Here is a 57,016-nt window from a genome sequence, read left to right on the forward strand (position 1 = left end):
GGCCTCCAGGCGCCCCGAAATGGCTTAGGCGGTTCCTCTCTCAAGTCCACCGGCTTGTGACGCGCAACGGACCTTTGCAAGGAGAGCCACCTGCCGCTTCGGTCCGCTGCGCGCCGCGCCCGGTCGGTTTCGCCGGCCGTGCGATGTCAAAACAGCTTGGCGGTCGCCATGCAAAACACGGTGATGACCAGCAGCCCGCCCGCGATGCGTTCGCCCCTGTTCATTTTCGCCCGCAGCTCAGTCTGCGTCGCTTGATCGGCGCCGGCCAACTGTCTGCTGGAGGAGGCGACAAGGGCGCCCTGCACCCCGGCGGCGATCAGCGCCGTCATAATGCCCAGCGCCAGCACCTTCTCCATCGGGCCGAACGCGCCCTCATGGAAGAAATACCAGAGCAGTATGCCGGTCAGGAAAACCACGCCGGAGGCGCCGAGTTGCGGCCGGATGAAGCGCTCCGCCTTGATCTCCGGATCGCGGGCAACAGCGATGGTCGTGCCGGCCCAGAACACGCCGGCCATGACATGCAGGCCGATGGTGATGATGTAGACATATTGCATGACCGCATTCCTCTCTGCCGCCCGCTGCCTGCGCGCCACAACATGATGCTGCGTCATCGTTAAGACAAAGTTAGATGTCTAACGATTAGATGTCAATGCGTGCAGCCGAATTCCACCATGCCATTGCTTGCTCTACTGTCAGGTCATGACACCGTTTGACCGCCCACCCGTCGGCATGAATCTCGCCCGCACCTCGAAAGTGGTGGCGCAGGCTTTCGATGCCGCCATGGCCGAGGCCGGCGGCACGCTGCCGGTCTGGCTGACCTTGCTTTCGGTCAAATCGAAGGAACTCGCGAACCAGCGCGAGCTTGCGGGCATGATCGGCATCCAGGGCGCGACGCTCACCCACCACCTCAATGCCATGGAAGCGCAAGGGTTGCTGACACGCCGCCGCGATCCGGAAAACCGCAGGGTCCATCAGGTGGCGCTGACCGAGGCCGGCGAGGTATTGTTCGAGAAATTGCGCCTTGCGGCGGTCGCCTTCGACAAGCGGCTCCGGGCCGGTCTGCCGGATGAACGGCTCGCGGAATTCGCCGAGGTGTTGGCGGCGCTTAGGCGCAACGCCGAATCGTCTCAGTCGTAACCCGCTATCGCCCCGAAAGCGTAATGGCGCAGCCTGAGCGCCGCGATCAACGCCGTCAGTTTCGCCTTGCCGTCGAAGGCGTCCTGGAACATTTCGTCATGCATGAGCAGGATCAGCTTGTTCGGCCTGGCGAAGTGACCGTAAGCGAACAGATGGTCGATCTCGCTGACCAGATGGTCGACGCTCTGCACCGGCTTGCCGCTGTCCTCAATGCACCCATTCGTGGTCCCAGCCATAGAGCCAGAAACCGGACGCCGCGACAAATTCATAATCCGGATCCTCGCGCCCGGCCTCAGCCAGCCCGAGCGAATTGTCGTTCTTCGAGTAATTGGGCAGCCGGAACACATCGCGTCCCGGCAGCCGCGCATGCACGGCCGGCGTCAGGCCGAGCACGGCATTGGCCCTTAGCGTGTCGGCGACCACGCCTTCGGTATCGCCGTAGAAATGCCGGTAGTGATTGTAGGCATGGCTGTAGCTGTGGTTGCCGATCGTCACCAGCGGCATCGATTTTGCCCGTTGCAGCAGCGCCCGGTTGGTGGCGTTCGCCTCTGCATGCATGCCGACCATGAACAGCGTCGCCGGCACCCGCTCGGCCCGCAGCACGTCGAGGATATTGCTGGTGCCGTTCAGCGGACCGTCGTCGAAGGTCAAATATATGGTGCGGTCGGCGGCCAGGGCCGGCGATGCGGCGAACAGCAGTACTAGGACAAGAAGCCGCATCCCTGAAATCCGGTTGTAGTCCTGGGAAGCCGCCATGCCCAGACAAGTTCGTCAAGCTTGGAAGTGCCGAGATGCGTCGAGATTCAGGTCAGGTCGAGTCGAGAATGATGGCTTTCGAGAACCGGAGCGGAGCGCACTTAACGTACGTGAGCACCGGAAGCGCAGAAGGCCCTCATTCGCAGGCCGACCTCACCTGAATATCGGCGCATCTCAAGCGAGGCTGCCCTGCAGCACTTTCAACTTCGTTTTCTTCGGGCTGCGCGCCGTCAGCCATTCGCGCGCCTTGTCCTGCGGCATCGGGAAGGCGATCGAATAGCCCTGCACCTGGTCGCAGCCGATCGCCATCAGAGAATCGAGCTCGGCCTCGGTTTCGGCGCCTTCGGCGACGATCGAGATGCCGAGGCCGCGGGCAAGCTCGGTGATGGCGCGCACGATCTTGGTGTTGTCGCCGTTCTCGTTGATGTTCTGGACGAAGCGCCGGTCGATCTTCAGCCGGTCGATCTCGTTCGGGTTGACGTGACTGAGCGAGGCATAGCCGGTGCCGAAATCGTCGAGCTCGAGATGCACGCCCGCGGCGCGGATGTGGCGAAGCTTCGCGGCGATCCCGGTCTTCTCGTCGTCGAGGATGACGGATTCGACGATCTCCAGCGCCAGCCTCTGCGGCGGCAGTCCCGCGCGCTCCAGCGTGCCGAACAGGAAAGTGTCGAAATCGGGCTCGCGCAGTTCCGTGCCCGAGACATTGACGGCGATCCGCCCGAAATCGATGCCGGCGCGGTCCCATTCGGCGGCCTCGTTGATCGCCTTGCTGATGACGATGCGGCCGATATCCGGCATGAAGCCGCATTTCTCGGCGACCGGAATGAATTCGCCGGGCGAGATCATGCCGCGCGTGGCGTGCTTCCAGCGCACCAATGCCTCGATGCCGCTGATCTTGCCGCTGGTCAGCGACACTTGCGGCTGGAAATAGACCTCGAAGCTCCGGTCGGCGATCGCCGTGCGGATATCCTGTTCGAGCTGCTTGCGGTAGTCGAGTTCGCGCCGCAGTTCCTCGGAGAAGAAGGAGAAGTTGCCACCGCCCAGCTTCTTGGCGGAATAGAGCGCCAGGTCGGCATGGACGAGCAGATCCTGCGCGTTGTCGGCGTCGACCGGATAAACCGCGATGCCGGCGCTGGCGCCGGGCATGATGGTCGTGCCCTGGAAGGTGATCGGCTCGTTGATCTCGCCGAGGATGCGCTTGGCGAGCGCATGGATGTCCTCGGTGGTGCCGGCGCCATTGAGCATCATGACGAACTCGTCGCCGCCGAGCCGCGCGCAGAGGTCCGACGCCCGGCAGGAGTCGCGCATGCGTTGCGCCGTCACCACCAGCACATAGTCACCGGCGGCGTGGCCAAGCGTGTCGTTGATCTGCTTGAAACGATCGAGATCGAACTGGATCACCGCCAGCCGCTCGCGGCGGCGGTGCGCGCCCTTGATCAGCGTGTCGAAATGGTCGGTGAGGAAGGTGCGGTTGTGCAGGCCCGTCAGGCCGTCATGCACGGCGATGAAAGCCATCGAGTTGCGCGCGTCGACCAGTTCGCGCGTCTTGCGCAGAATGGCTTTGGACATCGGCCGGAAGATGAACAGCGCCACCAGCACGATGACACCAAGGGTGGCGAAGAATAGCGTGCGGTGCAGCTCGAGGATGCTGCTGGACTTTTCGTTGGCGAAGGCGCTGATGCGCTGGCCGAGCGCGGCATAGCCGGACATGGTGGCGTTGGCGACGGAAGCGTCGAGGCCGACGCGGTCGCCGCCGCCCTTATAGCCGTCGCTTTGCATGCCGAGCTGCGACTCGAAGGACGAGACCAGCCTGTCGCCATTGGCGACGAGGCCGACCGAGAAGTAGTCGAGGTGGAACGGCTTGTTGAACAGCACATATTCGATCGACTTCGGATCGTTGCGCGCCGGCGAGAGCGGATCGGCGCCGGTCTCCTTGAGCAGCCGGTCGTAGTTGGTCTCGAACTCGCCAGTCGCCTGCTTGAGCGCGGTGACCAGCGCCGGCTGCTTGTCGCGCGAGGCAGCACCCGTGGCGCTGGCCAGGAAGACGATGCGCTGCGACAGCGCCTTCTGCGTCGAGACGATGTCGAGCAGTGCATCATTATGCTGCTGCTGCGCCATCAGCTGCTGCAGAAGAATGAAGGAAGCCACCACCATGGCGGCAATGATCGTCAGCGCCAGCCAGTAGCCGGTCTTGATGAGCAGGATCAGCTTGCGCGAAACGCTCTGCACTGGCTGCTGCGACATAACTTGCTGACCCCTCCGGTCGACGGTTTCCTGCCCTGGATTCGTGGCGGGAAAACGCTTGCCCAGAAAGGGTTAACAGGTCGGCAAGGGAGGCTGGCGGCGATCGCTGCGGCGCGGCAAAGCTGGTAAGATGGTTATCACGTCCTTTCCCGCACACCTCTTTTTGATCGCATTATCGTCGCACCGTCGCAAAGGATTGCGATCGAGCTTTCGCGACGCCACCGAAGCGGTCGCTTTTGCGATGGATTTTTTGCAGCCATGGCGCGACAGTCCGGCCTCGAACCGAACAGGGCCGAACCATGAGCAAAGCATTCCTTTCCCACATCGACAGCGAGCTCCAGGGCCTGAAATCGGCCGGGCTCTACAAGTCCGAGCGCGTCATTTCCTCCATGCAGTCCGCCGAGATCGAAGTGGGCGGCGAGAAGGTGCTGAATTTCTGCGCCAACAACTATCTCGGCCTCGCCGACAGCCCGCATCTGCGCGACGCGGCGAAGCACGCGCTCGACCGCTACGGCTACGGCATGGCCTCGGTGCGCTTCATCTGCGGCACGCAGGAGGAGCACAAGGAACTTGAGGCGACGATCTCCTCCTTCCTCGGCATGGAAGACACCATCCTTTATTCTTCCTGCTTCGACGCCAATGGCGGCCTGTTCGAAACGCTGCTCGGCGAGGAGGACGCAATCATCTCCGACGCGCTGAACCATGCCTCGATCATCGACGGTGTGCGGCTCTCCAAGGCCAAGCGCTTCCGCTACGCCAACAACGACATGGCCGATCTCGAGGCGCGGCTGAAGGAGGCGAAGGACTGCCGCTTCCGGCTGATCGCCACCGACGGCGTGTTTTCGATGGACGGCATCATCGCCAATCTCAAGGGCGTCTGCGATCTTGCCGAAAAATATGACGCCATGGTCATGGTCGACGACAGCCATGCGGTCGGCTTCGTCGGCAAGAACGGCCGCGGCTCGGCCGAGCATTGCGGCGTCGAGGGCAGGGTGGACATCATCACCGGCACGCTGGGCAAGGCGTTGGGCGGCGCCTCCGGCGGCTATACGTCGGGCAAGAGAGAGGTCGTCGACTGGCTGCGCCAGCGCTCGCGGCCCTATCTCTTCTCCAACACGCTGATGCCGGCGATAGCCGGCGCCTCGCTCAAGGTGTTCGAACTGATCCGCAATGGCGGCGCGCTGCGCCAGCGCCTATATGCTAATGCGAACTGGTTCCGCTCCGAGATGGGCAAGCTGGGCTTCACGCTCGCCGGCGCCGATCATCCGATCATCCCGGTGATGCTGGGCGACGCGGCTTTGGCGCAGGAGATGGCGCAGCGCATGCTGAAGCGCGGCATCTACGTCATCGGCTTCTCCTTCCCGGTGGTGCCGAAGGGCCAGGCGCGCATCCGCACGCAGATGTCGGCTGCCCATTCCAGCGCCGATATCGATCGCGCCGTCGCGGCGTTCGGTGCGGTGGGAAGGGAGCTGGGTGTAATCGCTTGACGCTACCGCGGGAAATCGAAGCGAGCCATGGCGATCGATGTGACAAGCAGTATCGAGATCTCCAGGCTGCGCGCAGACGTCGCCGCCTTCTCCGCCGATCCGGACAATGTTCCGCGCTGGTACGTCAACATCAAATCGGTGGAGTGGAAGACGCCGCGGCCGTCAAGGGTGGGCTCGAGAATTGCCTTCGTGGCCCAGTTCCTCGGGCGGCGGCTTGTCTACACCTACGAAATTGTCGAATTCGTGCAGGGCGAACGGCTTGTAATGCGAACCGCCGAAGGGCCTTTTCCGATGGAGACGAGTTACACATGGCGGGATGCTGGCGAAGGCCGCACGCATATGGCGCTCAGAAACCGCGGTGCGCCAACCGGCTTTTCACGTCTGGTCGCGCCATTCATGGCCTGGGCCGTCCGCCGTTCGACCGATCGAGATTTGCTGCGATTGAAGAAAATCCTGGAGGCGGCCGCCTGATGCAGCCGATCCATCAAGACAGGCAAGATTTTTGAGGAGCGTCTGATGTCCAACATGATGAAGGCGCTGGTGAAGGCCAAGGCCGAGCCCGGCATCTGGATGGAAGAAGTGCCGATCCCGGAGATCGGCCCCAACGACGTGCTGATCAAGGTCAGGAAGACCGCGATTTGCGGCACCGACGTCCACATCTACAATTGGGACCAGTGGGCGCAGAAAACCGTGCCGGTGCCGATGGTGACCGGCCACGAATTCGTCGGCACGGTCGCCGATTACGGCGCGGCCGTCACCGAATACAAGGTGGGCCAGCGCGTCTCGGGCGAGGGCCATATCGTCTGCGGCCACTGCCGCAACTGCCGCGCGGGCAGGGGGCATCTTTGCCGCAACACGCTGGGCGTCGGGGTCAACCGCCCCGGCGCGTTCGGCGAATATGTGGCGATCCCGCAGCACAATGTCGTGCCGATCCCCGACGACGTGCCGGACGAGATCGCCGCCATCTTCGATCCACTGGGCAATGCCGTGCACACTGCATTGTCCTTCGACCTGGTCGGCGAGGACGTGCTGATCACCGGCGCCGGCCCGATCGGCATCATGGGCGCGCTGGTGGCACAATGCGTCGGCGCGCGAAAGGTCGTCATCACCGATATCAACCCGGTGCGGCTGGAGCTTGCGAGGAAGCTCGGTGTCCAGCACGTCGTCGACGCGTCCAAGGAGAAACTGCGCGACGTGATGCCGGCGCTCGGCATGACCGAAGGTTTCGACGTCGGCCTGGAGATGTCGGGCGCGGCACCCGCCTTCCGCGACATGATCGATACCATGAACAATGGCGGCAAGATCGCCATCCTCGGCATCGCGCCCACCGGCTTCGAGATCGACTGGAACAAGGTCATCTTCAAGATGCTGCATCTGAAGGGCATCTACGGCCGCGAGATGTTCGAGACCTGGTACAAGATGATCGCGCTGGTGCAGGGACCGCTGGATGTGTCGGGGCTCATTACGCATCGGATCGGCATCGACGACTTCCAGGCGGGTTTCGATGCGATGCGGAGTGGAAGTTCTGGGAAGGTGGTGATGGATTGGTAGGGCAGGAGGGGCTTCTTGGAAACGCCAAGCGACAGTGCCCTCCCTCTGTCCTGCCGGACAATTCCTCGCAGGGCACATTGGTGCGGAGACGCCGACCTATCCTTCGCTACGAAGAAGACAAAGCCTCCTCCAGCGCCGCCACCCCCATCGCTATAGCCGCCCGTTCCTCCTCACTCAGCCTCGCCAGCAACTCCCTCTCAAACGCCTTCGCCAGCGGCACCATTTCGCGATAGGCGGCAAGTCCCGCCTTGGTCAGCGCCAGGTGCTCGACGCGGCGGTCGTTTTCGTCGGGTGTGCGGCTCAGCCAGCGCCGCCGCTCCAGTTCGGCGACCGCGCGCGACACCTTGGTCTTGTGCATGGCCGATTGCTCCCCGAGCTCTGTCGCCGTCATCGTGCCGCGTTCGCCCAGCCCTGAAAGCGTGCGCCATTCCGGCCGCGTCAAGCCGTGGCGCTCCTTGTAGATGCGCGAGAACTCGCGGCTGACGGTGTCCGCCAACCGATAGAGCCGATAGGGCAGGAAGCTTTCCAGCGCGAGGATATCCGATTCCATGAAGCGCTCCCCATATGCAGCGCGCCGTTGATAGTTACATTTTCGATGGTTACAAATGAAACCAGTTTGGTCAACATCGCCGGCACGCCAAGTCCAAGAGGTTGGCAAGCCGGGATCAGGGAGGATCGGATGGGCATTTCCTATATGCCGGGCTTCGGCAATGATTTCGAGACCGAGACGCTGCCCGGCTCGCTGCCGCAGGGCCGCAACTCGCCGCAGCGGCCGGCCTACGGCCTCTACGCGGAGCAGCTGTCGGGCTCGCCCTTCACCGCGCCGCGCGGCACCAACGAGCGCTCCTGGCTTTATCGAATCCGCCCCAGCGTAAAGCATACCGGCCGCTTCAAGGGCGCCAGCTATCCTTTGTGGAAGACCGCGCCCAATATCGGTGACCACGAGCTGGCGCTCGGCCAGTACCGGTGGAATCCAACCCCGATGCCCAGCGAGCCGACCGACTTCATTTCCGGCATGCGCACCTTCACCACCGCCGGCGATGCGGTGGGTCAATCCGGCATGGCCGCGCATGTCTATGTCGCCAACCGCTCGATGGTCGACGACCATTTCTTCAACGCCGATGGCGAATTGCTGGTCGTGCCGCAAGTCGGCGCCCTGCGCTTCGTCACCGAGATGGGCGTCATCGAGCTGCGCCCCGGTGAGATCGCCGTGCTGCCGCGCGGCCTCGTCTTCAAGGTCGAGCTCGCCAACAAGGAGGCGCGCGGCTATCTCTGCGAGAATTACGGCGCCAAGTTCACCATGCCCGACCGCGGCCCGATCGGCGCCAATTGCCTCGCCAACCCGCGCGACTTCAAGACGCCCTGTGCCTGGTTCGAAGAGAAGGAGACGCCGTGCCGGCTGATCGTAAAGTGGTGCGGCACCTTCCATGTCACCGAGCTCGACCATTCGCCGCTCGACGTCGTCGCGTGGCATGGCAACTACGCGCCCTACAAATATGATCTGGCAACCTTTTCGCCGGTTGGTGCCATCCTGTTCGACCACCCCGATCCGTCGATTTTCACCGTACTGACGGCGCCGAGCGGCGAGGAGGGTACGGCGAATGTCGACTTCGTCATCTTCCCGCCGCGCTGGCTGGTGGCTGAAAACACATTCCGGCCGCCCTGGTATCACCGCAACATCATGAGCGAGTTCATGGGCCTGATCCACGGCCAGTACGACGCCAAGGAAGAAGGTTTCGTGCCCGGCGGCATCAGCCTGCACAACCAGATGCTGGCGCATGGGCCCGACGCATCGGGTTTTGAGAAAGCCACCCGCGCGGAGCTGAAGCCGGTGAAGCTCGACAACACCATGGCCTTCATGTTCGAGACGCGCTTTCCCCAGATGCTGACACGCTATGCTGCCGAGCTCGGCACCTTGCAGGAGAACTATATCGACTGCTGGGCCGACCTGAAGAAGCGTTTCAACGGCACGCCGGAGGGCGATTGGTCTTGAGGGCCGCCCGATGAGCGGCCGGCTGGTGCTTCTGGGCTCCAAGGGCGGCCCGGCTTTGCGGCCGGGCGGTCCATGGCCGACGTCCACACTGCTGGAACTCGGTGGACGAACCAGTGTCGTCGATTGCGGACTGGGCGTCACGCGCGGCCTGGTCGATGCCGGCACAAGCCTGAAGGCGCTTGACCTGATCTTCATCACGCACCTCCATTCGGACCATGTTCTCGAACTCGGGCCACTGATCCACACTGCCTGGACCGCTGGACTGGCGTCGCCGGTGAGGATCTATGGGCCGCCAGGCACCGGCCACTACTGGCAGTGCTTCTGCCAGGCGCTGGAGTTCGACATCGAAATACGCATCGTCGACGAAGGCCGGCCCGACATCCGCACACTGGTCTCGGTCGAGGAGTTCGCCGAAGGGCTGGTGCTGGAGGAGCATGGTCTGGTGGTGGCGGCGCTGCGTGTCGACCATCCGCCAGTGACGGACTGCTTTGCGCTGCGTTTCGAGCATGACGGCAGGCGTGTGGTGTTTTCCTCCGACACTGCATTCTTTCCCCCGTTAGCCGGGTTTGCCAAAGGAGCCGACATCCTCGTACATGAGGCCATGCTGGAATCGGGCGTCGAAAGGCTGGTCGCGCGGACCGGCAACGGCGCGCGGCTGCGCGAGCATCTCTTCGCCAGCCATAGCCTCGCCGAAGAGGCGGGCCGAATAGCAAGTGATGCCAACGTGAGGCGGCTGGTGCTCACCCATCTCATACCGGCCGACGATCCCGCGGTCGGCGAGGCCGACTGGATCTCTGCCGTCAGGAAAACATGGTCCGGCGACTTGACGATCGCCCGCGATGGTCTTGTTGTGGGGTTAAGCGGCGCAAAGGCCGCATCAGGAGAGGAAGCCGCATGAAGCTTGCCACACTGAAGAACGGGACCCGCGACGGGAAGCTGGTCGTGGTCTCGCGCGATCTGACGCGGTTCACCGACGCTTCCTTCCTGGTGCCGACGCTGCAGGCCGCGCTCGACGACTGGCGCCGAATTGCGCCGCATCTGGCGGCGATGGCGGAGTCGCTCGAGACCAACGCGGTGCCTTCGGCGCGCTTCCACGAGCATGACGCGCATTCGCCGCTGCCGCGTGCCTATCAGTGGGCCGACGGCTCGGCCTATGTGAATCATGTCGAGCTGGTGCGCAAAGCGCGCGGTGCTGAGATGCCGGCGAGCTTCTGGACCGATCCGCTGATCTACCAGGGCGGCTCGGATTCCTTCATTGCGCCGCGCGATCCGATCCGCATGGCCGACGAGGCCTTCGGCATCGACCTGGAGGCCGAGGTCGCCGTCATCGTCGACGACGTGCCGATGGGGGCAGGGCTGGACGCAGCGAGGGAGGGGATCCGCCTCGTCATGCTGGTCAACGACGTCACGCTGCGCGCCATCACCGGGCCGGAGCTTGCCAAAGGTTTCGGCTTCTTCCAATCGAAGCCGTCTTCCGCCTTCTCGCCGGTCGCGGTCACGCCCGACGAACTGGGCGAGGCCTGGGACGGTGGCAAGGTCAACCTTCCCCTTCTGGTCGACGTCAACGGCAAGCCGTTCGGCCGAGCCAACGCAGGCATCGACATGACCTTCGATTTTCCGGCGCTGATCGTGCACGCCGCGCAGACGCGGCCGCTCGCCGCCGGCACGATCATCGGCTCGGGCACCGTTTCCAACAAGCTCGACGGCGGGCCGGGCAAGCCGGTATCGGCGGGTGGCGCCGGCTATTCGTGCTTGGCCGAACAACGCATGATCGAAACCATCGAGTCGGGCGAGCCGAAGACGCCCTTCCTGCATTTCGGCGACACGGTGCGCATCGAGATGAAGGACAGAACCGGCCACTCGATCTTCGGCGCCATCGAGCAGAAGGTCGAGAAATACGAAGGGTGAGGGAGAGCCCGAACGGTGACCCTGCTCGAGCACCTGCGCCGCATGGCGCGCAACAATCTGTGGTCGAACGACCGGCTCTATCGCGCCGTGCTTGCGCTGAAGCCCGGCGAGTTCGAAGCCATGCGCACCAGCTTTTTCCCGTCGATCAAGGAGACGCTGAACCACATCCTTGCGGTTGACCATCTCTATCTCGACTTCCTGACCGATGGCGGCCTAGGCGCCGCGGCATACGACACCTTCGTGCCGTTCGACGATGTGGCGAGCCTGGCGGCCGCGCAGGCCGACTGCGACCGCAGGCTGATTGCCTTCTGCGACGGCCTGTCGGAGGCCGATCTCGACCGCCGCGTCATCACCGACCGGCGCGAGGACGGCATGATTCCCGAACGCATCGGCGATATCCTCGCACACGTCTTCCTGCACGACATCCATCATCGCGGCCAAGTGCATGCGATGCTCTGCGGCACTTCCGTTCCGCCGCCGCAATTGGATGAGTTCCTTCTTGAATATGACGTGAAGCTGAGGAACGAAGAGGTCGAACGGCTGGGGCTCCAGTCGTAGGCTAGGCTGATACCGCACTGTTGCGGGGTGAATGTCGTGCTTCGCTGGAGGCGGTAGAAGACGCGCTACAGCTTCCCCGCGCCGGGTAATCACAATCTCCTCGCCGGCGTTTGCGCGCCTCACGAGTTCCGACAGTTTGGCCCTAGCCTCAGTTATGGACACGATCACAGCTCGACCTCTTAAGATCGGAACTTAGATCAAAGCCCATCGAGCCGCAAATGAGCTTGAGGTTTTAAGCCGCCTTGCCGTCCAGCTTGATCACTCCCCGCTTGATCTGGTCCTGCTCGATCGATTCGAACAGCGCCCGGAAATTACCTTCGCCAAAGCCTTCGTCGCCTTTCCGCTGGATGAACTCGAAGAAGATCGGGCCGATGACCGTCTTCGAGAAGATCTGCAACAGGATCTTGGTCATGCCGCCATCGACGACGCCTTCGCCGTCGATCAGGATGCCATGCTTTTTCATGCGCTCGATCGGCTCCTCATGGTCGTTCACCCTGTCGTGCGACATCTCGTAATAGGTGTCGGGCGGACCGGGCATGAACTTCAACCCATTGGCGGCAAGCTTGTCGGTCGCCTCGTAGATGGCGTCGGTGCCGACCGCGATATGCTGGATGCCCTCGCCATTGTACTTCTTCAAATATTCGGCGATCTGGCTGGTCTCGTCCTTGGACTCGTTCAGCGGAATGCGGATCTTGCCGCAGGGCGAGGTGATGGCGCGGCTGACAAGGCCGGTGATCTTGCCGTCAATGTCGAAGAAATGGATCTGCTTGAAACCGAACAGGTCGCGGTAGAAGTCCCACCATTTGTCCATGTTGCCGCGATAGACATTGTGGGTGAGGTGGTCGAGGAAATAGAAGCCGACGCCTTCGGGCTTCGGGTCGTGCTCGCCCAGCCATTCGAACTCGGCATCATAGGCCGAGCCCTTCTCGCCATAGACTTCGACGAAATAGAGCAGCGAGCCGCCGATACCGACGATGGCCGGCACGTCGAGCGCCTTGTCGGTGCCTTCATAGGGCGTCGCTCCCTTCGACACCGCATGGTCGAACGCGTGTTTGGCGTCGACCACACGCCACGCCATCGAGGCGGCGCAAGGGCCGTGCTCCTCCACGAACTTCATCGCATGCGAGCCTGGCTCGGCATTGACGACATAGTTGATGTCGCCCTGCCGCCAGACGGTAATGTCCTTGGTCCGGTGCCTCGCCACCGCGACATAACCCATGCGGGTGAAGAGCTCGGCGAGCTTGGCCGGCTCCGGATGCGCGAACTCCACGAATTCGAAGCCGTCGGTACCGGCCGGGTTTTGCTTGCTGATTTTCGCGGGTGGGGCGTCGTGCGGGAAGGGGCCCATGGCAATCCTCCAAAAGCTGTTGTGGCCTGGCTTGGCCATTTTCGCGATGATAGCGCGGAGCAGCCGCACGGTGCTTGCATTCAACCGCTTGAAAAGGTCATTATGCGCGTAAATTGTGCATGAATGGAGGAATATTGATGGATGACGCGCGCTTAGATCAATTCGACCGCAAAATAATGGCGCTTCTGCAGGAGGATGCGCGCTTCACCAACAACGACCTTTCCGAGCGCGTGAACCTGTCGCCCTCGCAATGCTCGCGCCGCCGCCAGCGGCTGGAGGAGGACGGCTATATCAGAGGTTATTGCGCCGTGCTCGACCGCGATCGCCTGGGTTTTTCGCTGGTCAACGTCATCTCGGTGACCCTGGCCACCCACAACCGCGACAATGCGCGCCGCTTCGGCGAATTGGTCGCCCGCCTACCCGAGGTGCAGGAGGCGCACGCGCTGACCGGCGAGATGGACTATATCCTGAAGGTGGTGACGCCCGACCTCAAGTCTCTGTCCGAGTTCGTCAACGGCGTTCTGCTGCCGCACGAATCCGTGCAGCATGTGAAGACGGCGATCGTGCTGGAGACGCTGAAGGAAACCGGCGCGCTGCCGATTTAACCCCGCTGCTGCTGGATCAGCCCGTAAAGATTGGTGCAGCGCGCGCCTGAGCGGCAGTACGCAAACACCGGCCCTTCGAGCTCGTCGAGCGCGGCGGCCTGGTCCTCGACATTGTCCATCGTGATCTGGCCGCTGATCACCGGAATGTAGCGGAAGGCAAGGCCTACCGCCTCGGCTGCGGCCTGAATGCTTCCCGCCGAAGGCTGGCCGGGTTGCTCGTCGTCCGGCCGGTTGCAGATCACGCTTTTGAAGCCAGCGTCCTTGATGGCGGCGATATCCTCGGGCTGGATCTGGCCGGAGACCGAATAGTCGTCGCTGATCTGGCGGTATTCCATGGTGTCGTCCTCGCGATCTCTTTGGCGTCAGTCTTGCCACCCCGGGAGAGGGGCGGCAATCCGCATTGAAGGAATTCCCTGCCAAATAGCGACGGCCGATCGAAAAATCCAACCGGGCCGTGTTGGCCCGGTTGGATGTTGCGCCGCTCAGGTTCCCATGATCGCGCCTTTGATCTGCGTGATGTTGTTGTGCATCATGTCGATATAGGTCGAGGCTGGGCCGTCCGAGCCCGACAGCGCGTCCGAATAGAGCGTGCCGCCGACCTTGATGCCGGTCTCGCCGGCGATCTGCTCGATCAGCCGCGGATTGGTGATGTTCTCGATGAAGATCGCCGCCGCCTTGTCCTGCTTCACTTGGCTAACCAGCTTGGCGACGTCGGCGGCCGAAGGCTCCGCGTCGGTCGAGATGCCTTGGGGCGCGAGGAATGTCAGCCCGTATTCGTGCTCGAAATAGCCGAACGCGTCATGCGAGGTGATGACGACGCGCTTGGCTTCGGGGATCGACTGGATCGCAGCCTTCACCTCGGTCTCCAGCGCGTCGAGCTTGGTGGTGTAGGCGGCGGCGTTCGCCTTATAGCTGTCGCAACCCTCGCTGTCGGCGGAGCAGAAAGCGTCGGCGATGTTCTTCACATAGATCTTGGCGTTGGCGATCGACTGGAAGGCGTGCGGGTCGGTGACCGTCTTGCCGCCGTCGGTGCCGGCTCCTTCGGCGGCATCCGCATCGGCGAATTCCGGCTTGAAGTCGATCGGCGTCACGCCCTTGGTCAACGTCACGATCGAAGCCTTGGTGGCGCTGGCATCGACGAGGCGCTGCAGGAAACCTTCGAAATGCAGGCCGTTGACCAGCGCGACATCGGCTTTCGCCATCGCCACCGCGTCGGCCGGGCTCGGCTCATAGACATGCGCGTCGCCGTCCGGCCCGACGATGGTGGTGATGTTGACGCGGTCGCCACCGACATTTTTCGCGAAGTCGGCAATCACGGTGAAACTCGCCACCACTTTCAGCGGCGCCCCGAAGGCCGACGAGGTCGCGAGGGCGCTTAATGTTATAACGCTCATCGCCAGGGCGGCTCGGAAGGATTTCAGCATTGGCAGCGTCTCCTTTTAAGGGGTGGGAATGAGGTCAGGCGGTCCGGTGTCGGTGATGCACGATGCGGGCGCGCAGCGCGCCGCGCGTGCCGAACAGGATCGAGCAGAAATAGACGACGCCGGACGAAAGGATGATCGCCGGACCGGACGGCAGCGACGCATGGTAGGACAGAAGCAACCCGGCAATGCAGGAGGCAAAGCCGATCAGCACGGCGAGCGCGCACATCGGTTCGACGCGCACCGTCCAGAAGCGGGCGGCGGCGGCAGGCAGCATCATCAGCCCGACCGAGAGCAGCGTACCCAGCGCCTGGAAGCCGCCGACGAGGTTGAGCACGACCAACCCGAGGAAGATGAAATGCACCGGGCTGCCCATGCGGCTCACCGAGCGCAGAAACAGCGGATCGAGGCATTCGGCGACCAGCGCGCGCCAGAAAATGGCGAGGCAGGCGAGCGTCACCGCCACGATGCCGCCGATCAGGATCAGCGCCTCATTGTTGAGAGCGAGCACCGTGCCGAACAGCACATGCATCAGGTCGACGCTGGAGCCGCGGATCGACACCATCAAAACGCCGACGGCAAGTGAGATCAGATAGAAGGCCGCCATCGAAGCATCCTCGCGCTGGATGGTGAAGCGCGAGACGGCGCCTGCGCCGAGCGCTACGATGATGCCGGCGATCAGCCCGCCAACCGTCATCGGCAGGATCTCGAGCCCGTAGAGCAGGAAGCCCGCCGCCGCCCCGGGCAGGATGGCATGCGCCATCGCATCGCCCGACAGGCTCATGCGCCTGAGCATCAGGAAGACGCCGACCGGGCAGGCACCGAGCGACAGCATCAGCGAGCCGAACAGCGCCCGCTGCATAAAGGCGAAATCGGCAAAGGGCGCGATAAGCAGGCCGTAGAGGAAACCCATCACGCCGCCCTCGGTCCGGAGCCGTGCTGGTGGTCGTCATGGTGATGCGCATGATCATGATGGTCGTGTTCATGGCCATGATCATGCCCGCTCGGCTCGCACCAGGGCGCATTCTCTTCCCACGCCTCATGGAAACGCCTGGCCTTGAGCAGGTTCTCCGGCCGCAGCGTTTCCTTTGTGTCGCCCCAGGCCACCGGCTGGCGCGCAAGCAGCAGCGTTTCCGGGAAATTCTGCCGCACCAGATCGAGGTCGTGCACCACGACCATGATCGTTCGTTCCTCGCCATGCCAGCGTTTTATGAGCTGGATGAGGTCGCCGACCGTCTTGGCATCCACCGCGTTGAATGGCTCGTCTAGCAGGATGAGGTCGGCATCCTGTAGCAGCACGCGGGCAAACAGCGTGCGCTGCAATTGGCCGCCGGAGAGCGTGTCGATCGGTCGTTTCTCGAAGCCGCCGAGCCCGACTGCCATCAGCGCCTTGCTGACAGACTGGCGATCCTCTTTCGTATAGCGGCCGAGCATGCCGCGCTTCGGCCACAGCCCCAGCGAGACCAGATCGACGACGCGCGCCGGAAAGGAGCGGTCGAGCTCCGACTGCTGCGGCAGATAGGCCGTGCGGACGCCCGGCATGCGGACCACCGCGCCTTCCATCGGCTTCAGCACGCCGACAATGCCCTTCATCAGTGTCGACTTGCCCGAACCATTAGCGCCGACCACGGCGGTCAGCGAGCCTCTGCGGACGATGCCGTTGAGATGATGGATCGCCGGATGGCTGCCGTAGCCAAGCGTCAGGTCGCGGAAGGTCAGGCAGGCATTGGTCATCAAACGTCGGTCCGCGAAATCGAGTGTGTCGTCGATATGTGATGTTATTACATTAGTCAACATAGTGGTCCGGCGGAATTGTGTCACGGCCGGTCAACTCGCCGTGTAGGCGGATGGGCGGAGACCAGACAATTGGCTCAATTGGTTTCGTGGCCGCCGGCCTTGCTCCAGGCCGGCCCGGACTCTAAAGAGCAGCGACTCCACAACGAAGGAACCTCCAATGAGCATTCGTCGCATCGATGTCGGCCCGCGCATGAGCCAGATCGTCATCCACGGGAACACTGTCTATCTGGCCGGCCAGGTCGGCGAGCCGGGCGGCAACGTCGCTTCGCAGACCCGCGACATCCTGAAAACCATCGACGAATTGCTGGCCAAGGCCGGCACCGACAAGACCAAGATCGTCCAGGCGATCATCTGGCTGGCCGACATGAGCACCTTCGCTGAAATGAATTCGGAATGGGACAAGTGGGTACCGCAGGGTCACACCCCGGCGCGAGCCACCGGCGAAGCCAAGCTCGCCGCTCCGGAATATCTGGTCGAGATCATTGTGACGGCGGCGCTGTAAAGCGCCTGCCTGCTCTTCTCTCCTTGCGGGCTCGCGTGCGCACAAGGGGAGAAAGGGGGCGTGGCTACCCCTGCGACGGGGTAAACCTTGCCACCAGCGTATGGCTCTCGGCCGGATAGATGAAGCGTACATGCGTCACCGGGTGCTCGGCGCTCCAGGTGCGGCGTTCGACCACCAGGCAGGGGGCGCCCGCGTCGATGTCGAGCGCGTCGGCAATATTCTCATCGGCCGCCATGGCGCGGATGCGATGCTCGGCCTCGCTCCACGGCACGCGGCCGATCAGCCAGGGGCCGGGCGCGATCTCGATAAATTCTTCTTCGGCTGCCTTGGCCACCGCTGAAAGATTGATCAATCGCTGCTCCAGGGCGAACGGCCGTTCGCCGGCGAAATGCAGGCCTTCCAACGCAAGCACCGGCCCTGGCGCGGCCAGCCCGAGCAGCGCGCGGTCTTCGGCGTCGCTGCGCCGCTTGGCGCGTTCCAACCGCTCATAGCGATAGGGCAGGCCAAGCGCCTCGACTTCGATCCTGATGTCGTGCAGTTCCAGCACCGCCGCCTGCGATTGCGGCTGGCGCACGAAACTGCCGGAACGGCGGCGGCGCTCGATCAGTCCGGCCTTGGCAAGCTGCGACAGCGCCTTGTTCACCGTCATGCGCGAGCAGTTGTATTGAGCCGTCAGCTCGTGCTCGAAGGGGATGCGATGCCCCGGCGCCCAGACGCCTGAGAGGATCTTTTCGCGGATGTCCGAGAGGATGCGCTGGTGCAGCGAGAGTATCTCGCCGCCATCTACATCGTCTGTCTCGACCAAGCTCATCGGACGGGTCCTGCTTCAACCTTGCGACAATGCTGTCATGACTTCGCGGAACCGCGCGGCGACCGCCTCGCGCTTAGCATGCCTGCCGCCGCTGACCTGCTTCTTGCCGTGCACCCAGACGCAATCGACCTTGCTGCCATTGGCGAAAATCCAGGCGTCGAGGATCGCGTCGCCCGTCTTGCCGGCCGTTGAAGGATGGTTTCGGTCGAGAGAGACAAAATCGGCCGGACCGCCGGCGGCAATCTGCGAGGAGCCGGCCCCAAGCGCCTGGCTGCCACCGGCAAGTGAAGCATCGAACAGCGCGCGCCCGGTGGATCCGCCCGCGCGGGCCAGCACGTTGCGGGCGCGATGGGCGAGGCGTTGCGAATATTCGAGCTGCCTCAGCTCGTCCGGCAAGCCGATCAGCACATTGGAGTCGGAACCGACGCCGAAGCGGCCGCCATGCTCGATGAAGAGCGGGGCCGCGAAAGTGCCGTCGCCGAGATTGGCCTCGGTGACCGGGCAGAGTCCGGCGATAGCGCCGCTCGTCGCCATCGCGACCGTTTCCGCCTCGGTCATATGGGTGGCGTGGATCAGGCACCAGCGCTCGTCCACCTCGGCGTTGGCAAGCAGGAATTCGACCGGCCGCTTGCCTGACCAGGCAATGCAGTCCTCGACCTCTTTCACCTGCTCGGCGACATGGATATGGATCGGCCCGTTCGGCGCCATAGCCGCGACCGCGTTGATCTCGTCCGGCGTTGCGGCGCGCAGGCTGTGCGGCGCGACACCGACGACGGCCTGCTCCAATGAGCGAACGCCCTCGCGGGCTTTCTCAAGCAGACGTCCGAAGCGCTCGACATCATTGATGAATCGACGCTGGCCTTCGTTGGGAGCGGCGCCCCCGAAGGCGGAGTGGGCATAGAAGACCGGCAGCAGCGTCAGGCCGATACCGGTCTCGGCCGCGGCAGCCGCGACCCGATCCGCCATCTCGGCGATATTAGCGTAAGGCTGTCCGTCGCGGTCGTGATGCAGATAATGGAACTCCCCGACGCGCGAGAAGCCGGCTTCCAGCATCTCGACATAGAGCTGCGCCGCCACGGCCTCGACCTGGTCCGGCGTCATCGACAGCGCGAAGCGGTACATCACCTCGCGCCAGCTCCAGAAGCTGTCGGCCGAGGGGCCGCGCAGTTCGGCAAGACCCGCCATGCCGCGTTGGAAGGCGTGGCTGTGCAGGTTGGGCATGCCCGGCAGGACGATGGCATGCCGCTCGTCGCCGGCCCGCGCCGAAGTGCCGGTCTCGACCGCGGAGACGCTGCCGCCGTCGAAGGCGATCCTGACATTGCTTTGCCAGCCCTCGGGCATAAGCGCCTGTTCCGCAAAGATCGCCGTCACGTTCCTCTCCGAATCTGAATGCCCAGGCGACATTATCACTTGCGTCGCGCTTCAATATGTATATACATAATCGTCATCCAAGCAAACGGAAAAGACGATGGGTGGAGCAAACGGGAAGAGCGGCCATCGGGTCTGGCGCAACGCGCGCCTGGCGACCATGGCCGATGGCGCGGCCGGTCTTGGCATCGTCGAAAAAGGCGCGGTCGCCGCGCGCGACGGGCTTGTTGTTTACGCCGGCCCCGAGGCGGACATGCCGGCTGCGGCCGGGCAGGGCGCCAGGACCGTCGATTGCGAGGGGCGCTGGATCACGCCCGGTCTGATCGACTGCCATACTCATCTGGTCTATGCGGGCAACCGCGCCAACGAGTTCGAGATGCGTCTCGCCGGCGCCACCTATGAAGAAGTGGCGCGCGCCGGCGGCGGCATCGTCTCCTCGGTCAAGTCGCTGCGCGCCGCGAGCGAAGACGAATTGATAGCCCAGACGCTGCCGCGTCTCGACGCGCTGATCGCCGAAGGCGTCACCACGGTCGAGGTGAAATCGGGCTACGGCCTCGATGCCGACAACGAGAAGAAATCGCTGCGCGCTGCCCGCCGCCTGGCCAACGAGCGCCCCGTCACGGTCCGCACGACGTGTCTTGCCGCGCATGCCCTGCCGCCGGAAGCCAAGGGCGACAAGGACGCCTTCATCGATCTTGTCGCCGGGACCATCCTGCCGGAAATTACCGCCGAAAATCTCGCCGACGCCGTCGATGGGTTCTGCGAAGGCATCGCCTTTTCGCCGGAACAGATGGCACGCGTCTTCGATAAGGCGAAAGCGCTCGGCCTGCCGGTGAAACTTCACGCCGACCAGCTTTCCAACCTGCATGGCGCGGCCCTTGCCGCCCGCTACGGCGCGCTGTCGGCCGATCACCTCGAATACACCGACGAGGAGGGCGCCGAAGCGATGGCCAAGGCCGGCACTGTGGCGACGATCCTGCCCGGCGCCTACTACTTCATCCGCGAGACCAAGAAGCCGCCGGTCGATCTGTTCCGCCGCCACGGCGTGAAGATGGCTGTCGCCACCGACTCGAATCCCGGCACCTCGCCGCTTACCTCGCTGCTGCTCACCATGAACATGGCCGCGACGCTGTTCGGCATGACGGTCGACGAATGCCTCGCCGGCGTCACCCGCGAAGCCGCGCGCGCCCTTGGCCTATTGGGCCAGACCGGCACGCTGGAAGCCGGCAAATCGGCCGATCTCGCCATCTGGGACATCGAGCGCCCGGCCGAACTCGTCTACCGCATGGGCTTCAACCCGCTCCATGCCCGTATCTGGAGAGGACAATGACGGAACTTATCCTGAAGCCCGGCAGCGCGACGCTTGCCGATTGGCGTGCCATCTATCGCGGCGCCATTCCGAAGCTCGACGCAGCCTGCGGGCCGAAAATCAAGGCCAGTGCCGAGGCGGTCGCCCGCATCGTCGCCAAGGGCGAGCCGGTCTATGGCATCAACACCGGCTTCGGCAAGCTCGCCAGCGTCCGCATCCCGGCAAACGATCTCGAAACGCTGCAGCGCAATATCGTGCTCTCGCATGCCGCCGGCGTCGGCGAGCCGATGCCTGTCGCGGTGGTGCGGCTGATGATGGCGCTCAAGCTCGCCAGCCTTGCCCAGGGCGCCTCCGGCGTGCGCGCCGAGACCATCGACCTGCTTCAAGCGATGCTTGCCAACGACGTCATCCCGGTGGTGCCGGCGCAAGGCTCGGTCGGCGCCTCCGGCGACCTCGCGCCGCTCTCGCACATGACGGCCGTCATGATCGGCGTCGGCGAGTGCTTTACCCCGCATGGCCGCTTCCCGGCCAAGGTCGCCTTCGTCTCGCATGGGCTGGAGCCGGTGACGCTTGGCGCCAAGGAGGGTCTCGCGCTGCTCAACGGCACGCAGTTCTCGACGGCTTTCGCGCTCGCCGGCCTGTTCGAGGCAGAGACGCTCTACCAGTCGGCGCTGGTCGCCGGCGCGCTGTCGACCGACGCCGCCAAGGGTTCGGACGCGCCCTTCGATCCGCGCATTCATCTGTTGCGCAAGCATCGCGGCCAGATCGAGACGGCGGATGCGCTGCGCAATCTCATGGCCGGCAGCGCCATCCGTGAATCGCACCGTGTCGGCGACGAGCGCGTGCAGGATCCATATTGCCTGCGCTGCCAGCCGCAGGTGATGGGCGCTGCGCTCGATGTGCTGCGCAAGGCGGCCGACTCGCTTGAAACCGAAGCCAACGGCGTCACCGACAATCCGCTGATCTTCGCCGAGGATGACACCGCGCTCTCGGGCGGCAATTTCCACGCCGAGCCGGTGGCCTTCGCTGCCGACATGATCGCTTTGGCCGTCTGCGAGATCGGCTCGCTGTCGGAGCGTCGCATTGCCATGTTGGTCGACCCGGCGCTGTCCGGCATGCCGGCTTTCCTGACGCCGAAGCCCGGCCTGAACTCCGGCTTCATGATCCCGCAGGTGACGGCGGCGGCGCTTGTCTCGGAAAACAAGCAGAAGGCCTATCCGGCGAGCGTCGATTCCATTCCGACCTCGGCCAACCAGGAAGACCATGTCTCCATGGCCGCCCACGGCGCGCGCCGGCTGCTCGGCATGATCGAGAATGCCACTGCCGTCATCGGCATCGAATTGCTGGCCGCGGCCCAGGGCTGCGATTTTCATGCGCCGCTCGCTTCGAGCGAAGCGCTGGAGGCGGTGCGCAGGCTGGTCCGGGCCGAGGTCTCGCATCTCGACAACGACCGTCACTTCCACCCGGACATGGAAAAGGCGATCGCCCTGGTGCGCAGCGGCGCCGCGGTCAATGCGGCGGGCGCCGTGAAGCTGCCGTCGATCGCGGGAGCGGCGTGATGGCAACGCCTTCCTGGCTCACCGTCACCCAAGGCACCGCGCCCCTGCTGGTCTCCATCCCGCACACCGGCATCGACCTTGCCGGCCTCGATTCACGCCTGGTCTCGACCTGGCTCGGCCGTCGGGACTGCGACTGGTGGATCGACAAGCTCTATGATTTTGCCGCCGAGCTTGGGGCGACGGTCGTGCACACCGCCATTTCGCGAACCGTCATCGACGTCAACCGCGATCCGTCCGGCGTCTCGCTCTATCCTGGGCAGGCGACGACGACCCTTTGCCCGACGGATACCTTCGACGGCGACCCGCTGTACCGCCTGGGCGAGGAGCCGACGCCGTCCGAGATCGACCAGCGCCGGGAGACGTATTTCGCACCCTACCACGACGCCTTGCAGGCCGAGATCGAGCGGCTGCGCGGCCTGCACGACAAGATCGTGCTCTACGATTGTCACTCGATCCGCTCGGTGCTGCCGCGGCTGTTCGAAGGCACGCTGCCGGTCTTCAACCTCGGCACCAATGACGGCAAGAGCACCGATCCGGCGCTGCAGGACAAGGTCGCTGCAATTCTTGCCGCAACCGGCGAGACCTGGGTGGTCAACGGCCGCTTCAAGGGCGGGTGGATCACCAGAAGCTTCGGCCGGCCTGAGAACGGCGTGCATGCGCTGCAGATGGAGCTCTCCAACCGCGGCTATATGCGGGAGCCTGCGGAGAAGGGTTCGCCTGAAAACTGGCCGGTGCCTTACGACCCAAGCTACGCCGCGCCGATCCGTGCCACGCTGAAAACCATCCTCGAAGCCGCCATTGACTGGGCCGGTCGCTGACGCGCCGCCTTGCTTGAAAGGGACAATGATGACCGATCCTCGTCACAACATCCGCGAAGTGCGCGCCCCGCGCGGCGACAAGCTCAACGCCCGCTACTGGACGACCGAAGCGCCGTTGCGCATGCTGATGAACAATCTCGACCCGGAGGTCGCCGAGAACCCGAATGAGCTCGTGGTCTATGGCGGCATCGGCCGGGCGGCGCGCACCTGGAACGATTTCGACCGCATCGTCGCTTCGCTGAAGACCTTGGGCGAGGACGAGACGCTGCTGGTGCAATCCGGCAAGCCGGTCGGCGTCTTCAAGACCCATTCCAACGCGCCGCGCGTGCTCATCGCCAACTCCAACATCGTGCCGCACTGGGCGACCTGGGAGAAGTTCAACGAGCTCGATAGGAAGGGCCTTATGATGTACGGCCAGATGACGGCCGGCTCCTGGATCTATATCGGCACGCAAGGCATCGTGCAGGGCACCTACGAAACTTTCGTCGAGGCCGGCCGCCAGCACTATGGCGGCAATCTCAAGGGCAAGTGGATCCTGACCGCCGGCCTCGGCGGCATGGGAGGCGCCCAGCCTTTGGCCGCTGTCATGGCCGGCGCTTCGTGTCTTGCTATCGAGTGCAACCCGTATTCGATCGATTTCCGCCTGCGCACCCGCTATCTCGACGAGAAGGCCGAGACGCTCGATGAAGCGATGGAGATGATCGATCGCTGGACCAAGGCCGGCGAAGCAAAATCGGTCGGTCTGCTCGGCAATGCCGCCGAGATCGTGCCGGAGATGTTCAGGCGCGGCATCCGCCCCGACATCCTCACCGACCAGACCTCGGCGCATGACCCGATCAATGGCTATCTGCCCAAGGGCTGGACCCTGGCCGAATGGCGCGAGAAGCGGACTTCGGACCCGAAGGCGGTGGAGAAGGCGGCACGCGCCTCGATGCGCGAGCATGTCGAGGCGATGGTGGCGTTCTGGAACGCCGGCGTGCCGACGCTCGACTACGGCAACAACATCCGCCAGGTCGCCAAGGACGAGGGTTTCGAGAACGCCTTCGCCTTCCCGGGCTTCGTGCCGGCCTATATCCGGCCGCTGTTCTGCCGCGGCATCGGCCCGTTCCGCTGGGCCGCGCTCTCGGGCGATCCGGAGGATATCTACAAGACCGACGCCAAGGTGCGCGAGCTCACCCCCGGCAACACGCATCTGCACAATTGGCTCGACATGGCGCGCAAGCGCATCTCCTTCCAAGGCCTGCCGGCGCGCATCTGCTGGGTCGGCCTCGGCGACCGCCACCGGCTCGGCCTGGCCTTCAACGAGATGGTCGCCAAGGGCGAGCTCAAGGCGCCGGTCGTCATCGGCCGCGATCACCTCGATTCCGGCTCGGTCGCTTCGCCGAATCGCGAGACCGAAGCGATGAAGGACGGCTCCGACGCCATTTCCGACTGGCCGCTGCTCAACGCGCTGCTCAACACCGCGTCGGGCGCCACCTGGGTGTCGCTGCACCATGGCGGCGGCGTCGGCATGGGCTTCTCGCAGCATGCCGGCATGGTGATCGTCGCCGACGGCACGCCCGAGGCGGCAAAGCGCCTGGAACGCGTGTTGTGGAACGACCCGGCGACCGGTGTCATGCGCCATGCCGATGCCGGCTACGACATCGCCATCGAGTGCGCCAGGGAGCACCAGCTCAACCTTCCAGGCATACTGGGCTAGGCCAAATGCGCATCCTTCGTGCCGCCGATTACCGCGTCATGCCGTGGAAGAACGGCGGCGGCACGACCACCGAGATTGCCGTTTCACCCGACGGCGCCGGGCTCGACGACTTCGACTGGCGCGTCTCGATGGCCCGCGTCGAGACCGGCGGGCCGTTCTCGAGGTTCGCCGGCATCGACCGCACGCTGTCGGTGTTAGAAGGCGATGGCGTTGTCCTCGACATCGCCGGCGAGCCGCCAGCGCGGCTGACCTCGGCTTCGGCGCCGCTCGCCTTTCCGGGCGATGTGCCGACCAGTGCTGCGCTGATCGGCGGTCCGATCACCGATCTCAACATCATGACCCGCCGTGGCCGCATGGCCCATGAGGTCGAACGCCGGCCTTTCTCCGATGAGATTCGCATCGCCCTGCGCGTCGACGTTACGCTCGTTTTTGCCGTCGGCGCCGGCGCCACGCTCTTCACGGAGGATGGGGCGAGCCTCGGACCGCTCGATACGCTGATCGTCGACCAAGATGGCCCGGAATTGCGGCTTCAGCCCAAGGGGCAGGGCCTGCTTTTCGTGATCAGGCTCCACCGCCTCGCCGCCAACATTAACGGCTGTTGCCAAACATGATCGCGGCTGGGGCAAATTATCGCCCGGGCCCTTGCATGTATCACGAAAAAGCCTGAATCCTTGCCCTGATCCAACCGGGGCGGAGAGCGAGGGGCATTCGCCCACGAGCTGTCGAAAGGGCACGCCCCTGTCGTGGTGCGCAAAACAAACTTTCGGCCGATCAGTCATGCAACCAATTGCAATTGGACCGGTTTTAGGGGCATTGCCGTGGCGGTGACGCCGCATTGCGCCCGCTTACGGAATTTTCAATGAACATTCAGACTAATCCGAACAACATCGAACAGACGAGCGCCGGCTTCCCGAGGGTGCCGGAAGCGCCGATACGCTCCAATTTCCTGCCTGAGGACCGGCTGCGCGCCTTGGGCGTCGCGCTCGCCAAGGGCGAGATCAAGGAATTGTTCGGCCTCGCCCCGTTCGAATTCCAGGCCCGCATTCGCGATAGCGCCAAGAAGATTCTCGAAGTCTACCGCTCGACCAATGCCGCCCAGGCCAAGGGCGAGACCATCACGCCGGCCGCGCAATGGCTGCTCGACAACAATTACCTGGTCGAGGAGACCATCTTCCAGGTCAAGCGCGACTTGCCGCGCCGCTTCTACCGGCAGCTGCCGACGCTGACACTCAGCGATGGCACCGTGCTGCCACGCGCCTTCGTCGTTGCCTGGAGCTATGTCGAGCATTCCGACAGCTCCGTCTCGGCCACCATGTTCAAGGCGATCGTCGAGGGGTTCCAGTCGGTCGAGCCGATGAAGATCGGCGAGCTCTGGGCGCTGCCTTCGCTGCTGCGCTTCGTGCTGATCGAGAACCTGCGCCGCATCGCCGTGCGCGTCGAGCGCACCAGGCAGATGCGCCAGACCGCCAACGAGGTCGCCGACCGCGTTCTGGCGACCGACGACAATGCCGACCGCACCAGGATTCTGTCCAACTACAGCGCGCATGCGCAGGACACCACTTTCGCCACCCAGCTGCTCTACCGCCTGCGCGACGGGTCGCAGAACGCAGGCCGCGCGCTGGAATGGCTGGAAGGCGAGCTCGAAAAGACCGGCTCCGACGCCGAGGAGATCATCATCTCCGAGCATCAGACGCTGTCCTCGGGCAACGTCACCACCGGCAACATCATCCGCGGGCTGCGCCTCATCAACGACGTCGACTGGACGGTCTGGTTCGAAGGCGTCAGCCGCATCGACACGCTGCTGCGTGAAAAGACCGATTTCGCCGACCTCGATTTCTTCTCGCGTGACCAGTACCGCACCGCGATCGAACAGCTGGCGCGCCGCTCCCGTCTCTCCGAATACCGCGTCGCCGAAAAGGCCATCGAGCTTGCCGGCCACACGCCCGGGCTCACCGATGCATCCGGTCTGCCGGAGACGACGGATCCGGATGTGCATACCGATGTCGGCTTCTTCCTCGTCGGCCCGCGCCGGCAGGAACTGGAAAAGGCGATCGGCTACCGACCGCCTTTCAATGTGACCTTCAAGCGAGGCTTTGCCAGCGCAGGCTGGCTGGGGATCGTCATGCCGGTCTTCCTGTTGACGGTGCTGCTGCTGGTCCTGTCCGGCAGGGCGCTCGCCAATCTCGGCCTGTCGGTGGAATCAATCACGCTGATGCTGGCGCTGTTCGCGGTGCCGGCCAGCGAAGGCGCGCTGGCCTTCTTCAACACAGTGGTGGCGCTGTTCCTGAAGCCGACCCGGCTTGTCGGCTACGACTACAACAAGCACGGCATCCCGGCCGAGGCGCGTACGCTGGTCGTCGTGCCCTCGCTGATCGGCTCGCGCGACGATGTCGAGGAAAACATCCGCAACATCGAGGTGCACCACCTCGCCAACACGGCGCAAGAGATCCATTTCGCGCTTTTGTCCGACTGGCCGGATTCCAAGACCGAGATCGACGCCGCCGACATCGAGATCCTGCAATATGCTCGCGACGAGATCGCCAGGCTCAACGCGCGCTATCCGTCAGAAGGCTCGCCGCGCTTTTATCTCCTGCATCGCCGCCGGCTCTACAACCAGGCGCAGGGCTGCTGGATGGGGTGGGAGCGCAAGCGCGGCAAGCTGCACGAGTTGAACCTCTTGCTGCGTGGCGACAGCGACACCACCTTCCTGCCGCTCGACGTGCCGCTGCCGGAAAAGGTCGTCTACGTGATGACGCTCGACGCCGACACGCGCACCACGCGCGATGCGGTTTCTAGCCTGGTTGGCAAGCTCGCCCATCCCCTCAACCGGCCCCATTTCGATCCGGTGAAGCGCGTCGTCACGGCCGGCTACACCATCCTGCAGCCGCGGATCACCGCTTCGCTCACTAGTGGCGACGATGCCTCCTTCTTCCAGCGCGTCTTCTCGGCCAATCGCGGCCTCGACCCCTATGTGTTCGCGGTTTCCGATGTCTACCAGGACGTCTTCGGCGACGGGTCCTTCACCGGCAAGGGCCTCTACCATGTCGACGCCTTCGAGGCGGCGCTGAAGAACCGCATCGACGAAAACACCATCCTCAGCCACGATCTGCTCGAAGGCGCGCTCGCGCGCGCGGCTTTGGTCACCGACGTCGAGCTGGTCGAGGACTATCCGACGCGCTACTCGGTCGACGCCTCGCGCCACCATCGCTGGGCGCGCGGCGACTGGCAGTTGCTCGGCTATATCTTCGACCCGCGCTCCGGCGTGCCCGCGCTGTCGCGCTGGAAGATGGTCGACAATCTGCGCCGCTCGGTCACCCCGATCTTCTGGGTCATGGCCTGCGTCGCCGGCTGGACGCTGCTGCCCTTCACCCAGGCGGCGCAGTGGCAGGCGCTTCTCATCCTCAGCCTGTTCATGGCGCCGACCTTTGACATCGTGAACGGCATCCTGCCGAAGAGCGGCGACCAGACGCCGCGCGGCCACTTCTCCGCTTTGGCGCGCGACACCGTCTTCGGCACCGCGCTTGTGGCGTTGAAAGTGCTTTTGATGGCGCACCTCGCCTGGATGATGGGCGATGCGATCATCCGCACCATCTACCGCCTCTTCGTCAGCCGGCAGAACCTGCTCGAATGGCGCACCGCTTCGCAGGCAGCCAAGGGCGGGAACGACCTCGGCGCCTATTACGGCATGATGTATGGCGCGGTGATCGTCGGCGTCGTCGGCCTCGCCATTCCGGTGCTCGCCGATTCCACCGGCGCCTTCGTGGCCTTCTTCTTCGCCATCTTCTGGATCGCTTCGCCCGCCGTCGCATGCTGGATCAGCCGTTCGGCCGAAACCGAGGACAGGCTGCGCATCTCGACCGCCGACATCCACGCGCTGCGTACCTTCGCGCGCCGCACCTGGCATTATTTCGAGACCTTCGTCACGCCGGAGCACCATCACCTGCCGCCGGACAATTTCCAGGAAAGCCCGGCGCCGGTGGTGGCGCCGCGCACCTCGCCGACCAATATCGGCGTCTATCTGCTTTCGGTGGTGTCGGCGCGCGATTTCGGCTGGATCAGCCTGTCGGACGCCATCACCCGCATCGACGCCACGATGACAACGATCGAGAACATGCCGCGCGAACGCGGCCACCTCTACAACTGGTACGACACGACGACGCTGAAGCCGCTCTATCCGCTCTACATCTCCGCGGTCGACAGCGGCAATCTCGCCGGACATCTGGTCGCCGTTGCCGCCTCCTGCGCCGAATGGGCCGAAGCGCCGTCCGTGCATCTCCAGGGCGACTTCGAAGGCATCATCGACACCGTCACCATCCTCGACGAAAGCCTGGACGAGCTGCCGGACGACCGCCGGCAGCTGCGGCCGCTGCGCCGGCGCTTGGCCGACCGCCTCGACGGCATGCGCCGCGCGGTTGCAACCATCAAGGCGCAGCCCGAGATGGCGTCTATCCGCACCATCAACCTTGCCGTGCTCGCCGGCGAGATCCGTAAGCTCGCCACCGCCATCCATACCGAGGCGGCCTCGCCGAAAAGCGATGTCATCGCCGACTGGGCGGCCAGGCTGGACGCGACCTGCGAGGCGCATGTGCACGATTCGCACAATGACGAGAGCGCCGTCGCCGCCTTGCGCGCCAAGCTGCTGGCTCTGCGCGAGCGCTGCCGCCGCTATGCCTTCGAGATGGATTTCTCTTTCCTGATGCGCCAGGAGCGCAAGCTGCTCTCGATCGGCTACCGGGTCGAGGAGCGCCAGCTTGATGAGAGCTGCTACGACCTTCTCGCTTCCGAGGCGCGGCTCACCAGCCTGTTCGCCATCGCCAAGGGCGACCTGCCGACCGAGCACTGGTTCCGTCTGGGACGGCCGATCGTCGAGATCGGCTTCCAGGGCGCGCTAATGTCCTGGTCGGGCTCGATGTTCGAGTATCTGATGCCGCCGCTGGTGATGAAGGAGCCGCAGGGCTCGATCCTCAACCAGACCAGCAAGCTCATCATCAAGCGCCAGATCCAGTATGCGCGCTCCAAGAACGTGCCCTGGGGCATTTCGGAGGCGGCCTACAACGCCCGCGACCGCGAGCTCACCTATCAATACACCAATTTCGGTGTGCCCGGCCTTGGCCTCAAGCGCGGCCTCGGCCAGAACACCGTGATTGCGCCTTACGCGACGATCCTCGCCGCGCAGTTCAGCCCGCGCGCGGCGGTGCAGAACCTGCAGCGGCTGCGCTCGATCGGCGCGCTTGGCCGCCACGGCTTCTACGACGCGGTCGATTTCACGCCGCAGCGCGTGCCCGAAGGCAGCGACCATGCCGTGGTGCAGAACTACATGGCGCACCATTCCGGCATGTCGATCGCGGCGGTGGCCGACGCCATTTTCGAGGGCAGGCTGCGCGAGCGTTTCCACAGCGACCCGGTCATCGAGTCGGCCGAGCTTCTGTTGCAGGAGAAGGCGCCGCGCGACATTCCGACCGCAACCGTCAGGACGGAGGCCGACGAGCGATCCAAGGACGAGACCGAGGCTGAGAGCCCCGACAGCCGAATCATCCTCGACCCGATCAAGGCGCTGCGGGCGACCAACGTCATGTCGAACGGCCGCTATTCGGTCATGGTCACCGCGACCGGCTCGGGCTACAGCCGCTTCGGCGAGCTTGCGATTACCCGCTGGCAGCCGGATCCGAGCGAGGATCGCCTCGGCTCTTATATTTTCCTGCGCGACACCGCGACCGGCGACTGGTGGTCGGCCACCGCCGAGCCGAAGCGTATCGAGGGCGAACGCGTCCAGACACTGTTTGCCGACGACAAGGCGAGCTTCACCAAATCGGTCGGCTCGCTGCGGTCCGAGGTCGAATGCATCGTCATTTCCGAGGGCAATGGCGAAGGCCGCCGTATTACCCTTTATAATGACGGCCCGGCCGACCGGCATATCGAGGTGACGTCCTTCGCCGAGCTGGTGCTTGGGAACGAAGCCTCGGACAACGCTCATCCGGCGTTCTCCAAGATGTTCGTCGAGACCGAGATCGCGCCGAACAACAGCGCGATCTTCGCCACGCGGCGCAAGCGCGACAAGAACGATCCCGACCTCACGATGGTGCATTTCGTCACCGACCCGTCGGGCCCGTCGCGCGACGCCGAGGCCGAGACCGACCGCCGCGCCTTCATCGGCCGTGGCCGCACCATCGCCGATGCCATCGCCTTCGACCCCGGCGTCAGGCTTTCCGGCAGCCAGGGTTTTACGCTCGACCCGGTGGCGGCATTGCGCCGCCAGGTGCGCGTGCCGGCCAACAAGAAGATATCGCTGACCTTCTGGACCGCCGTCGGCGCCAATCGCGGCGACCTCGACGAGGCGATCGCCCGCCTCGACCACCAGGAGAGCTTCGCCCGCCAGGCCATGCTGGCCTGGACGCGCAGCCAGGTGCAGACGCGCCATCTGGGCTTGAGCCTCACCGATGCCGCCAATGTGCAGAAGCTGGCCCGCTACCTGATCTATCCCGATCCGTTCCTGCGCCTGCCGGCGGAATCCATCGCCTCGGGCCTAGGCCGCCAGTCGAGCCTGTGGCCGACCAGCATCTCCGGCGATTTTCCGATCTTCCTCGTGCGCATCGGCGACGTCGCCGATCTCGAGATCGTCGCCCAGGCGCTGCGCTTTCAGGAATATATGCGTGCGCGGGGCATGATGATCGACTTCGTCGTCGTCAACGAGCAGGCCTCGTCCTATGTGCAGGACCTGCAGCGCGCCGTGGAGACGCTGTGCGAGAACAGCCGCCTGCGCGGCCGCGAACTCGGGCCTCGCCAGCACATCTTCGCGGTGCGTCGCGACCTGATGGACGAGCCGACCTACAAGACCTTGCTGTCGGTCGCACGCGTCGTCCTGCACACCCGTAACGGCACCATCTTCGATCAGCTCGAACGCGCCGAGACGGCGGCGCTCCAGGCGCGCGACGCCTTGCTGCAGGCGGAGGGCGGTTCACCGCGCGAACCTGTTCCGCCGCTGCCCTTGCCGGTGCCGGCGAGCCAGGGCGGAGACGATATCGCCGCCGACGGCAGCGGCCTCAGCCTGTGGAACGGCTTTGGCGGCTTTGACGGCGACGGCCGCCACTATGTGACGCGGCTGACCGGACGCCGCTGCACGCCGCAGCCCTGGATCAACGTCATCTCCAACGCCTCCTTCGGCTTCCACGTCTCGGCGGAAGGTGCCGGTTTCACCTGGAGCCGCAACAGCCGCGACTACCAGCTGACGCCGTGGTCGAACGACCCGGTGTCGAACCGGCCGGGCGAAGGCTTCTATATTTTCGATCAATTGAGCGGCAAGGCTTTCTCGCCGATGGCCGCGATGGTGCGCGATCCATCGATGACCTATGAGACCTGGCATGGCCAGGGCTTTTCGACCTTCCGCTCGAAGCGCGGGCCGCTTTCGATGGACCTGACGCAGGTGGTCGATCCGGCCGATCCGGTGAAGATCACGCGGTTGCGCATCCAGAATGCCGGGCCGGCGCCGGCGCGGCTGCGCATTTACGCCTATGCCGAATGGGTGCTGGGCGGCCACCGCTCGCGCACCGCGGCGACCATCGTGCCCTCCCGCGACGCTGCGACCGGCGCCATGCTGGCGCAGAATCCCTATGGGCTCGACTTCGGCGAGCGCGTCGCCTTCCTGGCGGCAAGTCATCCCGTTCATTCGGTGACCGCCGACCGCAGCGAGTTCATCGGCAGGCACGGTACGACCGAATATCCGCAGGCCGTGCTCGGCGGGCTTGCGCTCTCCGGCCGTATCGAGGCGGGCGACGATCCTTGCGCCGTGCTCGCCAGCGACATCGATATCCCGGCCAGCGGCGACGTCACGCTGATCTGGCTGCTCGGCGACGCGGCCACGCCCGCCGAGGCGAGCGCACTGGCGCAGACTCATGGCGGCAAGGATTTCGATCAGCGCCTGGCCGACAACGAAAAGACCTGGCGCGGCTTCCTCGACACCATTCAGGTCGAGACGCCGGACGAGGCGATGAACGCCATGGTCAACCACTGGCTGCCTTACCAGAGCCTGGCCTGCCGTATCCGCGCCCGCTCGGCCTTCTACCAGGCGAGCGGCGCCTTCGGCTTCCGCGACCAGTTGCAGGACACGCTCGCTCTTCTGGCGCATGACCCGAAGCTGGCGCGCGACCAGATCCTCAATGCCGCGCGCCGGCAGTTTCCGGAAGGCGATGTGCAGCACTGGTGGCTGCCGCGCACCGATGCCGGCGTGCGCACCATGATCTCGGACGACATCGTCTGGCTGGCTCATGCGACGGCCCGCTACATTGAGGTGACGGGTGATGCCGGCATCCTCAAGGAGCAGTTGCCCTTCATCGACGGGCAGCAGCTCGGCGAGGGCGAGCACGACGCCTTCTTCACGCCGGAGATCACCAAGAACACCGCGCCGCTCTATGACCATTGCGCGCGGGCGCTCGATCTGGCGATCAAGCGCAGCAGTCCTGCCGGCCTGCCGCTTATCCTCGGCGGCGACTGGAACGACGGCATGAACCGCGTCGGCGAGGGCGGCAAGGGCGAGAGCGTGTGGCTGGGCTGGTTCCTCTTGAAGACGCTCACCGACTTTGCGCCTGTCGCCAAGGGGCAGGGCGACACCAAACGGGTGCAGGCCTGGACCAAGCACGCGGACGTGCTGAAGCGGGCGCTGGAAAGCACGGCCTGGGACGGCCAGTGGTACCGGCGCGGCAGTTTCGACGACGGCACGCCGCTCGGATCGCACCATTCGGAGGAATGCAAGATCGACTCGATCGCCCAGTCCTGGAGCGTGCTGTCGGGCGAGGGCGATCCGGCGCGCTCGACCACGGCCATGGAACAGGCGACCAATATGCTGGTCGATGACGAGCTCAAGATCGTGAAGCTGTTCACGCCGCCCTTCTCGAACAGCGACAAGGATCCGGGCTATATCAAGAGCTATCCGCCGGGCGTGCGCGAAAATGGCGGCCAGTACACACATGCCGCGACCTGGTTCGTGATCGCGCTGGCAGAAATGGGCCGCACCGACGAGGCCTATCGCTGCTTCTCGATGCTGAACCCGGTCAACCACGCCTCGGACGAGGCGGCGGCCGAGCACTACCGCGTCGAGCCCTATGTCGTGGCCGCCGACATCTATGCCGGCGAAGGCAAGGGCGGCCGCGGCGGCTGGACCTGGTACACGGGCTCGGCCGGCTGGCTTTACCGCGCCGCGGTGGAAGGCATCCTCGGCATCGAGCGGCGCGGCAAGGAGATCACGTTTAGGCCGAAGCTGCCGGGACACTGGGACGGCTACGCCGCGACGCTCAAGATGTTCGGCGGCGAGATCAAGCTTCGCGTCATCCGCGACAAAAAGACCAAGTCGATCTCGCTAGAAGTCGATGGTTCGAAGAAAAAATCGGCCTCTTTCGAGCCGATAGCCGGCGGCAAGACTGAGGTCGTCGTCAGGATACCTGCGTAAAATCAAAGGTTTGGCTCGTCGGCCGCGCATCCCTCGGGGTGTGCGGCCGATCGCACTTTTTTACTTGGCAAGGCCCTCGCGCCCGATCGCGCGCCTTCCTTTAGGGCAGGCTAAGCAAGCAGCTTGTGATCAAAAATGTGGCAGCGCGAGGCAAGTGCCATTATTTTGCCGCAAGCCTGACATTTCACCTTTTATCTCAAACCGTTAGGTGATCACGTCAGATTTCGTACCGTCGTCATCTTTTGTTCGCTAAATGGGAACGGAAGGGATAGACGACGCATTGTTTCGCGACACGTTAACCGATACGTGTCAAAGAATGGTGCGGTGCACAATTCGGGCATTGAGCACAGACAAGAGTTTGGCGGAGTAGCTGAAGTGTCACTTCTGCAGATCTACTTTAGAGCGCTGGGTTATCTGGCGGCCGACAAGAAGCGCGTCGCGCTGATTTGCGGCGCCAACATCGCGCTCGCGGCGATCGCGATTCTCGAGCCCATCCTGTTGGGCCGGGTGATCGGTGCTATCTCCGAAAAAGGCGCGGTGTTTTCGACGCTCGCCGTCTGGGCCGCTCTCGGCGCCTTCAACGTGATCGCCTTCGTGCTGGTGGCGCGCGGCGCCGATCGCTTCGCCCATGCCCGTCGCTCGGAAGTGCTGTGCCAATCCTTCGAGCGCGTCATCACCATGCCGCTTGCCTGGCACCACCAGCGCGGCACGTCCAATTCGCTGCACACGCTGCTGCGCGCGGTCGAGACCCTGTTCAGCCTCTGGCTCGAATTCATGCGCGTGCATCTCTCGACGGCCATCGCGCTGGTGCTGCTGGTTCCGACCGCGCTGTCCATGGACATCCGCATGTCCGTCGTGCTGCTTGGCCTCGGCGTGCTTTACGTCGGCATCGGCCGGATCGTCATGCGCCGCACCAAGTCGGGGCAGACCGCCGTCGAACGCCACTACCACACCGTCTTTGCCCATGTGACCGACAGCGTCAGCAACGTTGCGGTGCTGCAGAGCTACAACCGCATCGGCCACGAGACCGCGACACTGAAGCGCTACGTGAAGGACCTGCTCGACGCCCAGAACCCGGTGCTCGACTGGTGGGCGATCGCCAATGCGCTGAACCGCCTGTCGTCGACCATCTCGATGATGATCGTGCTGTCGATCGGCGCCTATCTCGTCACCCGCGGTCAGCTTCGCGTCGGCGATGTCGTCGCCTTTACCGGCTTTGCCGGGATGTTGATCGCCCGCCTCGACCAGATGTCGGCCTTCACCACCCAGATCTCCGAGGCGCGCGCCAAGCTCGAAGACTTCTATAGCCTCGAGGATTCGGCTGCCGAAGCCGCCGAGCCGGACGGTCTGCGCGAATTGACCAATGTCACTGGTCATGTCCGCTTCGAGGATGTCAGCTTCGAGTTCGCCAATTCCGGCCACGGCATCGAGGATGTCTCCTTCGAGGTCCAGGCTGGCCAGACGGTCGCCATCGTCGGCCCGACCGGCGCCGGCAAGACGACGCTGATCAATCTCTTGCAGCGCGTCTTCACGCCGTCCCACGGCCGTATCCTGATCGACGGCATCGACACCCGCACGGTGACCCGCAAGTCGCTGCGCCACTCGATCGCCACCGTCTTCCAGGACGCCGGCCTGCTCAACCGCTCGATCGAGGACAACATCCGTGTCGGCCGCGCCGATGCGAGCAATGACGAGGTGCACGCCGCCGCCAATGCCGCCGCAGCGCAGGACTTCATCCTGTCGAAGAGCAGCGGCTACGACACCGTCGTCGGCGAGCGCGGCGGCCAGCTCTCGGGCGGCGAGCGCCAGCGCATCGCCATCGCCCGCGCCGTGCTCAAGGATGCGCCGATCCTGGTGCTCGACGAGGCGACCAGCGCGCTCGACGTCGAGACCGAGGACCGCGTCAAGGACGCGATCGACGAGCTGCGCCGCAACCGCACGACCTTCATCATCGCCCATCGCCTGACCACGGTCCGCGACGCCGACCTCGTCGTCTTCATGGATAAGGGCAGGGTGGTCGAGATGGGCGGCTTCACCGAGCTGTCGCTGCGCAACGGCCGCTTCGCCGCCCTGCTGCGCGCCGGCGGCCTGCTCAACGACGAGGAAGTCCGCCGCCTCAGCCGTCCGGTGACGGAAGCGGCGTGATCCTTAGAGCTCCACCTTCTCTCTTGTGGGAGAAGGTGTTGCCGAAGGCGACGGATGAGGGGTGCTCCAGGGACCGCCAGCGCCTCACTCCGCTGGAGCATCGTCTCGGCGCTATCGCGCCGATCCACCTTCTCCCACCCGGGAGAAGGAAAGGCTGCGACACTCCCCCGATTGCTCCTGCCGCGTCACCGGTCTATTTAGATCGGCATGAGCGACACCACCTCACGCTTTTCCGGCTGGACCGATCTCGCCAACCCGACGCGCTTCGTCGGGCTGGCCGACAAGGTCATTCCGTGGCTGGCGGCGGCCGCGGCGATCCTGCTCGCCGTCGGCCTCTATATGAGCTTCACCGCGCCGGAGGATTTCCAGCAGGGCATCACCGTGCGCATCATGTATATCCACGTGCCTTTCGCTTGGCTCGCCATGATGTGCTACACGATCATGGCGATCTCGGCGCTGGGCACGCTGGTCTGGCGTCATCCGCTGGCCGACGTGGCCCTGAAATCGGCGGCCCCGATCGGCGCCACCTTCACGGCGTTGGCGCTGATCACCGGCTCCATCTGGGGCAAGCCGATGTGGGGCACCTGGTGGGTGTGGGATGCGCGGCTGACCTCGGTCTTCGTGCTGTTCCTGATGTATCTCGGCATCATCGCGCTGAGCCGCGCGCTTGACGATGCCGGCCGCGCGGCCTGGGCCGCGGCCATCATCACGCTGGTCGGCTTCATCAACATCCCCATCATCAAATTCTCGGTCGACTGGTGGAACACGCTGCACCAGCCGGCATCCGTCTTCCGCCTCGGCGGCCCGACCATCGACCCATCGATGCTGTGGCCGCTGGCCGTGATGGCGCTGGGTTTCACCGTGCTGTTCTTCGCGCTCCACCTGATGGCGATGCGCACGGAGATTTTCAGGCGCCGGGTGACGGCGATGCGGAGAGTTGCGGCCAGGCAGGCTGAAAGGGCTTAGGGATTCCGAGCGCCGGCTCGGCGATTAGCCGAGCCCCTTCGCCTTCGTCATCCTAGGGCGGAGCGACGTGTAGCGGAGCGCAGACCCCAGGATCCATTCCGTTACTACTCCGCTTTGCAGCCGTCGGACTCTTGGCGCCTGATGCCCAATTCTATTCTGCAATCTAGCGCTTTGCGGTCCAGGTCACGGAATGGCAACTGTGTTCATGCGAATGCGGTTTTGTCTCTGATGATAGCGTTGAGCACGACCAAGAGCTTCCTTGCGACGGCGATGATGGCGAGTTTCTTGGAGCCCGACCGGGCAGCAAGCGCTGTGTAGAAGGTTTTGAACCGGTCGCAGGTTCTGATGGCCGTTAGGGCTGCCATGTAGAGGGCGCGGCGCACGCGTGATCGCCCGCCCTGGATCTGGCTCCTGCGTGTGAGCTTGCCGCTCTTGTTGTCGAAGGGGGCAAGGCCGACGAGCGCGGCGATCGCCTTGGGTGAGCGCTTGCCGAGCTCGGGCAGGAGCGCCAGCAGCGAGAATGCGCCGACCTTGGAGACGCCGGGCACGGAGACCATGAGCGTGTAATCGCGGGCGGCGTCCTCGGCTTGACGAATGACTTCGGCGATCTGGCCCTCGAACGCCTTGATGCGTGCATCGAGGCCGGCGATCAGGCCTTTGAGGCTGGTGATGACGATCTCCTGGAAGGCCTCGCCGAGTTGCTTCTTCAGCGTTGCCCGCATCCCGACCAGTTGATCGCGATGAGCGGCAAGCGATTGAAGCTGCTCGACTTCTTCGCGCGGCGCCGGCTCGGCCTCAGGGTTGTAGCGGCGGCCATAGTCGCTCAGCATCCTGGCGTCGAGCGGATCGGTCTTGGCGCGCCGTCTGGTCGACTTGGCATAATGGTGTGTGTGCGCCGGATTGTGCCGCGAGAACGGCACGCCGGCCTTGGCCAGCGCATGGCGCAGCAGCCGGTCATGGACACCCGTCGCCTCCATGACGACGAAGTCCCGACTGGGATCAAGCCCCGCCACATAGGCCGCGATCGCATCGGCCTGGTTGTCGATGCGCCGAAGACGGCCGCTTGTCTCATCAAAAAAGTCCAGCCACTGCTTTGAGATGTCGCAGCCGACATAGTTCTGCATTATCATGTCCACGCCTCTTCCTGTGGTGCGGGGTCTGCTTGGAACAGCCCCGTGCAACTGTTCAGGTTGATGGTTCACCGGTGGGAAGGGACCGGGCCATGCCACGGCCTGTCCGAAAGGACGACCAGGATCCACTCGGTCTCCTTCCCACTTCAACCATACACCGAAACCAACACACAGGATCCTAGGGTCTGCGCGCGTCGCTTCGCTCCCTGCTCCGCCCGTGGATGACGAAGATCATGGGTGCTTGACCCCTCGACTATCCCATTCGTCCCCTTGCTGCCACCGGCAGCGTATCCAGCACCTTGTCGCCGTCGATCAGATGCACCTGGTCGAATAAATTCGTCACCACACAGCAATGGTCGGGCACGACGCGCACGCGCTCGCCGATGCGCAGCCTGGCGCCGTCGGCAAGCGTGACGTTGCCATGCTCTTCGCTCAAGCCGGTCACGCGAGCGCCAGGCATGCCGAGCAGCTCGCCGAACTCCGGCAGCCCGAGCGTATCGGAAGACAGCGCCTTGCTGCCGCTGTCCAGGATAGCGCGCGTTTTCGTCGGGTGGCTGACGACGGTGGCGAGCACGGTCAGCGCGCAATCGTCCAGCGTGCCGACGCCTTTGGCGACCTGGTAGCGGTCGAGATAGATGTAGGTGCCGGGCCGGTATTCGGTAACGACGCTGTCCGCGCCGGAGCGCCACATGTCCGGCGTGCCGCCACTGGAGATGCGTTCGCATTCGAGGCCGGCCGCCGCAAGCGCATCGCGCGCGGTCTTCAGCCAGGCGTCCGCCTCGGCGGCGCGCCCCGCCGCAGGATAGGTCATCAGCCCGCCGAAGGAGAGCCCCTTCGACTGGTCGATCACCTTCGCCAGCGCCAGCGCCTCGTCAGCGCTCTGCACGCCGCAACGGCCCATGCCGGTGTCGCACTCGACCAGCACCTGCAGCGGATGGCCAGCGTCGGTGAAAGTGGCGGCGAGCCCCTCCAATGTCTGATGGCTGTCCGCCGTCACCGACAGCGTCACGCGCCCATGCAGCGCCTTCAGCCGCTCCAGCTTGGCGCGGCCAAGGATATTGTAGGGTAGGAAAATGTCCTCAAGCCCGGCATCGGCCATCACCTCGGCCTCGCCGATCTTCTGGCAGGTGATGCCGACGGCGCCAGCCGCGACCTGTTTCTTCGCCCAGTAGGGCAGCTTGTGCGTTTTGATGTGTGGCCTGAGCTTCAACCCATGCGCGTCGGCATGCGCCTGCGCCTTTTTGATGTTGGCTTCGGCTCGGGCCGCATCGATCAGGATCGCCGGTGTGTCGAGGTCGTCTATGCTTGCCATGGGATCACCGTCCAAGCATGTCTGCCGATTTCGGCACAAGGACATGCGCTTCAAAAAAACTGACAGGGTTTATGGCCCCGATCCTGCCGGATGTCACGGTCCAGAACAGCCGGTTTGCGTCGACAGCGGACCGGCATTGGGCTATTCGGAAGGACAGATTTCACAGGCAGCTGCCGGAGGAAGGAACCCATGAAGCGCTCCAAGATCAACGACATCATCCGTGAAGCCGACGCTTTCATCCGCTCCTTCGGCTATATCATGCCGCCCTTCGCCTATTGGTCACCGGACGAGATGAAGGCGCATAAGGCGGACTCCTCGGCCATCTTCACCTCGCGTCTCGGCTGGGACATCACCGACTACGGCCAGGAGAAGTTCGACGAGCTCGGCCTGTTCCTGTTCACCGTGCGCAACGGCCGCTACGAGGACATGAAGCTCGGCATGGGCATGCTCTATGCCGAGAAAATCATGATCTCGCGCAAGGACCAGCTCTCGCCCATGCACCGCCACAACATCAAAGCCGAGGACATCATCAACCGCGGCGGCGGCAAGCTGGTGCTGGAACTCTTCATGCATGACCGCGACGGCGGCATCGACCAGAAGGCCGAAGTGTCGGTGCCGGTCGACGGCACCATCACCAGATTGCCGGCCGGCGGCTTGCTGAAGCTCGATCCCGGCCAGAGCGTGACGCTTATGCCCGGCGTCTGGCACGCCTTCTGGGCCGAGGGCAAGGACGTGCTGATCGGCGAGGTGTCGACCGTCAATGACGACCTCACCGACAACGTCTTCCGTGACCCGATCGGCCGCTTCTCCAACATCGACGAGGATGTCGCGCCGCTGCACCTGCTGGTGTCGGATTACGAGAAGTGGGTGGGGTAGGCGAGAGACACTTCGCTACCGCGCGTACTTATCCGCCTTGCGGTTCCCGAGCAGCAGCTTGCGTTCCAGATGCGCGCGAAGCTCGCCGTAATAGGCGGTGAGGAAAGCCTTTGAATCGATCGGCTCGACCCTGGCGCCGATCTTGCGGGCGATGGTCTCCGCCACCGCCTTCAGCGCGGAGTAATCGTCGCGGCGCAACACTTCCTCCAGCTTCTGCAGCTCGGCGATGCCGTAGGCGTCGAGCTGCGCGGGGCTGAACTGGAAGCGCGCCGCGATGGGGTCCCTGCGCCGCGACAGATCCTCTAGCAGCGCCACTTTCGGCGCCTCGACCACCCAGGTGCCGGCGAGCAGGTCGCCGATCCTCAACCGATCGCGGTTGAACAGCGGAAACAGCGAGAAGAGCAGCGCCCAGACCAGGCCGAAGATGGTCGTCAGCGTGTCGGCGACATCGGCGCTGGCACGCGCGGCGAGGATCGACAGCGGCAGGAACACTTCGATCTCGCGCATCAGGTTGCGCGCGATGACCTGGTCGAGTGTCAGGCCGGCGCCGTTGCGCGACGCGACCCTCACGCCAATCATGCGTTTGCCCGGCGTGGCTGCCCGCCGTCCCGCTTCGAAGGCGATGAAATAGACGTTGCGCAGGAAGAAGATGAAGATGATCCAGACGATGAACAGCGGTTCGGCATCCTGCACGCCAAGCCCGCCAAGGCCGAACAGCGCGACGAGGCTTACCACGATCGCCGCCACGACGATGATCACCACGTCGAGCAGGAATCCGGAAGCGCGGGTGCCGGCATCGGCCAGCTTGACCCTGAGGTCGACGCCTTCCGGCGTGACCAGCGGACGGACCAGCGCTGCCGGGTCTTTGATCTTCGCTGTCCTAGCGGTCGCCATGCCGCACCATCCGGAACAGGTAGAAATAACAGAGCCATAAGGCCAGCATGCCGCTCCCAATCGAGTAACGGGCGATGTCGCTGGTTATCGTCTGCCGGCCGATGCCTTCCAACAGCCCGGCGAAAAGCAGCATCACCGTGACGCCGACCATGGCGGTCGCCGCAACGCGTCCGGCTCGCGCCGCGGCCGCCATGCGGGTCAGCTCGCTGGGGAAGGCGATGCTGGTGCCGATGCGCATGCCGGCAGCGCCCGCGATGGCGATGGCGAACAGCTCCGTCGTGCCATGGATCGAAAGCCATCCCCCGAGCTCGAAGCCCAGCCCCTTGGCGGCATAGATCTGGAAAATGGCCCCCAGCATGCAGCCATTCATCAGGATGATGAGCACGCTCGGCACGGCGAATGCAAAACCCAGCGCGAAGGCCAGAATAGAGACCTGCGTGTTGTGGGTGAAAAGATAGGCGGCGAACCCCGACAGGAAATGGTCGCCGCCGCCGTAGAGCACGCTGCGCAGCGCCTCGGCCGAGGAATCGGGGTTGCGCCCGCCGGCCAGGCTCGGCGCGATGATGGCGTCGTACCAGCGCTTGTCCGAAGCGACCAGCCAATAGCCGGCAATCGCACCGATGACTGTGAGCGCGACCGAAGTCCACACCTCGCGCCACAGATCGCGGATCGCGGCCGGCCAGTCGTGCAGGAAGAAGTCGCCGATGCGCGTCCTCAAGGATCGCCGCGCGCCGTAAAGATAGAAATAGCCGCGGAGGCAGAGCGCCTCGAGATAGGCGATCAGCGCGCTGTCGAGCGAGGTCGCGCGCGCCACCGAAAGCGACGACAACGCCGAACGGTAGAGCAGTGGCAGCGACAGCAGCTCGTCTTCCGACAGCGCGCGCGGCGCGCGCTTCTCGACGCGTGCGAGCAGCGCCTCGAACGCTTTCCAGTCAGCCTCGCGCTCCTGGCGGAAGCTGGCGAGCGACTGGCGAACCGCGTCGGTGGCGGCGGGCAGCGTCATAGAAGGTTCTCCTCCTTGAGCTGGATATAGCGCTCGACCAGCGCCGGACCGAGCCGCTGATGGTCGGCCTCGATGACATGCGCGCCGAGCAGCCTCAACCTGCCGATCACCACCTGCCGCTGCCGCAAGAGGTCGCCGGCGGTGACGGAGCGGGCGATATCCTCGGGCGCCGCCGGCGCCATGTCCGCCAGGGTCTCCAACTCGACGTCCCTCATTAGCATGAACAGCACCAGATGCCGCTCGGTCAGCCGGCCCACGGTGCGCAGCATCAGCTCGGCGCTGATCGGATCGACGAAATCGGTGAAGACGATGACCAGCGAGCGCCGGTCGAGCTTGGCCGAAAGCGTGGTCAGCGCCAAGGTGAAGTTCGTCTCCTCGGTCGAATAGTCGATCTCGGCTGCGCGCTTCTGGATCATGGTGAAGCTCGGCGAGCCGCGCACCGCGCCACTGGAGACGCGCGGCCTGGCGTCGAAGGAGAACAGGCTGACGAGGTCGCCGCCCTTGAGCGCGATGAAGGCCGACAGAAGCGCTGCCGTCACCGCGCGATCGACTTTCGGCACGCCGTCGACCGGCTCGCACATCAAGCGGCCGCTATCGATGGCAAGAACGATGTTGTTGTTCTCCTCGATCCGGAACTCGCGCGCGAGCAACTTGCCGTGGCGGGCGCTGCGCTTCCAGTCGATCATGCGCCGGCCCATGCCGGGCTGGTAATCCTTCAGCGCCTCGAACTCGCGGCCCTGGCCGGCGCGCTTCTGCGCATGGCCGTCGGCGAGGGCCGAGCGCTGCAGAAGCGTGATCGCCTCGTCGCGCGCGCTGTTGACATTGGGCAGCACCGCGACCTTGCGGTCGACCGGCAATATGACTTGGTTCCACACCAGTCCGAACGGGCCCTGCCAGCGCAGCCACAGCCGGTCGAAGCTGCCGACGCCGCGGCGGATCGCCTCGAATTCGAGGTCGAGCGTGCCGCCATTGGCCGGCAGCGCGCCGCCGGTGCCCGCGACCGGCTGCAGCCGCTGGTCATGCCCGACACGCGCCTGCAGGCGCCGCAGCTTTGCGCCAACCCCGGCCGCGATGTGCAGCGTGAATCGCCCGCCGATGCCGACCTGTGGCGGCGCCGTCAGCGTGGCGTCGAGCGCGGCGCGGCCTCTGCCCGCGGCCGCGTCCACCGCTAGGAAGGCCAGCAGCGCGCAGATCCAAAGCAGACCGAGATACCAGATATGCGGTAGCGCAAGCGCGATCAGGAAGGCGGGGACCGCCCCTGCCGCCGCTGCCCAGACCGCTCGCCCGCTCGGATAGATCAACGCGGCGCTTCCGTATGGTCGACCAAGTCGGACACGATCTGCTCGACCAGCCGCCCGTCGATCTGCGCGGCAGGCGAGAGAACGACGCGGTGGCGCAGCGCCGGCACGGCCAGCACCTTGACGTCGTCCGGAATGACATAGTTGCGGCCGTCGAGCGCCGCCCTGGCGCGTGCGGCGCGCGCCAGCATGGCGCCCGCGCGCGGGCTGGCTCCCACCTCCAGGTCAGGGCTTTCGCGGGTGCCGCGCACAAGCGCCGCGATATAGCCGACGACATCGTCGACCAGCGTGACATCGCCGACCGTGGCAAGTGCAGCCTCCAGCGTCTTGCGGTCGGTGCGCGCCTTGATGCCGTATTGCTCGATATCGTGCGAGGCCGAGCCGCCGCCGTGATGGATGATGATCGCGCGCTCCTCCTTGAGGTCCGGATAGCTCACCCGATGCTTGAACAGGAAACGGTCGAGCTGCGCTTCGGGCAGCGGATAGACGCCTTGATGCTCGATCGGGTTCTGCGTCGCCACCACCATGAAGTTCCGGCCGAGCGAATGCGTGGTGCCGTCGAAGGTGACGGCGTGCTCCTGCATGGCCTCGAGCAGGGCGGCCTGCGTCTTCGGCGGCGTGCGGTTGATTTCGTCAGCGAGCAAAAGATCGCAGAAGATCGGGCCGCGCGTCAGCGTGAACTGCCCGGTCTGGAAATTGTAGATGTTGGCGCCGACGATATCGCCTGGCATCAAATCGGGCGTGAACTGGATGCGGCCATAGGCGACGCCCAGCGCCTGTGCGAAGCAGCGCGCCGTCATGGTCTTGGCCGTGCCGGGCGGGCCTTCGAGCAGGATATGTCCGCCGGCAAACAGCGCCGTCAGCATCAGGTCGACCGTGTCGCGCTGTCCGGTGATCGCTTTCGCCACTTCTTCCCTGATCGCGTTCGCCAGGGTCTTCACTTCATCGACGTTCACCGAGCCTCCTTGCTGTCCAGTCATGCAGCTGTTCCGCTGCTTCATGCATTCCGGCCAAACTGTAGGAATCGTTCATTGCCTTCAACCGCGCGGTGAAGCCGTGTGCTTCACCCTCGTCGCGGCAATCGAGCCAGCGGTCGAGCGCCTCGCCCTGCAGCCCGTGCGGCGCGCCAAGCAGCGCGGCGGCGCGCTGCCGCATCAGCGCTGCGTATCGGCGGCCGAGCCCTTGCAGCCGCCCGGCGCGTTTCAACAGCATCGCCGTGGTGTCGACCAGCGCCCGCTTGCCGAAGGCGATGGCGCGCCCCTCGGCGCGCGGCGGACCGAAGCGGCCGAGCCCGTGTAGGAAGGCGAGCACGGCCGCCACCAGCACCGACAGCGTCAGCGCCAGGAAGGGCGGTTCGACCAAGAGCTTGGCGAGATCGTATTTCTGGCCGACGCCATGCAGCGTCAGGTCGAACATGACCGCGCCCTTGGCAGGCTCGATCATGGCGATCATGTCGAGCGCGGCCGCCGCCGTCTGCTTATCCTTCAGCCCGGCATTGTTGATGAAATCGGGATCGGTGAGGATGTAGAAGGGCTCGTCGTCGAGCTCAGTCAGGATCGCCCTGCCGTCGCCCGCCGCGATCAGTGGGTGGTCATCCGCCACCCATTGCAGCTCGTCCGGCGCGGGCACCATGCGGCCGGCGATATTGATCCGCGAGAGCGTGTTCTTTGCCTCGCCGAGCTTCGCCTTGGCAATGCGGCCGAGCCAGTCGTTGACGACGCTGTTGGGCAGCCGCTCGATCTTCGTCTCCCAGCCATCGTGCCCCAGCAGGGGGAAGGTCTGCCATTTCGGCAGGACGAACAGCGTGTCCTTGCCCGAGCGTGCCTTGATGAGCCGATCTAGCGCAGCCGGGTCGCTGCCCGGCGCGATGGTGACGACGAGCAGGAAGGTCGAGGCCAGCGGCGATGCGAGGTCCTTCTCGCCGCGTTCCATCGGCGGCGCCTGTCCATTGGTCAGCTTCAGCCATTCGACAAGCCCGGCATAACCGGTGCCCCCCTTCGAAAACGGCGTGCCGCCGCCTGCGGGCTCGCGAAAATCGGGGGCATAGGTGGACAAAAGGAAAAACCCCGCCGCCGCCAGCAGGCTGGCAAAAATGCCCCAGAACAGGGTTTTGCGGCTGAACGGCGCCTCGGTCGCCTCGGCGGGTTGCGCGCTCATGTCCAGGCATCCCGGAAGGCGAAACGCTCATAGGCGCCGCGCGCCTGTCGCCAGCCTTCGGCGCCGACCGGTCGGCGGGCGAACAAGGCTGCCTCGACGATGCGGGCGATCTCGCTGAAGGCGGCGCGGGGCCGGGTGGGGATCGACTCCGCGGCGGCGATATCGCGCGCGGTGAGCGACGGGCGCAGGAAATCGGGCAGCCGCGTGGCGATGTCGGCGACGCTGCGGCGCAGCAGAAGATGCACCGCCTCGTCATACTCGCCGCGCGCGGCAAGCGCATCGGCCTCGGAGAGCAGGATCTGGGCCGCGCCGGCATCCGGGCGCCATTGCTCCTTCGCTTCGGTCTCCGGACGCTTGCGTCGCCAGGGCAGGCGCCAAGCGATGCCTTTGGCCTCCAGGAAAAGCAGGAAAGCAATGATCGCGACGCCGATGATCACCGCGCCCCAGAACAGATAGATCATATAGGGACCGAGCTTGGCCAGGCCTTCCAGAACCGGCTTCAGCCACTCCGGCGGCTCGGGTTGCACATAGGTCGGCAGCCCGAACTGGATCGAATCGTCGGCGAGCAGCTGCTTGTGCAACTGCGCCAGCCGTCCGGCATCTTCCGTCCCTGCGGCCGTCACCCGCTCGTTCCCCCTGCAACCTGCGGTTCGGGCCCGACACTGGCAATACGCCATGACAATTGCAAGCGGGCCCAACCGGAACTACCATTGTTAGTGATTTATACTTTTCGAGTTTTGCATATCAATTAAAGGGGGAAATGTAGCATGGCATCGATTGCAAGCGGCAGGCTGGAAAAGTTCAGCATCGGCCGGGTGTTCAGCAATACGTTCTCAGTCATTGCTCGCAGCTTTGGCTCGCTCGCAATGGTCGTGGGCCTTTTCACGGCTTTGCCGGCGTTGATCTATAACTTTTGGAACTTCAGTCGGATCGCCAGCTTCGGAGCAGGGGGCGCTGCCGGTCTGGAACAGGCAGCCCTGGCGAACTACGGAATCACCTCGATGATCGCGGCCCTGGTGATTTTCGTGCTGGCCTTGCTTGCGCAGGCAGCGCTGGTTCGGGCAACGGTCGAGGATCTGAACGGCAAGCGTCCGGCGATCGGCGACTGCATACAGGTAGCGTTGCGCAGCTTCTTGCCGGCGATTGGGATCGGTATCATAGCCTTTTTCGCAATGGTGCTGGCCGGCGGCGTGATGGCGCTTTTCGGATCGCTCATTCCCTTCCTGGGTTGGCTCATTGGACTTGCGATCTTCATTGCCGCCGCGATTTGGGTGCTCAGCATTTCGGTTGCGCTGCCAGTCGTGGTTCAGGAGAAACAGGGCGTGTTCGGCTCGATCGCGCGCAGCCGGGCGTTGACCAAGGGTAGTCGCTGGTCGATTTTCGGATTGTTCCTGGCGATCGGCATAATAGCGATGGTCATCCAGGTCGGCTTCTCTTTGATATTCGGGCTCACGGTCGCTTCGGCCGGTGGTATCTCCCCCGTGGGAGCCGTGGTTGGAGCTGTTGGGAGCAGCCTTGTCTCCAGCATCTTCTCAACCGTATTTTCGGTGGCTATCGCGGTGACTTATGTTGAACTGCGCCGGGTCAAGGAAGGCACCAGTGTTGACGAACTGGCGGAGATCTTCTCGTAGCGGTAGCGCCCCCTCTCTGGCCCGGATGGCATGCTAATGACAACAATGGTCCACACTCGTGCGGCACAGGCACGATGAGGTTATCGCCACATCCGCCTTGGTCAGCGCCGCGGTAAGCTTCGCCTGCAGTCCCGGCATTTCGTCTTTCTCGCTGCGACGCTTGAGGCATTCGACCAGCCCGTGCAGCGCCCAGACATTGTCCGGGTGCTGGGCGCAGCGCTGTACGGCGCCGCTCAGGCCCAGATCGTCGCGATAGACCTGCTCGGCCTCGGCCGCGTGGCCCTGGTCGAGCAAAAGCGCCGCGAGCGCGTGGCGCGGCGGGTGCATCCAGGCCCATGGCTCGGTATAAGAGAGATTGTCGTCGAGCTCGACCGCGCGGCGCAGGTGCCCGTAGGCCCCTTCGTGCCGCCCCTGGTGGTAGGCGAGCTCGCCGTCGAGAAGTGCTGCGCCCACCGCGAGCGAGGCTTTTGTCGGGTTGCTGAGGAAGCGGCGCTCCGGCGGAATGCTTTCGATTTGCCGGCTAAATAGATCGCGCTCGCGTTCGGCGGAAGCGAAGGCGCGCAGCGTCGCATGCGCCACACCCTTGGCGTAGTGCTGCAGCGCGGTGGTCACCACATAGAGGTCGGGCTCACCATTCATCGGCTCGTCGATGATCTCGCGCCAGCGTCCGAAGCGCACCTGAACATGCGATTTCATGGCATGATAGCCCTCGACCGTCTGCGTCAGCTTCGGCCGCTCGGGGATGCTGACGACGTCGCGCGTCACCAGGCTGCGCACTTTGTTCGCGGCCCACAGCGCCGGGCGGTATTGGCCGAGGAACATGCAGGTGAACATCATCAGATGCAGGTCGTGGCAGCAGCCGAGCAGGTAATAGGTCGGCTCGCCGGCATAGGCGAGGTAGCGGTCGTTGGCGCGCACCGCCTTCTCGCTGGCGAGCTTCGCCTTCTCATACTCGCCGCAAAGCACGTAAATATGCCCTGGCATGTGGTTCATGTGGCCGGCATCCGGGCACATCGTGCCCAGCCGCTCCGCCGAGCGCATGCCGCGCTCGGGCTGCGTCGACATTTCTAGCAGATGGATGTGGAGATGCAGCGCTGCCGGATGCGGCGCGGCTCCTGCCTCGTCCGACAGCCGGATCGAGCGTTCGCAGATCTCCAGCGCCTCGATCACATCGGAATCCGGCGCCGGCGCGCCGGTCTTGAGGTTCCACAAGCGCCGCGCCGTGCGCATCATCAACGCCTCGACGGTCAGCACCATCACATCATGATCATCGGGATAGTCGCGATAGACCTGCCGCATCGCGGCGGCATAGGCGTCCTCCCATTTTTCGAAATCGGCGGCGGTCACCGCATGCGGCTGCTGGAAGCGGGCGCTGAGCGCATCGATCAGCCGCCGCTCGATAGGGCTGGCGCCTGCCGCATTGGCTTGCGCCAGCCGCACATGCTCGAAGCAGTGCTTGGCGACATGATCAGCCTCGGCCTTCCCGTGCTCCTTCCAGGTCAGATTGTAGAAAGGCCCAGTGGCATAGGCGATGCCCCAATGCACGAAGGCGCAAGCCGGATCGGTCTCGAGCGCCTTCTCGAAGCACTTGATGCCTTCCTCGTGGTTGAAACCGTAGCACCAGTTCAGCCCGATATCGAACCAGCGCTGCGTTTCCGCTAAGGCTGTCGAAATGGGGCGGCGATAGGTGCCGAGGTCGAAGTGATCCATGCCTTGCTGTTTCTCGCATTCCGCGCCGGCGGGAGCCGGCCGGCGCAATCTGAGCTGAAAGGCGATCGCTTGGCAAACGGCAAACGGCCGACGCGACGGGAAGATCGCGCCGGCCGCTCGGTCTCGGGGAGGATCAGGACTCCAACCAGACTTTTTCGAAATGCTGCTCGAGCGCCTGGTGCTGTTCGCAGCCCTGCACGCCTTTGCGATAGGTGCGGTAGACCGAGCGCCAGTAGGGCTGGACGATGATGCCGGAGTCCCGCAAATTGGTCTCGAGCTTGGCCATGATCTCCTTGCGCTGGGCGGCGTCCGGCGTTGCCAGCGCCCTGTCGAGAAGCTCGTCGAACTCCTTGTTCGAATAGGCGCTTTCGTTCCAGGCGCCGCCCGACTTGTAGGCCAGCGCCAGCACCTGCACGCCGAGCGGGCGGCCGAGCCACTCGGTGCAGGAATAGGGGAACTTGGCCCAGTCGTTCCAGAAGGTCGCGGCCGGCAGCACAGTGCGCTTGATCTTGAAGCCTGCCTCGCGGATTTGCGCCGCGATCGCGTCCGCTGTGCTCTTTTGCCATTCGACATCGACCGAGATCAGCTCATATTCGTGGCCGGCCTTGCCGGATTCCGCCATCAGCTTCTTCGCCTGTTCGACATCGCGCACCGCAGGGCCGATATCGGCGAATTCGGGATGCATGGGGCCGACATGGTGGTTGTCGGCGGGTTTGCCACGGCCGTCGATCCCGAGCTTCAGCACCGCCGCATTGTCGACGGCAAGCTGGGCCGCGCGGCGCACCTTGACGTCGTCATAGGGTGCGTTGGAGACATTGAAGCGTGCGACGATGGTCGAGCCGGTGGCGATCTCAGAATTCTGCAGGCCCATCTGTTCGGTCTGCGACACGGCATCCGACGCGGTTTCGTGGTCCGTGTCGATCTCACCGGATTCGAAGGCCGACAGCATGGCGTTGGGGTCGGAGCCGTAGTCGACCCATTTGATGCCGTCGAGATAGAACTCGCCCTTCCACCAGGGCTTGTCCTTACGTTTCACTTCGGCGCCGGTCTCGGCGTCCCAACTCACCAGCTCGCAAGGGCCGGTGGTGATGGCCAAAGCCTTCTTCGGGTCGGCGTCGCCCTCATAGGAGCGGTGCATGATCAGCGCCGGATAGTCGGCCATGCCGGCGATCAGCGAGATGTCGGGCTTGGGCAGGTTGAGCTTGACGGTGTAGTCGTCGACCTTCTGGATGCCGCCATCGACCGGCTTCTTGGTATCCGCATTGACCAGCGCGCCCATGCGCGCCGCGACCGAATTGCCGGCGACCGCGGCATCACACCAGCGGTTGAGGTTGTGGATCACGTCGTCGGCGTTGAAAATGTCGCCGTTCGACCATGTGATGCCTTTGCGAACATTGAGCGTGATCGTCTTGGCGTCGTCGCTGGTTTCCCAGCTTTCCAAGAGCCAGGGTTCGAAGGAGAAGTCGGTGTTCCAGCGCACCAGATATTCGTTGCACTGGCGCGCGACATTCGACATCTCGACGCCGTCGAAGGTGCGCGGATCCTTGAAGCCCTTGACATTCATCGCCACGCGCAGCACGCCGCCCTTTTTGGGCTCGGCGGCACGGGCAGGTGAGGGAGCAATCCCGCCCAACGCCATCGCGCCGGCGGCGCTGACGCCGAAGCCGGCCATCAAAGCCAGATATTCGCGCCGGCTGATTGCGCCTTTCTTGAAATCGTCCGCGATCGGCTTGGCACGCGGATGAAGTTTTCTGTCGGTCAGCATGAATTTCATCGTCGTTCCCTCTGTTGTTGGCGCGCGTTGCCCGCGCGGCGGTCTGTTGGGGCAAGGAATTGCACAAAGCCAACGGCCGTCCCGGGATCGCGAGGTGCGGGGGCGGACGCGACCGCCAGGGCGCCGTAGGCTCGAGGGAATGATAGGTCCGCTTTCCGTGGCGAAATGTTTGGCTTTCCGCAGTTCTTGTGCGCTGTTCCGCAGGCAGAAGGTACAGCCAATCTCCCCCCTTGTGTGGGAGATGCCCGGCAGGGCAGAGGGGGCGCTGTCCCGCCAGCATCTCAGCTAATTGGAGCTGTTTTTTCAGGCAAACTTGGATGTTACGAATCGGAAGGGTCGCGATCCTTCGCGCCCCCCTCTGGCCTGCCGGCTTTCGTCGCTCGCAAAGCCAAGCAATTGGCTTTGCGTCCGCTATGCGGACCGCTCCTCAACCCCCACAAGGGGGAGATTAGCGCTTCGTCGCCGGCGCCCAGCCTTGCGATGTCGCCAACAATCCTCGCAAACGCCTCCGCCGCACGCGGCACCGTCGGCCTTGCCCGCAAAAAGCTGTGCACCAGCCGCTTCTCCTCTCGCCACCACGCCTGTCCGCCGGCGGCGAGAATGCGGTCACGGTAGGCCTCGCCGTCCGACGACAGCGGATCGCATTCGGCGGTGACGATGATCGTCCGCGGCAGGCTGGAGAAATCGCGGTCCCTGAGCGGCGAGAACGTTGGATCTTCCCGCGACTGTCCAGGCGCGGACCGGATGCGCCGATAGAACTCGATGTCGTTTACGCTGAGCAGCGGCGCTTCGGCATGCTCGACATAAGAGCGCCCAGTCTCGTCGCTGCCTAGGCCGGGATAGATCAGCATCTGGCCGATCGCGTGCCGGTGATGGCGCCGCGTCGCCTGCGCCACGGCCGCCGCGAGATTGCCGCCGGCGCTTTCGCCGCAAAGCACGATCGGCAGCACGCTTTCCGCTGCGACCCATTCGAATACTGCCAACGCATCGTCGAAGGAGGCCGGATGCCGATGCTCAGGCGCCAGCCGGTAGTCGGCGGAGACCACTTCGAAGCCGGTGCCGGCGCAGATCTCGGCGCAGATGTCGTCGTGGCTGTCGAGGCCGCCAAGGACGAAGCCGCCGCCGTGGTAATACACCACGATCGCCGCCGCCTTGCTCGTCATGCGGTAGCGCCGCACCGGAATCGCATGCACGCCCGTCGTGACGAGATCGTCGCTGGTCGTCACGCCCTCAGGATGGTCCTGGTGAAATGCGGCGCACATCCGGTCATAGATCGCGCGCTGCTCGGCAATTGGCGCGGCGACGATCTCGGGCGGATACCAGCTGTTGATCTCGTCGATATAGTCCCAGAGTTCCGGATCGAGCCGGTGGGCATATTTGCCGCGGCTCGCCGGATCGGTTAGGGCGCCGGCCACTGCCGTCAGAGCTCCGCGTAAAGTTGCGCCGCGTTCTCGAAGGTGAAGCGCAGCGGCACCGAGCCCTCGACCTGCCACACCTTCACGGTGTCGCCGGCCATCAGCCGGCAGGCATCGAGCGTGTTGGTGACAGCGCCGCCATAGAGCCGGTTGGCAAGGTTGAGGATGCCGGTCTGGTGCATGGCGGCGCTCGCGCTGCCGCAGGCGTCCTTGACCAAAAGCACGCGAAAGCCGCGCGCCACCGCGTCCTTCACCGTGGCATCGATGCAGGCCTCAGTCCAGACGCCGGCAATCACCAGCCATTCGATGCCGGACGCTTTGAGCTTGTCGGCGAAATCGTTCCTGCCGAAGGCGCTGGCCTCCTGCTTGACCAGCATGGTTTCGCCGTTTTGCGGCGCCACTTCATGGCAGATCGCGGTCAGCGGATCGTCCTTGTCGGAAAAGGCCGACTTTCCGCTTTCGTCGACCGGGTGGAACGGCCGTGCCTCGGCGAGGTCGACGATATAAGCCCAGTGGTGGAGCGGCACGAAATTGCGCCGCGCCGCCTCCTGCAGGCGCTGGACATTGGCGAGGATGTCGCTGAACCCCTCGACCAGATAGCGTTTATCCTTGCGATGCTCCTCCTGGAGATCGATGAACACCGCGGCCACCGTGCCGCGCCGGATGGAAATGGGCGTTTTCATGCGGATCTTGCTGTCGATGCGTCGGCGCTACTTGTCAAGAAACTCGTCTTCGTACGGGAAGCGCGAGAGCAGCTCGGTGCCGGTCTCGGTGATCAGGATCTCGTCCTCGAGCTTGACGCCCTCGCGGCCGCCTTTTTCGCCGATATAGCTTTCCACGCTCACAACCATGCCGGGCATGATGATGCCGTCGCGGCCATAGGTCTCGTAGTCCATCGCGTGGGCGATGAAGGGCGTTTCGCCATGCATGCCGACGCCGTGCATCACAGAAGTGTAGCGCTGGTCGACGAAGCGGTCCGGGATCTTCCAGGCCTTTTCGGCGATCTCGCGGAACGCCATACCGGGTTTCACGATGGAGATGTTGTGCTGCACCTGGTCATGCGCCATGCGGTAGAGCGATTTCTGGTAGGGCGTCGGCTTGCCCGGGCCGCAGCGGAAGGTGCGCGAGAAGTCGGAATAATAGCCGTAGCAGCCGATCGTGTCGGTATCGAGCGCGACCAACTCGCCCGGCCTGATCTTGCGGCCGCTCGCCTCGTTGAACCAAGGATTGGTGCGCTGTCCCGAGGTGAGCAGCCTTGTCTCGATGAACTCGCCGCCCTGGCGGATCACCTCGTGATACATGATGGCGAACAGCTCGTTCTCGGAAACGCCGGGCTTGATCGCCTCGCGCACGGCGGCGACCGCGGCTTCGGCGCCCGCCATCGAGGCCTGCAGGCATTTCACTTCCTCGGGCGTCTTTACCGCCCGCACGGCGAGAATTTCGCCCTGGCAGTCCTTCACCTCGCAGCCGCGCTTTTCCAGCGCCAGCGCCTGCAGGTGGCTGCAGCGATCGAGCCCGAGCTTCATCGAACCGCCGCCATGCTTCTTGAGCAACTCGGTGATCTCGTCGGCGAAGGGGCCTGCGGTCTCGTCGTCGCGGCCCGAGACCGACGACCAGACGAGCTTGGAAGGACGCGCCTCGTCGATCGTGTCGAGCACCATCGAGACATGGTAGCTCTGCGGATATTCGAACAGCACGATCGGCCCTTCGGTGGGCACGAAGAAATAGCGCGTCGAATTGCGCAGGAAATAGCCGAACATATTGCGCGAGCCGGTCGCGTAGCGTTGGTTGTAGGGATCCAACAAAACGATGCCGCCATAGCCCGCCTCGCGCATCCAGGCGCGCAGCTTGGCGAGCCGGCCCTTGCGCAGCGCATCGGCATCGATGAAGGACGGCTCGGTGTCGGAGAGCCACATGCCGCCGGCGGGATCGGCCGCGGCCGGATGGCGCATGCGGTCCTTGAAATCCACATCTTCGGTGCTGTCGGGGTCGAATACGACGATGCTCATGGGCGGCCTCCTGTTCGTGCGAACATAACCGGGCCGGTTTTTGAGCTTGTGCGGCATTCCGCAAATGTCGTGCCGGATGCCGCAGTCATAACTTCGTCATTCTAGGGCGAAGCAAGGAGCGAAGCGACGCGCGCAGACCCTAGAATCCATGCCGTTACGCCGGCCAGAGAATGCAGCGGTGCAGAAAGTCCTTGCTGGCATGCCGCTGGCAGTTCTGCATCGCAGTGACGCTCTTAGGTCACGGCATGGCAACTGTGTTCATGCGAATGCGGTTTTGTCTCTGATGATAGCGTTGAGCACGACCAAGAGCTTCCTTGCGACGGCGATGATGGCGAGTTTCTTGGAGCCCGACCGGGCAGCAAGCGCTGTGTAGAAGGTTTTGAACCGGTCGCAGGTTCTGATGGCCGTTAGGGCTGCCATGTAGAGGGCGCGGCGCACGCGTGATCGCCCGCCCTGGATCTGGCTCCTGCGTGTGAGCTTGCCGCTCTTGTTGTCGAAGGGGGCAAGGCCGACGAGCGCGGCGATCGCCTTGGGTGAGCGCTTGCCGAGCTCGGGCAGGAGCGCCAGCAGCGAGAATGCGCCGACCTTGGAGACGCCGGGCACGGAGACCATGAGCGTGTAATTGCGGGCGGCGTCCTCGGCTTGACGAATGACTTCGGCGATCTGGCCCTCGAACGCCTTGATGCGTGCATCGAGGCCGGCGATCAGGCCTTTGAGGCTGGTGATGACGATCTCCTGGAAGGCCTCGCCGAGTTGCTTCTTCAGCGTTGCCCGCATCCCGACCAGTTGATCGCGATGAGCGGCAAGCGATTGAAGCTGCTCGACTTCTTCGCGCGGCGCCGGCTCGGCCTCAGGGTTGTAGCGGCGGCCATAGTCGCTCAGCATCCTGGCGTCGAGCGGATCGGTCTTGGCGCGCCGTCTGGTCGACTTGGCATAATGGTGTGTGTGCGCCGGATTGTGCCGCGAGAACGGCACGCCGGCCTTGGCCAGCGCATGGCGCAGCAGCCGGTCATGGACACCCGTCGCCTCCATGACGACGAAGTCCCGACTGGGATCAAGCCCCGCCACATAGGCCGCGATCGCATCGGCCTGGTTGTCGATGCGCCGAAGACGGCCGCTTGTCTCATCAAAAAAGTCCAGCCACTGCTTTGAGATGTCGCAGCCGACATAGTTCTGCATTATCATGTCCACGCCTCTTCCTGTGGTGCGGGGTCTGCTTGGAACAGCCCCGTGCAACTGTTCAGGTTGATGGTTCACCGGTGGGAAGGGACCGGGCCATGCCACGGCCTGTCCGAAAGGACGACCAGGATCCACTCGGTCTCCTTCCCACTTCAACCATACACCGAAACCAACACACAGGATCCCAGGGTCTTCGCTCCGCTGCGCGTCGCTTCACCCTAGGATGACGAAGGAGAGGGCTTGCACCACTCCACCCTCTAATGCCGCCGCATCGCTTTTGGCGCGTGCCCATGCTCCTCGCGAAACGCCCTCGCAAAGCTCGACATCGAAGCGAAGCCGCAGGCGAGCGCAACGTCGCGCACCATCAGCGTCGAATGCGCCAGCAAATCGGCGGCGCGCTTCAATCTCAGCCGCCGGTAATACCCATTGGGCGAGATATCCAGCTCGGCGCGGAAACTGCGCTCGAGCTTGTCGGGCGACACCCCAAGCCGCTCAGCCAGCTCCGCCATGCCGAGCCGTTCCTCGACCGCGTCCTCCATGATGGCGATGGCCGACAGCACCAGATCGTTCTGGACGCCGGTGCGCAGCCTGAGCGGCATCAGCTTGCGGTCGACGCTCGATCGCAGGGGTGAGTGCACAAACCATTCGGCGACGCCCGTCGCGAGTTCGGCGCCATAGTCCCGCGTTATGATCTCCAGCATCATGTCGAGGCTGCCGACGCCGCCGGCAGACGTAAAACGCTTGCGGTCGATGACGAAGAGATCGCGCCGAAGCTCGATGTCCGGAAAAGCTTCGGTGAAGGCGGCCTGGCTGGTCCAGTGCAAGGTGCAGGCATGGCCGTCGAGGAGGCCGGCGCGGGCGAGGAAGAAAGCCGCGTCCGCCACCGCGCCGATATGCGCGCCGCCGCGCAGGCTCTTCCTGATCCAGCTCATCGCCTCGTCGGCCACGACATGATCGGCATCGCCGCCCGAGCAGACGACGATACGGTCGACCTTCGGCGCGTCGGCGGCCGAGAAACCAGGCTGGATGACGACACCGTTCGATGCCTCCACTGTACCCGCGTCGGCGCCGACGATCACCCAGCGGTAGCAGTCGCGCTTGGCAAGAATGTTGACGGCGCGCAGCGGCTCGATGACGGACGAAAACGCCATCATAGGAAAGCCGGGAAAGACCAGCACCGCGAAGGTGAGGGGCGCTCCGCCCGCCG

General features: G+C 64.4%; 48 protein-coding genes and 1 pseudogene (2 of these 49 running past the window's edge). 21 read left to right on the forward strand and 28 right to left on the reverse strand.

Annotation, left to right across the window (positions count from 1 at the left end; all coding sequences use genetic code 11):
• Positions 1 to 28 carry the end of an ABC transporter ATP-binding protein gene (locus ACVMIM_RS19145; protein ID WP_476113891.1) on the forward strand. 755 nt of this gene lie to the left of the window's left edge, so only the last 28 of its 783 coding nucleotides appear in the window; its start codon lies off the left edge, out of view; it ends in the stop codon at positions 26 to 28.
• Between the two features lie 118 nt (positions 29 to 146).
• Here the strand turns inward: ACVMIM_RS19145 and ACVMIM_RS19150 are convergent, their stop codons facing one another.
• Complete coding sequence (locus tag ACVMIM_RS19150; RefSeq protein WP_476113893.1) at positions 147 to 554, reverse strand: hypothetical protein; 408 nt, start codon at positions 552 to 554, stop codon at positions 147 to 149.
• Positions 555 to 699: 145 nt separating this feature from the next.
• Here ACVMIM_RS19150 and ACVMIM_RS19155 point away from each other — a divergent pair, with 145 nt between their 5' ends.
• A complete protein-coding gene (locus ACVMIM_RS19155; protein WP_476113894.1) occupies positions 700 to 1,137 on the forward strand; it encodes a MarR family winged helix-turn-helix transcriptional regulator in 438 nt (145 codons plus the stop codon).
• On the opposite strand, the gene ACVMIM_RS19160 is transcribed toward ACVMIM_RS19155, so the two are convergent.
• The 3 genes from ACVMIM_RS19160 to ACVMIM_RS19170 form a co-directional block, all read right to left on the reverse strand.
• A complete protein-coding gene (locus tag ACVMIM_RS19160; protein WP_476113895.1) occupies positions 1,128 to 1,373 on the reverse strand; it encodes a hypothetical protein in 246 nt (81 codons plus the stop codon). The genes ACVMIM_RS19155 and ACVMIM_RS19160 overlap by 10 nt on opposite strands.
• The gene (locus ACVMIM_RS19165) at positions 1,345 to 1,857 is read right to left on the reverse strand and encodes a polysaccharide deacetylase family protein (protein WP_476113896.1); all 513 of its coding nucleotides are present in this window, start codon (positions 1,855 to 1,857) and stop codon (positions 1,345 to 1,347) included. Before ACVMIM_RS19165 ends, ACVMIM_RS19160 begins: the two co-directional genes overlap by 29 nt.
• Before the next feature lie 210 nt (positions 1,858 to 2,067).
• Positions 2,068 to 4,137, reverse strand: a complete 2,070-nt coding sequence (locus ACVMIM_RS19170; protein ID WP_476113897.1) for a putative bifunctional diguanylate cyclase/phosphodiesterase — start codon at positions 4,135 to 4,137, stop codon at positions 2,068 to 2,070.
• A gap of 299 nt (positions 4,138 to 4,436) precedes the next feature.
• Here ACVMIM_RS19170 and ACVMIM_RS19175 point away from each other — a divergent pair, with 299 nt between their 5' ends.
• Genes ACVMIM_RS19175 through tdh form a run of 3 tightly spaced genes read left to right on the forward strand, consistent with a single transcriptional unit; the run spans position 4,437 to position 7,175 of the window.
• Complete coding sequence (locus tag ACVMIM_RS19175) at positions 4,437 to 5,624, forward strand: glycine C-acetyltransferase (protein ID WP_476113898.1); 1,188 nt, start codon at positions 4,437 to 4,439, stop codon at positions 5,622 to 5,624.
• 27 nt (positions 5,625 to 5,651) lie between these two features.
• Entirely contained in the window at positions 5,652 to 6,095 is a 444-nt protein-coding gene (locus ACVMIM_RS19180) for an SRPBCC family protein (protein ID WP_476113899.1), read from the forward strand.
• 45 nt (positions 6,096 to 6,140) lie between these two features.
• Complete coding sequence (tdh, locus tag ACVMIM_RS19185) at positions 6,141 to 7,175, forward strand: L-threonine 3-dehydrogenase (protein ID WP_476113901.1); 1,035 nt, start codon at positions 6,141 to 6,143, stop codon at positions 7,173 to 7,175.
• Between the two features lie 106 nt (positions 7,176 to 7,281).
• Here tdh and ACVMIM_RS19190 read toward each other — a convergent pair whose 3' ends face one another.
• Positions 7,282 to 7,725 carry a MarR family winged helix-turn-helix transcriptional regulator gene (locus ACVMIM_RS19190; protein ID WP_476113903.1) on the reverse strand — a complete coding sequence of 148 codons (444 nt, stop codon included), beginning with the start codon at positions 7,723 to 7,725 and terminating at the stop codon, positions 7,282 to 7,284.
• Between the two features lie 129 nt (positions 7,726 to 7,854).
• Between ACVMIM_RS19190 and hmgA the strand changes: the two genes are divergently transcribed.
• From hmgA to ACVMIM_RS19210, 4 genes are read left to right on the forward strand one after another with little or no spacing between them, the layout of a single operon-like run.
• Positions 7,855 to 9,168, forward strand: a complete 1,314-nt coding sequence (hmgA, locus tag ACVMIM_RS19195; RefSeq protein ID WP_476113904.1) for a homogentisate 1,2-dioxygenase — start codon at positions 7,855 to 7,857, stop codon at positions 9,166 to 9,168.
• 10 nt (positions 9,169 to 9,178) lie between these two features.
• The gene (locus ACVMIM_RS19200; protein ID WP_476113906.1) at positions 9,179 to 10,066 is read left to right on the forward strand and encodes an MBL fold metallo-hydrolase; all 888 of its coding nucleotides are present in this window, start codon (positions 9,179 to 9,181) and stop codon (positions 10,064 to 10,066) included.
• Entirely contained in the window at positions 10,063 to 11,076 is a 1,014-nt protein-coding gene (locus ACVMIM_RS19205; RefSeq protein WP_476113907.1) for a fumarylacetoacetate hydrolase family protein, read from the forward strand. Before ACVMIM_RS19200 ends, ACVMIM_RS19205 begins: the two co-directional genes overlap by 4 nt.
• Positions 11,077 to 11,091: 15 nt before the next feature.
• On the forward strand, positions 11,092 to 11,634 hold the full coding sequence (locus tag ACVMIM_RS19210) for a DinB family protein (RefSeq protein ID WP_476113908.1): 543 nt from the start codon (positions 11,092 to 11,094) through the stop codon (positions 11,632 to 11,634).
• A 60-nt stretch (positions 11,635 to 11,694) separates the two neighbouring features.
• Here ACVMIM_RS19210 and ACVMIM_RS19215 read toward each other — a convergent pair.
• Positions 11,695 to 11,802 (reverse strand): annotated as a pseudogene (locus tag ACVMIM_RS19215) (type II toxin-antitoxin system Phd/YefM family antitoxin); the annotation flags it as partial.
• Between the two features lie 64 nt (positions 11,803 to 11,866).
• On the reverse strand, positions 11,867 to 12,982 hold the full coding sequence (hppD, locus tag ACVMIM_RS19220) for a 4-hydroxyphenylpyruvate dioxygenase (protein WP_476113909.1): 1,116 nt from the start codon (positions 12,980 to 12,982) through the stop codon (positions 11,867 to 11,869).
• 137 nt (positions 12,983 to 13,119) lie between these two features.
• Between hppD and ACVMIM_RS19225 the strand changes: the two genes are divergently transcribed.
• The gene (locus ACVMIM_RS19225; protein WP_041000960.1) at positions 13,120 to 13,587 is read left to right on the forward strand and encodes an Lrp/AsnC family transcriptional regulator; all 468 of its coding nucleotides are present in this window, start codon (positions 13,120 to 13,122) and stop codon (positions 13,585 to 13,587) included.
• On the opposite strand, the gene ACVMIM_RS19230 is transcribed toward ACVMIM_RS19225, so the two are convergent.
• From ACVMIM_RS19230 to aztA, 4 genes are all read right to left on the reverse strand, one after another.
• Positions 13,584 to 13,922 carry a protein tyrosine phosphatase family protein gene (locus ACVMIM_RS19230; RefSeq protein ID WP_476113910.1) on the reverse strand — a complete coding sequence of 113 codons (339 nt, stop codon included), beginning with the start codon at positions 13,920 to 13,922 and terminating at the stop codon, positions 13,584 to 13,586. The two genes, ACVMIM_RS19225 and ACVMIM_RS19230, sit on opposite strands and share 4 nt — an antisense overlap.
• Positions 13,923 to 14,069: 147 nt before the next feature.
• On the reverse strand, positions 14,070 to 15,011 hold the full coding sequence (gene aztC / locus ACVMIM_RS19235) for a zinc ABC transporter substrate-binding protein AztC (protein WP_476113912.1): 942 nt from the start codon (positions 15,009 to 15,011) through the stop codon (positions 14,070 to 14,072).
• Positions 15,012 to 15,045: 34 nt separating this feature from the next.
• Positions 15,046 to 15,921: a zinc ABC transporter permease AztB gene (gene aztB, locus ACVMIM_RS19240; protein WP_476113914.1), complete on the reverse strand. Its 876-nt coding sequence runs from the start codon at positions 15,919 to 15,921 to the stop codon at positions 15,046 to 15,048.
• A complete protein-coding gene (aztA, locus tag ACVMIM_RS19245) occupies positions 15,921 to 16,742 on the reverse strand; it encodes a zinc ABC transporter ATP-binding protein AztA (protein WP_476113915.1) in 822 nt (273 codons plus the stop codon). Before aztA ends, aztB begins: the two co-directional genes overlap by 1 nt.
• A 220-nt stretch (positions 16,743 to 16,962) precedes the next feature.
• On the opposite strand from aztA, the gene ACVMIM_RS19250 reads away from it, so the two are divergent.
• On the forward strand, positions 16,963 to 17,307 hold the full coding sequence (locus ACVMIM_RS19250) for a RidA family protein (protein WP_476113917.1): 345 nt from the start codon (positions 16,963 to 16,965) through the stop codon (positions 17,305 to 17,307).
• A gap of 64 nt (positions 17,308 to 17,371) precedes the next feature.
• Here ACVMIM_RS19250 and hutC read toward each other — a convergent pair whose 3' ends face one another.
• Together hutC and ACVMIM_RS19260 are read right to left on the reverse strand one after the other, a co-directional pair.
• Complete coding sequence (gene hutC, locus ACVMIM_RS19255) at positions 17,372 to 18,118, reverse strand: histidine utilization repressor (protein WP_476113918.1); 747 nt, start codon at positions 18,116 to 18,118, stop codon at positions 17,372 to 17,374.
• A 15-nt stretch (positions 18,119 to 18,133) separates the two neighbouring features.
• Entirely contained in the window at positions 18,134 to 19,489 is a 1,356-nt protein-coding gene (locus ACVMIM_RS19260; protein ID WP_476113920.1) for a formimidoylglutamate deiminase, read from the reverse strand.
• Between the two features lie 97 nt (positions 19,490 to 19,586).
• Between ACVMIM_RS19260 and hutI the strand changes: the two genes are divergently transcribed.
• The 8 genes from hutI (at position 19,587) to ACVMIM_RS19300 (ending at position 37,421) form a co-directional block, all read left to right on the forward strand.
• A complete protein-coding gene (hutI, locus tag ACVMIM_RS19265) occupies positions 19,587 to 20,816 on the forward strand; it encodes an imidazolonepropionase (protein ID WP_476113922.1) in 1,230 nt (409 codons plus the stop codon).
• Positions 20,813 to 22,354, forward strand: a complete 1,542-nt coding sequence (hutH, locus tag ACVMIM_RS19270; RefSeq protein ID WP_476113924.1) for a histidine ammonia-lyase — start codon at positions 20,813 to 20,815, stop codon at positions 22,352 to 22,354. The genes hutI and hutH overlap by 4 nt, the downstream gene beginning before the upstream one ends.
• Complete coding sequence (gene hutG / locus ACVMIM_RS19275; RefSeq protein WP_476113925.1) at positions 22,354 to 23,172, forward strand: N-formylglutamate deformylase; 819 nt, start codon at positions 22,354 to 22,356, stop codon at positions 23,170 to 23,172. The genes hutH and hutG overlap by 1 nt, the downstream gene beginning before the upstream one ends.
• A gap of 28 nt (positions 23,173 to 23,200) precedes the next feature.
• Positions 23,201 to 24,871, forward strand: a complete 1,671-nt coding sequence (gene hutU / locus ACVMIM_RS19280) for a urocanate hydratase (RefSeq protein WP_476117299.1) — start codon at positions 23,201 to 23,203, stop codon at positions 24,869 to 24,871.
• Positions 24,872 to 24,876: 5 nt separating this feature from the next.
• Positions 24,877 to 25,482, forward strand: a complete 606-nt coding sequence (locus tag ACVMIM_RS19285) for a HutD/Ves family protein (RefSeq protein ID WP_476113927.1) — start codon at positions 24,877 to 24,879, stop codon at positions 25,480 to 25,482.
• 248 nt (positions 25,483 to 25,730) lie between these two features.
• Positions 25,731 to 34,310 (forward strand): glycoside hydrolase family 94 protein, encoded by an 8,580-nt coding sequence (locus tag ACVMIM_RS19290; RefSeq protein WP_476113929.1) that lies wholly within the window; start codon positions 25,731 to 25,733, stop codon positions 34,308 to 34,310.
• Positions 34,311 to 34,685: 375 nt separating this feature from the next.
• Complete coding sequence (locus ACVMIM_RS19295; protein ID WP_041000932.1) at positions 34,686 to 36,455, forward strand: glucan ABC transporter ATP-binding protein/ permease; 1,770 nt, start codon at positions 34,686 to 34,688, stop codon at positions 36,453 to 36,455.
• A 207-nt stretch (positions 36,456 to 36,662) separates the two neighbouring features.
• On the forward strand, positions 36,663 to 37,421 hold the full coding sequence (locus ACVMIM_RS19300; RefSeq protein ID WP_476113931.1) for a heme ABC transporter permease: 759 nt from the start codon (positions 36,663 to 36,665) through the stop codon (positions 37,419 to 37,421).
• A 203-nt stretch (positions 37,422 to 37,624) separates the two neighbouring features.
• On the opposite strand, the gene ACVMIM_RS19305 is transcribed toward ACVMIM_RS19300, so the two are convergent.
• Together ACVMIM_RS19305 and ACVMIM_RS19310 are read right to left on the reverse strand one after the other, a co-directional pair.
• Positions 37,625 to 38,551, reverse strand: a complete 927-nt coding sequence (locus ACVMIM_RS19305) for an IS110 family RNA-guided transposase (RefSeq protein ID WP_476111376.1) — start codon at positions 38,549 to 38,551, stop codon at positions 37,625 to 37,627.
• A gap of 253 nt (positions 38,552 to 38,804) precedes the next feature.
• A complete protein-coding gene (locus tag ACVMIM_RS19310; protein ID WP_476113932.1) occupies positions 38,805 to 39,863 on the reverse strand; it encodes a D-TA family PLP-dependent enzyme in 1,059 nt (352 codons plus the stop codon).
• A gap of 189 nt (positions 39,864 to 40,052) precedes the next feature.
• Between ACVMIM_RS19310 and ACVMIM_RS19315 the strand changes: the two genes are divergently transcribed.
• Complete coding sequence (locus ACVMIM_RS19315) at positions 40,053 to 40,739, forward strand: D-lyxose/D-mannose family sugar isomerase (RefSeq protein WP_476113933.1); 687 nt, start codon at positions 40,053 to 40,055, stop codon at positions 40,737 to 40,739.
• 15 nt (positions 40,740 to 40,754) lie between these two features.
• Here the strand turns inward: ACVMIM_RS19315 and ACVMIM_RS19320 are convergent, their stop codons facing one another.
• Genes ACVMIM_RS19320 through ACVMIM_RS19345 form a run of 6 tightly spaced genes read right to left on the reverse strand, consistent with a single transcriptional unit; the run spans position 40,755 to position 46,714 of the window.
• Positions 40,755 to 41,633: an RDD family protein gene (locus tag ACVMIM_RS19320; RefSeq protein WP_476113935.1), complete on the reverse strand. Its 879-nt coding sequence runs from the start codon at positions 41,631 to 41,633 to the stop codon at positions 40,755 to 40,757.
• Positions 41,620 to 42,636, reverse strand: a complete 1,017-nt coding sequence (locus tag ACVMIM_RS19325) for a stage II sporulation protein M (RefSeq protein WP_476113936.1) — start codon at positions 42,634 to 42,636, stop codon at positions 41,620 to 41,622. The genes ACVMIM_RS19320 and ACVMIM_RS19325 overlap by 14 nt, the downstream gene beginning before the upstream one ends.
• Positions 42,633 to 43,937: a DUF58 domain-containing protein gene (locus ACVMIM_RS19330; RefSeq protein ID WP_476113937.1), complete on the reverse strand. Its 1,305-nt coding sequence runs from the start codon at positions 43,935 to 43,937 to the stop codon at positions 42,633 to 42,635. The genes ACVMIM_RS19325 and ACVMIM_RS19330 overlap by 4 nt, the downstream gene beginning before the upstream one ends.
• Positions 43,934 to 44,890: an AAA family ATPase gene (locus ACVMIM_RS19335; protein WP_476113939.1), complete on the reverse strand. Its 957-nt coding sequence runs from the start codon at positions 44,888 to 44,890 to the stop codon at positions 43,934 to 43,936. Before ACVMIM_RS19335 ends, ACVMIM_RS19330 begins: the two co-directional genes overlap by 4 nt.
• Complete coding sequence (locus ACVMIM_RS19340) at positions 44,877 to 46,091, reverse strand: DUF4350 domain-containing protein (RefSeq protein ID WP_476113941.1); 1,215 nt, start codon at positions 46,089 to 46,091, stop codon at positions 44,877 to 44,879. Before ACVMIM_RS19340 ends, ACVMIM_RS19335 begins: the two co-directional genes overlap by 14 nt.
• Positions 46,088 to 46,714 (reverse strand): DUF4129 domain-containing protein, encoded by a 627-nt coding sequence (locus ACVMIM_RS19345; protein ID WP_476113942.1) that lies wholly within the window; start codon positions 46,712 to 46,714, stop codon positions 46,088 to 46,090. Before ACVMIM_RS19345 ends, ACVMIM_RS19340 begins: the two co-directional genes overlap by 4 nt.
• Before the next feature lie 144 nt (positions 46,715 to 46,858).
• Between ACVMIM_RS19345 and ACVMIM_RS19350 the strand changes: the two genes are divergently transcribed.
• Positions 46,859 to 47,722: a DUF7847 domain-containing protein gene (locus tag ACVMIM_RS19350; protein WP_476113944.1), complete on the forward strand. Its 864-nt coding sequence runs from the start codon at positions 46,859 to 46,861 to the stop codon at positions 47,720 to 47,722.
• A 33-nt stretch (positions 47,723 to 47,755) separates the two neighbouring features.
• On the opposite strand, the gene ACVMIM_RS19355 is transcribed toward ACVMIM_RS19350, so the two are convergent.
• The 7 genes from ACVMIM_RS19355 to ACVMIM_RS19385 all read right to left on the reverse strand — a co-directional run.
• On the reverse strand, positions 47,756 to 49,432 hold the full coding sequence (locus ACVMIM_RS19355; protein WP_476113945.1) for a hypothetical protein: 1,677 nt from the start codon (positions 49,430 to 49,432) through the stop codon (positions 47,756 to 47,758).
• Between the two features lie 133 nt (positions 49,433 to 49,565).
• Positions 49,566 to 51,206 (reverse strand): ABC transporter substrate-binding protein, encoded by a 1,641-nt coding sequence (locus ACVMIM_RS19360; protein ID WP_476113947.1) that lies wholly within the window; start codon positions 51,204 to 51,206, stop codon positions 49,566 to 49,568.
• Between the two features lie 320 nt (positions 51,207 to 51,526).
• Entirely contained in the window at positions 51,527 to 52,621 is a 1,095-nt protein-coding gene (locus ACVMIM_RS19365) for an alpha/beta hydrolase (protein WP_476113949.1), read from the reverse strand.
• 5 nt (positions 52,622 to 52,626) lie between these two features.
• Positions 52,627 to 53,304 carry an isochorismatase family protein gene (locus tag ACVMIM_RS19370; protein ID WP_476113950.1) on the reverse strand — a complete coding sequence of 226 codons (678 nt, stop codon included), beginning with the start codon at positions 53,302 to 53,304 and terminating at the stop codon, positions 52,627 to 52,629.
• Positions 53,305 to 53,331: 27 nt separating this feature from the next.
• Positions 53,332 to 54,630 (reverse strand): M24 family metallopeptidase, encoded by a 1,299-nt coding sequence (locus ACVMIM_RS19375; protein ID WP_476113951.1) that lies wholly within the window; start codon positions 54,628 to 54,630, stop codon positions 53,332 to 53,334.
• A 258-nt stretch (positions 54,631 to 54,888) separates the two neighbouring features.
• Positions 54,889 to 55,815: an IS110 family RNA-guided transposase gene (locus ACVMIM_RS19380; RefSeq protein WP_476113953.1), complete on the reverse strand. Its 927-nt coding sequence runs from the start codon at positions 55,813 to 55,815 to the stop codon at positions 54,889 to 54,891.
• A 251-nt stretch (positions 55,816 to 56,066) separates the two neighbouring features.
• A protein-coding gene (locus ACVMIM_RS19385; RefSeq protein WP_476113955.1) for a GlxA family transcriptional regulator crosses the window boundary here: on the reverse strand, positions 56,067 to 57,016 show its 3' portion. It continues 28 nt past the right edge of the window; only the last 950 of its 978 coding nucleotides appear in the window; its start codon lies off the right edge, out of view — the gene reads right to left on this strand; its stop codon occupies positions 56,067 to 56,069.

This window comes from Mesorhizobium sp. USDA 4413 (genome assembly GCF_056280365.1).

What these genes read in the sequence shown, in the direction of transcription:
- ACVMIM_RS19150 (WP_476113893.1), bottom strand. Translation starts at nt 554, where the DNA reads ATGCAATATGTCTACATCATCACCATCGGCCTGCATGTCATGGCCGGC.
- ACVMIM_RS19155 (WP_476113894.1), top strand. Translation starts at nt 700, where the DNA reads ATGACACCGTTTGACCGCCCACCCGTCGGCATGAATCTCGCCCGCACC.
- ACVMIM_RS19160 (WP_476113895.1), bottom strand. Translation starts at nt 1,373, where the DNA reads ATGGCTGGGACCACGAATGGGTGCATTGAGGACAGCGGCAAGCCGGTG.
- ACVMIM_RS19165 (WP_476113896.1), bottom strand. Translation starts at nt 1,857, where the DNA reads ATGCGGCTTCTTGTCCTAGTACTGCTGTTCGCCGCATCGCCGGCCCTG.
- ACVMIM_RS19170 (WP_476113897.1), bottom strand. Translation starts at nt 4,137, where the DNA reads ATGTCGCAGCAGCCAGTGCAGAGCGTTTCGCGCAAGCTGATCCTGCTC.
- ACVMIM_RS19175 (WP_476113898.1), top strand. Translation starts at nt 4,437, where the DNA reads ATGAGCAAAGCATTCCTTTCCCACATCGACAGCGAGCTCCAGGGCCTG.
- ACVMIM_RS19180 (WP_476113899.1), top strand. Translation starts at nt 5,652, where the DNA reads ATGGCGATCGATGTGACAAGCAGTATCGAGATCTCCAGGCTGCGCGCA.
- tdh (WP_476113901.1), top strand. Translation starts at nt 6,141, where the DNA reads ATGTCCAACATGATGAAGGCGCTGGTGAAGGCCAAGGCCGAGCCCGGC.
- ACVMIM_RS19190 (WP_476113903.1), bottom strand. Translation starts at nt 7,725, where the DNA reads ATGGAATCGGATATCCTCGCGCTGGAAAGCTTCCTGCCCTATCGGCTC.
- hmgA (WP_476113904.1), top strand. Translation starts at nt 7,855, where the DNA reads ATGGGCATTTCCTATATGCCGGGCTTCGGCAATGATTTCGAGACCGAG.
- ACVMIM_RS19200 (WP_476113906.1), top strand. Translation starts at nt 9,179, where the DNA reads ATGAGCGGCCGGCTGGTGCTTCTGGGCTCCAAGGGCGGCCCGGCTTTG.
- ACVMIM_RS19205 (WP_476113907.1), top strand. Translation starts at nt 10,063, where the DNA reads ATGAAGCTTGCCACACTGAAGAACGGGACCCGCGACGGGAAGCTGGTC.
- hppD (WP_476113909.1), bottom strand. Translation starts at nt 12,982, where the DNA reads ATGGGCCCCTTCCCGCACGACGCCCCACCCGCGAAAATCAGCAAGCAA.
- ACVMIM_RS19225 (WP_041000960.1), top strand. Translation starts at nt 13,120, where the DNA reads ATGGATGACGCGCGCTTAGATCAATTCGACCGCAAAATAATGGCGCTT.
- ACVMIM_RS19230 (WP_476113910.1), bottom strand. Translation starts at nt 13,922, where the DNA reads ATGGAATACCGCCAGATCAGCGACGACTATTCGGTCTCCGGCCAGATC.
- aztC (WP_476113912.1), bottom strand. Translation starts at nt 15,011, where the DNA reads ATGCTGAAATCCTTCCGAGCCGCCCTGGCGATGAGCGTTATAACATTA.
- aztB (WP_476113914.1), bottom strand. Translation starts at nt 15,921, where the DNA reads ATGGGTTTCCTCTACGGCCTGCTTATCGCGCCCTTTGCCGATTTCGCC.
- aztA (WP_476113915.1), bottom strand. Translation starts at nt 16,742, where the DNA reads ATGACCAATGCCTGCCTGACCTTCCGCGACCTGACGCTTGGCTACGGC.
- ACVMIM_RS19250 (WP_476113917.1), top strand. Translation starts at nt 16,963, where the DNA reads ATGAGCATTCGTCGCATCGATGTCGGCCCGCGCATGAGCCAGATCGTC.
- hutC (WP_476113918.1), bottom strand. Translation starts at nt 18,118, where the DNA reads ATGAGCTTGGTCGAGACAGACGATGTAGATGGCGGCGAGATACTCTCG.
- hutI (WP_476113922.1), top strand. Translation starts at nt 19,587, where the DNA reads ATGGGTGGAGCAAACGGGAAGAGCGGCCATCGGGTCTGGCGCAACGCG.
- hutH (WP_476113924.1), top strand. Translation starts at nt 20,813, where the DNA reads ATGACGGAACTTATCCTGAAGCCCGGCAGCGCGACGCTTGCCGATTGG.
- hutG (WP_476113925.1), top strand. Translation starts at nt 22,354, where the DNA reads ATGGCAACGCCTTCCTGGCTCACCGTCACCCAAGGCACCGCGCCCCTG.
- hutU (WP_476117299.1), top strand. Translation starts at nt 23,201, where the DNA reads ATGACCGATCCTCGTCACAACATCCGCGAAGTGCGCGCCCCGCGCGGC.
- ACVMIM_RS19285 (WP_476113927.1), top strand. Translation starts at nt 24,877, where the DNA reads ATGCGCATCCTTCGTGCCGCCGATTACCGCGTCATGCCGTGGAAGAAC.
- ACVMIM_RS19290 (WP_476113929.1), top strand. Translation starts at nt 25,731, where the DNA reads ATGAACATTCAGACTAATCCGAACAACATCGAACAGACGAGCGCCGGC.
- ACVMIM_RS19300 (WP_476113931.1), top strand. Translation starts at nt 36,663, where the DNA reads ATGAGCGACACCACCTCACGCTTTTCCGGCTGGACCGATCTCGCCAAC.
- ACVMIM_RS19305 (WP_476111376.1), bottom strand. Translation starts at nt 38,551, where the DNA reads ATGATAATGCAGAACTATGTCGGCTGCGACATCTCAAAGCAGTGGCTG.
- ACVMIM_RS19310 (WP_476113932.1), bottom strand. Translation starts at nt 39,863, where the DNA reads ATGGCAAGCATAGACGACCTCGACACACCGGCGATCCTGATCGATGCG.
- ACVMIM_RS19315 (WP_476113933.1), top strand. Translation starts at nt 40,053, where the DNA reads ATGAAGCGCTCCAAGATCAACGACATCATCCGTGAAGCCGACGCTTTC.
- ACVMIM_RS19320 (WP_476113935.1), bottom strand. Translation starts at nt 41,633, where the DNA reads ATGGCGACCGCTAGGACAGCGAAGATCAAAGACCCGGCAGCGCTGGTC.
- ACVMIM_RS19325 (WP_476113936.1), bottom strand. Translation starts at nt 42,636, where the DNA reads ATGACGCTGCCCGCCGCCACCGACGCGGTTCGCCAGTCGCTCGCCAGC.
- ACVMIM_RS19340 (WP_476113941.1), bottom strand. Translation starts at nt 46,091, where the DNA reads ATGAGCGCGCAACCCGCCGAGGCGACCGAGGCGCCGTTCAGCCGCAAA.
- ACVMIM_RS19350 (WP_476113944.1), top strand. Translation starts at nt 46,859, where the DNA reads ATGGCATCGATTGCAAGCGGCAGGCTGGAAAAGTTCAGCATCGGCCGG.
- ACVMIM_RS19355 (WP_476113945.1), bottom strand. Translation starts at nt 49,432, where the DNA reads ATGGATCACTTCGACCTCGGCACCTATCGCCGCCCCATTTCGACAGCC.
- ACVMIM_RS19360 (WP_476113947.1), bottom strand. Translation starts at nt 51,206, where the DNA reads ATGAAATTCATGCTGACCGACAGAAAACTTCATCCGCGTGCCAAGCCG.
- ACVMIM_RS19370 (WP_476113950.1), bottom strand. Translation starts at nt 53,304, where the DNA reads ATGAAAACGCCCATTTCCATCCGGCGCGGCACGGTGGCCGCGGTGTTC.
- ACVMIM_RS19375 (WP_476113951.1), bottom strand. Translation starts at nt 54,630, where the DNA reads ATGAGCATCGTCGTATTCGACCCCGACAGCACCGAAGATGTGGATTTC.
- ACVMIM_RS19380 (WP_476113953.1), bottom strand. Translation starts at nt 55,815, where the DNA reads ATGATAATGCAGAACTATGTCGGCTGCGACATCTCAAAGCAGTGGCTG.